51 protein-coding genes and 1 pseudogene (1 of these 52 cut by a window edge) are annotated in these 55321 nt (G+C 68.9%); 28 read left to right on the top strand and 24 right to left on the bottom strand.

All coding sequences use genetic code 11. The features are described from left to right. Nucleotides 1-481, top strand: partial view of a DUF3037 domain-containing protein gene (locus tag DTS01S_RS23100; RefSeq protein ID WP_061289024.1) — the 3' portion only. The gene continues 353 nt to the left of window position 1, outside the view; 481 of the gene's 834 nt are visible here — the last part of the coding sequence; the start codon falls outside the window, past its left edge; it ends in the stop codon at nt 479-481. 33 nt (nt 482-514) lie between these two features. Here the strand turns inward: DTS01S_RS23100 and DTS01S_RS23095 are convergent, their stop codons facing one another. Beyond that, nucleotides 515-1534, bottom strand: a complete 1020-nt coding sequence (locus tag DTS01S_RS23095) for a LacI family DNA-binding transcriptional regulator (protein ID WP_074932028.1) — start codon at nt 1532-1534, stop codon at nt 515-517. 177 nt (nt 1535-1711) lie between these two features. Between DTS01S_RS23095 and DTS01S_RS23090 the strand changes: the two genes are divergently transcribed. Genes DTS01S_RS23090 through DTS01S_RS23065 form a run of 6 tightly spaced genes read left to right on the top strand, consistent with a single transcriptional unit; the run spans nt 1712 to nt 7779 of the window. Beyond that, nucleotides 1712-2701, top strand: a complete 990-nt coding sequence (locus DTS01S_RS23090) for a substrate-binding domain-containing protein (RefSeq protein ID WP_061289020.1) — start codon at nt 1712-1714, stop codon at nt 2699-2701. 13 nt (nt 2702-2714) lie between these two features. Continuing rightward, complete coding sequence (locus tag DTS01S_RS23085; RefSeq protein ID WP_061289018.1) at nt 2715-4214, top strand: sugar ABC transporter ATP-binding protein; 1500 nt, start codon at nt 2715-2717, stop codon at nt 4212-4214. Then, nucleotides 4207-5241 carry an ABC transporter permease gene (locus tag DTS01S_RS23080; protein ID WP_061289017.1) on the top strand — a complete coding sequence of 345 codons (1035 nt, stop codon included), beginning with the start codon at nt 4207-4209 and terminating at the stop codon, nt 5239-5241. Before DTS01S_RS23085 ends, DTS01S_RS23080 begins: the two co-directional genes overlap by 8 nt. Continuing rightward, nucleotides 5238-6275: an ABC transporter permease gene (locus DTS01S_RS23075; protein ID WP_061289016.1), complete on the top strand. Its 1038-nt coding sequence runs from the start codon at nt 5238-5240 to the stop codon at nt 6273-6275. Before DTS01S_RS23080 ends, DTS01S_RS23075 begins: the two co-directional genes overlap by 4 nt. After that, nucleotides 6272-7141, top strand: a complete 870-nt coding sequence (locus DTS01S_RS23070; RefSeq protein WP_061289013.1) for a sugar phosphate isomerase/epimerase family protein — start codon at nt 6272-6274, stop codon at nt 7139-7141. Before DTS01S_RS23075 ends, DTS01S_RS23070 begins: the two co-directional genes overlap by 4 nt. Then, nucleotides 7138-7779: a nucleoside/nucleotide kinase family protein gene (locus DTS01S_RS23065; RefSeq protein WP_061289006.1), complete on the top strand. Its 642-nt coding sequence runs from the start codon at nt 7138-7140 to the stop codon at nt 7777-7779. Before DTS01S_RS23070 ends, DTS01S_RS23065 begins: the two co-directional genes overlap by 4 nt. Nucleotides 7780-7801: 22 nt before the next feature. Here the strand turns inward: DTS01S_RS23065 and DTS01S_RS23060 are convergent, their stop codons facing one another. Next, nucleotides 7802-9403 carry a gamma-glutamyltransferase family protein gene (locus tag DTS01S_RS23060; RefSeq protein ID WP_061289004.1) on the bottom strand — a complete coding sequence of 534 codons (1602 nt, stop codon included), beginning with the start codon at nt 9401-9403 and terminating at the stop codon, nt 7802-7804. Between the two features lie 173 nt (nt 9404-9576). Next, nucleotides 9577-10584: a Bug family tripartite tricarboxylate transporter substrate binding protein gene (locus DTS01S_RS23055; RefSeq protein WP_061289003.1), complete on the bottom strand. Its 1008-nt coding sequence runs from the start codon at nt 10582-10584 to the stop codon at nt 9577-9579. Nucleotides 10585-10737: 153 nt separating this feature from the next. Here DTS01S_RS23055 and DTS01S_RS23050 point away from each other — a divergent pair, with 153 nt between their 5' ends. The 4 genes from DTS01S_RS23050 (at nt 10738) to DTS01S_RS30950 (ending at nt 13433) form a co-directional block, all read left to right on the top strand. Beyond that, nucleotides 10738-11658, top strand: coding sequence for a LysR family transcriptional regulator (locus DTS01S_RS23050; RefSeq protein WP_034366405.1), 921 nt, complete (start codon nt 10738-10740; stop codon nt 11656-11658). Between the two features lie 447 nt (nt 11659-12105). After that, nucleotides 12106-12765: a hypothetical protein gene (locus tag DTS01S_RS23045; RefSeq protein WP_016453992.1), complete on the top strand. Its 660-nt coding sequence runs from the start codon at nt 12106-12108 to the stop codon at nt 12763-12765. Then, a complete protein-coding gene (locus DTS01S_RS23040) occupies nt 12758-13306 on the top strand; it encodes a GTP-binding protein (RefSeq protein ID WP_061289000.1) in 549 nt (182 codons plus the stop codon). The genes DTS01S_RS23045 and DTS01S_RS23040 overlap by 8 nt, the downstream gene beginning before the upstream one ends. After that, a complete protein-coding gene (locus tag DTS01S_RS30950; protein ID WP_017405883.1) occupies nt 13296-13433 on the top strand; it encodes a hypothetical protein in 138 nt (45 codons plus the stop codon). The genes DTS01S_RS23040 and DTS01S_RS30950 overlap by 11 nt, the downstream gene beginning before the upstream one ends. Before the next feature lie 59 nt (nt 13434-13492). Here the strand turns inward: DTS01S_RS30950 and DTS01S_RS23035 are convergent, their stop codons facing one another. After that, nucleotides 13493-14206 (bottom strand): Crp/Fnr family transcriptional regulator, encoded by a 714-nt coding sequence (locus tag DTS01S_RS23035; RefSeq protein WP_016449545.1) that lies wholly within the window; start codon nt 14204-14206, stop codon nt 13493-13495. Nucleotides 14207-14295: 89 nt separating this feature from the next. Between DTS01S_RS23035 and DTS01S_RS23030 the strand changes: the two genes are divergently transcribed. Continuing rightward, nucleotides 14296-16329, top strand: a complete 2034-nt coding sequence (locus tag DTS01S_RS23030) for an alkyl/aryl-sulfatase (RefSeq protein ID WP_061288997.1) — start codon at nt 14296-14298, stop codon at nt 16327-16329. Here DTS01S_RS23030 and DTS01S_RS23025 read toward each other — a convergent pair. Next, nucleotides 16323-17054 (bottom strand): uracil-DNA glycosylase, encoded by a 732-nt coding sequence (locus DTS01S_RS23025; protein ID WP_017405881.1) that lies wholly within the window; start codon nt 17052-17054, stop codon nt 16323-16325. The two genes, DTS01S_RS23030 and DTS01S_RS23025, sit on opposite strands and share 7 nt — an antisense overlap. A 233-nt stretch (nt 17055-17287) precedes the next feature. Between DTS01S_RS23025 and DTS01S_RS23020 the strand changes: the two genes are divergently transcribed. Both DTS01S_RS23020 and DTS01S_RS23015 read left to right on the top strand, forming a co-directional pair. After that, complete coding sequence (locus DTS01S_RS23020) at nt 17288-18616, top strand: type II toxin-antitoxin system HipA family toxin (RefSeq protein WP_026062510.1); 1329 nt, start codon at nt 17288-17290, stop codon at nt 18614-18616. 5 nt (nt 18617-18621) lie between these two features. Next, a complete protein-coding gene (locus tag DTS01S_RS23015) occupies nt 18622-18945 on the top strand; it encodes a helix-turn-helix domain-containing protein (RefSeq protein ID WP_016449541.1) in 324 nt (107 codons plus the stop codon). On the opposite strand, the gene trpC is transcribed toward DTS01S_RS23015, so the two are convergent. The 8 genes from trpC to DTS01S_RS22975 all read right to left on the bottom strand — a co-directional run bounded on the left by trpC (nt 18942) and on the right by DTS01S_RS22975 (nt 28154). Further along, complete coding sequence (gene trpC, locus DTS01S_RS23010; protein WP_061288996.1) at nt 18942-19745, bottom strand: indole-3-glycerol phosphate synthase TrpC; 804 nt, start codon at nt 19743-19745, stop codon at nt 18942-18944. The two genes, DTS01S_RS23015 and trpC, sit on opposite strands and share 4 nt — an antisense overlap. Nucleotides 19746-19795: 50 nt before the next feature. After that, complete coding sequence (trpD, locus tag DTS01S_RS23005) at nt 19796-20830, bottom strand: anthranilate phosphoribosyltransferase (RefSeq protein WP_013804671.1); 1035 nt, start codon at nt 20828-20830, stop codon at nt 19796-19798. Nucleotides 20831-20859: 29 nt separating this feature from the next. Further along, a complete protein-coding gene (locus tag DTS01S_RS23000) occupies nt 20860-21447 on the bottom strand; it encodes an anthranilate synthase component II (RefSeq protein WP_034366390.1) in 588 nt (195 codons plus the stop codon). A 398-nt stretch (nt 21448-21845) separates the two neighbouring features. Then, on the bottom strand, nt 21846-22469 hold the full coding sequence (locus DTS01S_RS22995; RefSeq protein WP_061288993.1) for a hypothetical protein: 624 nt from the start codon (nt 22467-22469) through the stop codon (nt 21846-21848). A gap of 28 nt (nt 22470-22497) precedes the next feature. Next, nucleotides 22498-24108, bottom strand: a complete 1611-nt coding sequence (locus DTS01S_RS22990; protein ID WP_061288990.1) for a vWA domain-containing protein — start codon at nt 24106-24108, stop codon at nt 22498-22500. Between the two features lie 2 nt (nt 24109-24110). Continuing rightward, nucleotides 24111-25355 (bottom strand): toxic anion resistance protein, encoded by a 1245-nt coding sequence (locus DTS01S_RS22985; RefSeq protein ID WP_061288988.1) that lies wholly within the window; start codon nt 25353-25355, stop codon nt 24111-24113. A gap of 22 nt (nt 25356-25377) precedes the next feature. Then, nucleotides 25378-26490 carry a hypothetical protein gene (locus DTS01S_RS22980; RefSeq protein ID WP_061288985.1) on the bottom strand — a complete coding sequence of 371 codons (1113 nt, stop codon included), beginning with the start codon at nt 26488-26490 and terminating at the stop codon, nt 25378-25380. Nucleotides 26491-26657: 167 nt separating this feature from the next. Beyond that, nucleotides 26658-28154 carry a hypothetical protein gene (locus tag DTS01S_RS22975; protein WP_061288982.1) on the bottom strand — a complete coding sequence of 499 codons (1497 nt, stop codon included), beginning with the start codon at nt 28152-28154 and terminating at the stop codon, nt 26658-26660. Nucleotides 28155-28533: 379 nt separating this feature from the next. On the opposite strand from DTS01S_RS22975, the gene DTS01S_RS31310 reads away from it, so the two are divergent. From DTS01S_RS31310 to DTS01S_RS22930, 10 genes are all read left to right on the top strand, one after another. Beyond that, complete coding sequence (locus DTS01S_RS31310) at nt 28534-28656, top strand: hypothetical protein (protein WP_255247329.1); 123 nt, start codon at nt 28534-28536, stop codon at nt 28654-28656. Nucleotides 28657-28714: 58 nt separating this feature from the next. After that, nucleotides 28715-29482: an enoyl-ACP reductase FabI gene (fabI, locus tag DTS01S_RS22970; RefSeq protein ID WP_016449534.1), complete on the top strand. Its 768-nt coding sequence runs from the start codon at nt 28715-28717 to the stop codon at nt 29480-29482. Nucleotides 29483-29515: 33 nt separating this feature from the next. Beyond that, nucleotides 29516-30991, top strand: a complete 1476-nt coding sequence (locus DTS01S_RS22965) for an efflux transporter outer membrane subunit (protein ID WP_017405873.1) — start codon at nt 29516-29518, stop codon at nt 30989-30991. 17 nt (nt 30992-31008) lie between these two features. Continuing rightward, nucleotides 31009-32100, top strand: coding sequence for an HlyD family secretion protein (locus tag DTS01S_RS22960; protein ID WP_012202692.1), 1092 nt, complete (start codon nt 31009-31011; stop codon nt 32098-32100). Continuing rightward, nucleotides 32097-34853 carry a ribosome-associated ATPase/putative transporter RbbA gene (rbbA, locus tag DTS01S_RS22955; RefSeq protein WP_061288980.1) on the top strand — a complete coding sequence of 919 codons (2757 nt, stop codon included), beginning with the start codon at nt 32097-32099 and terminating at the stop codon, nt 34851-34853. The genes DTS01S_RS22960 and rbbA overlap by 4 nt, the downstream gene beginning before the upstream one ends. 1 nt (nt 34854) lies before the next feature. Beyond that, nucleotides 34855-35985 (top strand): ABC transporter permease, encoded by a 1131-nt coding sequence (locus tag DTS01S_RS22950; protein ID WP_017405871.1) that lies wholly within the window; start codon nt 34855-34857, stop codon nt 35983-35985. Nucleotides 35986-36038: 53 nt separating this feature from the next. Next, on the top strand, nt 36039-36572 hold the full coding sequence (locus tag DTS01S_RS22945) for a hypothetical protein (protein ID WP_017405870.1): 534 nt from the start codon (nt 36039-36041) through the stop codon (nt 36570-36572). A gap of 116 nt (nt 36573-36688) precedes the next feature. Beyond that, nucleotides 36689-38998, top strand: a complete 2310-nt coding sequence (locus tag DTS01S_RS22940) for a DUF3141 domain-containing protein (protein ID WP_047472286.1) — start codon at nt 36689-36691, stop codon at nt 38996-38998. Beyond that, complete coding sequence (locus tag DTS01S_RS22935; protein WP_061288977.1) at nt 38995-40473, top strand: bifunctional enoyl-CoA hydratase/phosphate acetyltransferase; 1479 nt, start codon at nt 38995-38997, stop codon at nt 40471-40473. The genes DTS01S_RS22940 and DTS01S_RS22935 overlap by 4 nt, the downstream gene beginning before the upstream one ends. Beyond that, nucleotides 40470-41717 (top strand): acetate/propionate family kinase, encoded by a 1248-nt coding sequence (locus DTS01S_RS22930; RefSeq protein ID WP_017405867.1) that lies wholly within the window; start codon nt 40470-40472, stop codon nt 41715-41717. Before DTS01S_RS22935 ends, DTS01S_RS22930 begins: the two co-directional genes overlap by 4 nt. Before the next feature lie 13 nt (nt 41718-41730). On the opposite strand, the gene DTS01S_RS22925 is transcribed toward DTS01S_RS22930, so the two are convergent. Together DTS01S_RS22925 and trpE are read right to left on the bottom strand one after the other, a co-directional pair. Further along, on the bottom strand, nt 41731-42081 hold the full coding sequence (locus DTS01S_RS22925; protein WP_016449526.1) for a chorismate mutase: 351 nt from the start codon (nt 42079-42081) through the stop codon (nt 41731-41733). Beyond that, the gene (gene trpE / locus DTS01S_RS22920) at nt 42078-43577 is read right to left on the bottom strand and encodes an anthranilate synthase component I (protein WP_016449525.1); all 1500 of its coding nucleotides are present in this window, start codon (nt 43575-43577) and stop codon (nt 42078-42080) included. The genes DTS01S_RS22925 and trpE overlap by 4 nt, the downstream gene beginning before the upstream one ends. A gap of 357 nt (nt 43578-43934) precedes the next feature. On the opposite strand from trpE, the gene DTS01S_RS22915 reads away from it, so the two are divergent. From DTS01S_RS22915 to DTS01S_RS22905, 3 genes are read left to right on the top strand one after another with little or no spacing between them, the layout of a single operon-like run. After that, nucleotides 43935-44330 (top strand): hypothetical protein, encoded by a 396-nt coding sequence (locus DTS01S_RS22915; protein WP_013804688.1) that lies wholly within the window; start codon nt 43935-43937, stop codon nt 44328-44330. Then, complete coding sequence (locus DTS01S_RS22910) at nt 44327-44776, top strand: hypothetical protein (protein WP_016449524.1); 450 nt, start codon at nt 44327-44329, stop codon at nt 44774-44776. Before DTS01S_RS22915 ends, DTS01S_RS22910 begins: the two co-directional genes overlap by 4 nt. After that, the gene (locus DTS01S_RS22905) at nt 44776-45756 is read left to right on the top strand and encodes a CBASS cGAMP-activated phospholipase (protein ID WP_061288974.1); all 981 of its coding nucleotides are present in this window, start codon (nt 44776-44778) and stop codon (nt 45754-45756) included. The genes DTS01S_RS22910 and DTS01S_RS22905 overlap by 1 nt, the downstream gene beginning before the upstream one ends. Before the next feature lie 48 nt (nt 45757-45804). Here DTS01S_RS22905 and DTS01S_RS22900 read toward each other — a convergent pair whose 3' ends face one another. Next, the gene (locus DTS01S_RS22900) at nt 45805-46119 is read right to left on the bottom strand and encodes a hypothetical protein (protein ID WP_061288971.1); all 315 of its coding nucleotides are present in this window, start codon (nt 46117-46119) and stop codon (nt 45805-45807) included. A 981-nt stretch (nt 46120-47100) separates the two neighbouring features. Between DTS01S_RS22900 and DTS01S_RS22895 the strand changes: the two genes are divergently transcribed. Further along, entirely contained in the window at nt 47101-47697 is a 597-nt protein-coding gene (locus DTS01S_RS22895; protein ID WP_026062996.1) for a chalcone isomerase family protein, read from the top strand. On the opposite strand, the gene DTS01S_RS22890 is transcribed toward DTS01S_RS22895, so the two are convergent. From DTS01S_RS22890 to DTS01S_RS22860, 8 genes and pseudogenes are all read right to left on the bottom strand, one after another. After that, nucleotides 47672-49087: a sensor histidine kinase gene (locus DTS01S_RS22890; RefSeq protein WP_016450792.1), complete on the bottom strand. Its 1416-nt coding sequence runs from the start codon at nt 49085-49087 to the stop codon at nt 47672-47674. The genes DTS01S_RS22895 and DTS01S_RS22890 overlap by 26 nt on opposite strands. Continuing rightward, nucleotides 49056-49742, bottom strand: a complete 687-nt coding sequence (locus DTS01S_RS22885; RefSeq protein ID WP_013804692.1) for a response regulator transcription factor — start codon at nt 49740-49742, stop codon at nt 49056-49058. Before DTS01S_RS22885 ends, DTS01S_RS22890 begins: the two co-directional genes overlap by 32 nt. Next, complete coding sequence (locus DTS01S_RS22880) at nt 49720-50220, bottom strand: hypothetical protein (RefSeq protein WP_016453971.1); 501 nt, start codon at nt 50218-50220, stop codon at nt 49720-49722. Before DTS01S_RS22880 ends, DTS01S_RS22885 begins: the two co-directional genes overlap by 23 nt. Nucleotides 50221-50390: 170 nt before the next feature. After that, the gene (locus tag DTS01S_RS22875) at nt 50391-51131 is read right to left on the bottom strand and encodes a hypothetical protein (RefSeq protein WP_223275310.1); all 741 of its coding nucleotides are present in this window, start codon (nt 51129-51131) and stop codon (nt 50391-50393) included. 196 nt (nt 51132-51327) lie between these two features. Further along, on the bottom strand, nt 51328-52266 hold the full coding sequence (gene speE, locus DTS01S_RS22870; RefSeq protein ID WP_455737550.1) for a polyamine aminopropyltransferase: 939 nt from the start codon (nt 52264-52266) through the stop codon (nt 51328-51330). 6 nt (nt 52267-52272) lie between these two features. Then, nucleotides 52273-52623, bottom strand: a pseudogene (gene speD / locus DTS01S_RS31555) (adenosylmethionine decarboxylase); the annotation flags it as partial. A gap of 147 nt (nt 52624-52770) precedes the next feature. Next, entirely contained in the window at nt 52771-53448 is a 678-nt protein-coding gene (locus tag DTS01S_RS22865; RefSeq protein WP_026062241.1) for a phosphoglycolate phosphatase, read from the bottom strand. Nucleotides 53449-53600: 152 nt separating this feature from the next. Then, nucleotides 53601-55321: methyl-accepting chemotaxis protein (locus DTS01S_RS22860; protein WP_061288965.1), on the bottom strand; the 1721-nt coding region annotated here is incomplete at its 5' end.

Raw genomic sequence — 55321 nt, 5'->3', positions numbered from 1 at the left:
TCCGGCCCGGGAGTTGCGGCAGCAGTTCGACCACTATGTCGACCATGCTTTTGCCACGCCCGAGTACGTGGAACGCACGATGAACGAACGCCTGAGGGCTTTGCTGGGCGGCCTCGAATTGGATGCGCCGTTCAGGCCGGCGCGCATAGGCAACGAGTACGTCAGTGCCCGGTTCGACTTCGTGCAGACGGTGGGCGACAAGCCCCGCAAGATCATCAAGGCCCTGCATCTGGGCCAAAGCGATGCCAACGACATTGCTGCGCATGGCGACGTCTGGACCGGCAAGATCGCGCGACTGATCCGGCAGCGTGAATTGCCCGGAGACATCCTCGTCAATGTGAACCTGCCTCCACAGGACAAGCAGGCTCACAGGGAAGTCAGCCAGGACATCATGCGGGAGCTCGAGCACCACAAGGTGATCGTGGTGGCTGGCGAAGGCCAGTCCGCCATGCAGAGCATCAAGGAATTCGCGCAGCATTAGGCGCAGCCCTGCGGGCACAGCGCCGTCCAGCGGTCAGCCCTCCCCCCACTCCACCAACTGCGGCCGCACCTGCACCACCTGCCCCGCGCGCAGGCCGTCCCCATCGATGGCGCGGAAGGCCTCGGCCATCAGGCCTTCGACGTTCTGGCGCACCATGTGCACCGGAAAGCGCAGGCATTCGGCATAGGGGTCCCAGTCGTAGCTGCCAAAGCTGCATTGCGCCAGTTCCGCATCGGGCAGTCCACGCAGGAAGCGGATGGCGCCTTGCAGCGTGATGCCCGATGAGAACAGCAGGGCGCGCGGCAGGCCGCCCAGGCGCTGGTAGAGCGCGGCCATGGCAAGGCGGGCCGCTTCGGGGTCGTAGCCGCAGCAGACGATGTGCTCGTCCGCCACCGGCGTGTGGGGCGCCAGGGCTTCGCGAAAGCCGGCCAGGCGCTGCTCGGTGGCGTACTCCTTGCGGACGCCGCCCAGAAAGCAGACGGCGTCCTGCGGCGCACCTGCCGGGGGCCTGGAGCGCGCCAGCAGCAGGCGCGTGAGTTCGGCCGCACCCCAGCGGTTGTCGCTGGTGACGGAGGGCGCCTTTTTCCCGGGCAGATCCACGTTGACATGGCGCACGCCGGCCTGGCGGCATTCGGCGCTGATGGCGTCGGGCCGGGTGGCGCCCGTGACGATGAGGTGCTCCACGCGAAAGGCGATCAGCGAGCGCACGGTCTCCACCTCCAGCGCGCCGTCGCGCAGCGTGCTGACCACCAGCGGGCACAGGCCGCGCGCGTGGGCCAGGCGCTCGAAGGCCTGGGACAGCGCGCCGAAGAAGCGGTCCTCATGCGTGGGAATCACCATGCCGATCAGCCCCGAGCGCTGGCGGCGCAGGCCGCTGGCCTGGCGGTTCACGGCAAAGCTGTGTTCCTGGGCGAGCTGCTGCACGCGGCGCGCGGTCTCCTCGCTGATGCGCCGCGACTGCCAGCTGCCGTTGAGGATGGCGCTGACCGTCGAGGCCGAGGTGCCGGCCAGTTCGGCCAGGTCGTAGATGGTGGAGGTTCGGGGGCGGTTCACGGTGCTCTGCAGGGGTTGGGACGGGAGCGCTCGGCGGCCATCGTAGCCGCTGCGGCAGCGATTCGGGCGGGCCGGAGCCGGCACGCAGCAGCGGCCCGGGAAATCCCGCATCGGCAATGGAAGTCCATCTGTCTATAGTTTGCACAATCGATTGTGCAAAACAGAGGGAGGAGCGCCATGTTCCATGGATTCAGCCGGTTCTCGAGGGCACTGTTGGCCTGCACCCTGGCGGTGCTGGCAGGCGCGGCCGGTGCCGAGGATGTGTCGGTGGTGGCCAAGGTCGGGGGCATTCCGTGGTTCAACGCCATGGAGACCGGCATCCGCAAGGCAGGCCGCGAGCTGGGCATCTCCAGCGGCATGGTCGGCCCCACCGAGGCCGATGCGGCCCAGCAGGTGCGCGCGGTCGAGGACCTGATCGCGCGCCGCAGCAAGGTCATCGCCGTGGTGCCCAATGACGCCAGGGCGCTGGAGCCCGTGTTCCGGCGTGCGCGCAGCGCGGGCATCAAGGTGCTCACGCACGAGTCGCCCGAGCAGAAGGGCGCCGACTGGAACATCGAGCTGAGCAGCGTCGCGGGCTTTGGCGAGCGCCACATGGACAGCCTGGGCAAGGCCATGGGTGGCGAAGGCAAGTACGTGGTCTTCGTGGGCTCGCTGACCGTGCCGCTGCACAACGCCTGGGCCGATGCGGCCATCGCCCACCAGAAAAAACAGTGGCCGAAGATGCAGCTGGTGTCCGAGCGCTTCGGCGTGGCCGAGAGCCTGGACGACTCCTATCGCAGCGCCCAGGACCTGATGCGCGCCCATCCCGACCTCAAGGGCTTCCTGGCCTTCGGCAGCCAGGGCCCCATTGGCGCGGGCCGCGCGGTGGCCGATGCGCGCAAAGCCGAGCGCATTGCCGTGGTGGGCTCGTTCTCGCCGGGCCAGGGCGCCAAGCTGGTGCGCGACGGCGTGATCCGCGAGGGCTTCATCTGGAACCCCGCGCTGGCCGGCGAGGTGATCGTGCATGTGGGCAAGATGCTGATCGACGGCCGCGAGCCCACGGACGGCATGGAGATACCGGGCCTGGGCAAGGTCCAGGTGGACCGCGAGCGCCGCAACATCCAGGGCCAGAGGCTGGAGCCGATCAACCGGCAGACCATAGACCGGCTGGTCGGCCTGGGCCTGTGAGCCGCGCGCTGCCATGGATGCCACCACAACGGCACTGGTCCGCATGCAGGCGGTCACCGTGCGCTTTGGCGACGCCACCGCGCTGCATGCGCTGGACTGGGACGTGATGCCCGGCGAGGTGCACTGCCTGATGGGCAGCAACGGCAGCGGCAAGAGCACGGCGATCAAGGTGCTCAGCGGCGTTCACGCGCCGCAGCCGGGCGCGCGCATCGACATCGGCGGACAGACCGTGCAGCGGCTGGACCCGGCGCTGGCCAAGTCTCTGGGCATCCAGGTGATCTACCAGGACCTGTCGCTGTTTCCCAACCTGAGCGTGGCCGAGAACATCGCCTTCGACCAGGCCATGGGCCGCTGGTGGGCGCCCGTGCGCCGCAGGCGCCAGCGCGAGGCGGCCCAGGCCGTGATGCGGCGCCTGGGCATTGCGCTGCCGCTGGATGCGCGGGTGGGCGACCTGCCCATTGCGGGCCGCCAGCTTGTGGCCATCTGCCGGGGCATGGCGGCCCGGGCCAGGCTGCTGTTCATGGATGAGCCCACGGCCTCGCTCACGCGCGCCGAGGTCGATGCGCTGCTGGCCGTGGTGCGCCGGCTCCAGGCCGATGGCGTGGCCATCGTCTTCGTGAGCCACAAGCTGGATGAGGTGATGGAGATCGCCGACCGCGTCACCGTGCTGCGCGACGGGCGCAAGCTGGGCACCTGGCCCGCCGCGCAACTGTCGGGCAGGCAACTGGCCACGCTGATGACCGGGCAGGAAGTGGATGAGCGACTGCATGCGCGCGACATGTCCGCCGCGCCCGCGCTGCTGGAAGTGCGCGGCCTGGGCCGCGACGGCGACTACGAGGACGTGAGCTTCGACGTGCGCGAGGGCGAGATCCTGGGCCTGACCGGGCTGCTGGGCGCGGGCCGCACCGAGCTGGCCCTGGGCCTGTTCGGCATGCGCCGGCCCGACCGCGGCAGCATCCGCCTGGGCGGCCGCACGCTGGCGCTGCGCAGCAACCGCGATGCCATGGCGGCGGGCATTGCCTATGTGCCGGAGGACCGCCAGTCCCTCGGCCTGAACCTGCGCCAGTCCGTGCAGGACAACCTGGTGCTGGCCATGCTGCCGCGCCTGTCCGGCCCGCTGGGCTGGCTGCCCGCCAGCCGCCGCGCCGCCACTGCAGCCCAGTGGCGCGACCGCCTGCACATGCGCCTGCCCGCGCTGGACGCGCCCGTGCACCAGCTGTCCGGCGGCAATGCCCAGCGCGTGGTGCTGGCGCGCTGGCTGGCGACCGCGCCACGCCTGTTGATCCTCGACTCGCCCACCGTGGGCGTGGACATCGGCAACCGCCAGGGCATCTTCGAGATCGTGCACGGTCTCGCCGCACAGGGCATGGCGGTGATCGTCATCTCGGACGAGGTGGCCGAGGTCCATGCCCACTGCGACCGCGTGCTGCACATGCGCGGCGGGCGCATGGCCGGCGAGTTCGTGCCGGGGGTGCATTCCGAAAGCCAGATCGAGGAGGCCGTCCATGCCTGAACACGCACACGCGCTGCTGCACCACCCCGTGGCCCGGCTCGGCCTGGCCATTGCCGCCATGGCCCTGCTGTTCGGCGCCCTGGCGCCGGGCTTCTGGACGCTGGGCAACTGGATGGACGTGGCCGAGGGCGCATCGGTCACCGCCATCATGGCCGTGGGCCTGCTGGTGGTGCTGGTCGCGGGCGGCATCGACATCTCGTTTGCCGCCACGGCCACGGTGGCGCAGTACCTTGCGGCCCTCGCGGCCACACGCCTGGGCTGGGCACCGGCGGCCAGCATCGCGCTGGGCCTGGCCACGGGACTGGCGCTGGGCGCATTCAACGCCCTGCTCATCCACCGCCTGCGCGCCACCTCCATCATCATCACCATCTCCACGCTGAACCTGTACTTCGCGCTGCTGATGCATGGCACGGGCGGCCGGTCCATCTACGATCTGCCGTCGTGGTGGAGCGATTCCGTGGTGCTGGCCCGCTTCGCAAGCGCCGACGGCGCAGACCCCGTGCGCCTGACCCTGCCCATCGTCGTGGCCGGCGCAGCCGCCGTGCTGACCGCGCTGCTGCTGGGCCGCAGCGCGCTGGGGCGGCGCCTGTACGCCTTCGGCGGCAACCCCGAGGCCGCCCACCGCATGGGCATCGGGCTGGGCGCCATCCAGGGCGTGGCCTATGGCTGGCTCGGCATGATGGCGGCCACCGCAGGCCTGGTGCAGGCGCACCGCGTGGCCGAGTCGGTGCCCAACGCCCTGGTCGGCACGGAGCTGTTCGTGCTCGCGGCCGCCGTGCTGGGCGGCGCCAGCCTGTTCGGCGGCACGGGCAGCGTGGGCGGCGTGCTGATGGGCGTGCTGCTGCTGGCCGTGCTGCGCAACGGGCTGAACCTGATGGGCGTGTCGCCGTATTTCTTCCAGGTGCTGCTGGGCGCCGTGGTGCTGGCCTGCGCGGCCGCAACGGGACTGCGGCGCACGCAGCGACGCAACCAGCAGCGCAGCGCTGACGCCACTCCTGCAGCGCCCTTGGCGGGGGCCGCGCCATGAACCGCAGCACTGGCGCGCCGCTGGGCCTGATCGCGCTGCTGGCACTGCTGTGCGCCGTGTTCACGCTGCTGCTGCCCGGCAGCTTCGCCACCCTGGGCACGCTGCAATCGGTGCTGCTGCAGATCCCCGAGCTGGGCCTGCTGGCACTGGCGCAGATGCTGCCGCTGGTCAGTGGCGGCATCAACCTGGCCGTGGTCGCCAGCGCCAACATGGCGGGCCTGGCCATGGCCTGGGTGCTGGTGGGAGGCCTGTCGGCGCTGGGCCTGGACCTGTCGGGCCATGAGGGCCTGCTCATCGCCGCAGCACTGACCGTGGGCGCCCTCGCCAGCCTGCTGGTGGGGCTGGCCAGCGGCTGGCTGGTGGCGCGCGTCAACGCCCATCCCATCCTCGTCACGCTGGGCACCATGTCGCTGATCAACGGCCTGTGCGTCTGGCTCACGCGCGGCAAGCCCATTGCAGGCTTTCCCGAGGCCTTCCAGGCCCTGGGCTCCGCCCAGTGGCTGGGCCTGCCGCTGCCGTTCTGGATCTTCGCGGCCGTGTGCCTGCTGGTGGGCCTGTACCTGGGCAGCACACGCCACGGGCTGGCCATCCGCATGGTCGGCTCCAATGCCGAGGCCACGCGCCATGCGGGCATCGACACGCGCCGCGTGCTGATCGGCGTCTACACCCTGTCCACGCTGCTGTGCTGGATCGCGGCCGTGCTGATGATGGCGCGCTTCAACTCGGCCAGTGCGGGCTACGCCCAGTCCTACCTGCTGGTCACGGTGCTTGCGGCCATCCTGGGCGGCACCGATCCCATGGGCGGCTTTGGCCGGGTGTCGGGGCTGTTCGTCGCGCTGCTCATCCTGCAGGTGCTGTCCAGCGGTGTGAACCTGCTGGGCGCCAATGCCCAGCTCACGCAGGCCCTGTGGGGCGCCACCATGATCGCCGCCGTGGCCGCGCGCCACCTGCTGGCGCGCTGGCGGGGCCGTGCCCGGGTACCCGCCGAACCCTCCCCTTCACGCTCTCGCAGCGTCCAACCGGAGCCCCTATGAACCCCCTCGGCATCCACGCCCTTGTCTGGGCCGGCGACCTGTCGCCGGCCTCCACCCGCCATGTGATCGAGCAGACGCGCCAGGCCGGTTACGACTTGGTCGAGCTGTCCCTGCACGGCCCCCGGCTCATGGACCTGGCGCTCACGCGTGATCTGCTGCAGGAGCATGGCCTGGGCGTGGGCTGCTCGCGGGGCCTGACCTTCGAGGCCGATGTCTCCAGCGAAGACCCCGCCGTGGTCGCGCGCGGCCTGGCGCTGCTGCAAGAAGGCGTGGACATCACGGCGCGCCTGGGCGGACGCTATTTCGGCGGCATCCTCTACGGCGCCATGGCGAAATACGGCCATCCCTGCACGCCACGGGGCCGGCGCAACGCGATCGAGGCCGTGCGGCGCATTGCCGACTTCGCGGGCGAGCGCGGCGTCACGCTGGGCCTGGAGGTGGTCAACCGCTACGAAAGCAATCTGCTGAACACGGCCACGCAGGCGCTGGAGTTCATCGACGAAGTCGGCCAGCCCCATGTCTGCGTGCACCTGGACACCTACCACATGAACATCGAGGAAGCCGACCTCGCCGCGCCCGTGCTGGCCTGCGGACAGCGGCTGGGCTATGTGCACATCGGCGAGAACCACCGCGGCTACCTGGGCGCGGGCCACATCGACTTCGCGCAGTTCTTCGGCGCACTCGCGCAGATCGGCTACCAGGGCACCGTCACCTTCGAGAGCTTCTCGTCGGCCATCGTCAACGAGCAGCTGTCGAACGCGCTGGCCATCTGGCGCCCCATGTGGGAAGACGGCATGGACCTGGCCCTGCACGCACGCGGCTTCATGGCCGACGGGCTGGCCAGCGCGCAGCAGGCACGCGCATGACGGCCATCCTGCCGCCCGAGGCCCTGGCGCGTGCGTTTGCGCTGGCACGCTCCGGCCCCCGCCGCCTGCTGGGCCTGGCGGGCCCGCCCGGCGCAGGCAAGAGCACGGTCTGCGCCGCCCTGCTGCAGGCGCTGGGCCCGCTGGCGGCGGCCGTGCCCATGGACGGCTTCCACCTGGCGCAGTCCGCGCTGCAGCGCCTGGGCCGCGCGCAGCGCAAGGGCGCACCCGACACCTTCGACTCGGCCGGCTACGTGGCCCTGCTGCGCCGCCTGCACACGCCCGTGGCCGGTGAAACGGTCTACGCCCCCGAATTCCGGCGCGCCATCGAGGAGCCCATTGCAGGCGCCATCGCCATCGCGCCCGGCGTGCCCCTGGTCATCACCGAAGGCAACTACCTGCTGATGGAGGAACAGGATGCGCCAGGCACACACTGGCATGCCGTGCGCGCGCTGCTGGACGAGGTCTGGTACGTGGACATGGACGACCGCCTTCGCATCGAACGCCTGACCCGCCGCCACGAACTGCACGGCCGCAGCCCCCAGGCCGCACTCGACTGGGTGGCACAGGTGGACGAGCCCAATGCGCGCCGCATTGCGGCAACGCGGGGGCGAGCGGATTGGGTGTTGCGCTGGGGGTGAGGCTGCAGAACACAGCCCCCGCTCAGAACGCCACCACGCCCCCGTCCTTGCGCGGGTCCGATCCGCCGATGTAGTGGTCGCCGTCGCGCAGCACCAGCTGCGCGCCGCCGAAGGCGAAGACGCCATGGCCTTCCTCCACCGTGACCTCATGGCCGCGTGCGCGCAGGGCGGCGACGACCTCGGCGTCGAAGGCGGGTTCCACGGCCACGCCCTTGCCGCCCGTCACGCGCCAGCGCGGTGCGTCGGCGGCGGCCTGGGGGTTCTGGCCGTAGCGCAGCACACGCAGGGCCATCTGCAGGTGGCCCTGGCTCTGCATGGGGCCGCCCATGACGCCGAAGGCCATCTGGGGCGTGCCGTCGGCGTTCATCGCAAAGGCCGGGATGATGGTGTGCGAGGGGCGCTTGCGCGGCGCGACCTCGTTGGCATGGCCGGCTTGCGTGGTGAAGCCGTGGCCGCGGTTTTGCAGGCTGATGCCGGTGCCCGGCACGACCACGCCCGAGCCGAAGCCCATGTAGTTGGACTGGATGAACGAGACCATCATGCCGCTGGCATCGGCCGCCGCCAGGTAGACCGTGCCGCCGGGGCGAGGGGCGCCGTAGGTGGGCGCGCTGGCGCGCTCGCGGTCAATGAGCGCCGCGCGTTCGCGCAGGTAGCCGGCGTCCAGCAGATGGGCGGATTCGACGCGCATGTGGTCGCCGTCGGCGTTGTATTCGTGCAGGTCGGCCAGGGCCAGCTTCATGGCCTCGACCTGCAGGTGCACGGACTCCACGCCGTCCAGCGGCTCGGCGCCCACGCCCAGCGCGTCCAGCATGCCCAGCGCCATCAGCGCGGCAATGCCCTGGCCGTTGGGCGGGATCTCGTGGATCACCGAATCGCCAAAGGTCTGCGACACCGTGCCGACCCAGTCGGCCTGGTGGGCGGCCAGGTCGGCCTCGGTCATGGCGCCGCCGCAGGCCTTGGCGTGCTCGGCCATCGAGCGCGCCAGTGCGCCGCGGTAGAAGGACTCGCCCTTGGTGGCGGCGATCTCCTCCAGCGTGCGCGCATGGGCTTCGCTGCGGAACACCTCGCCCGCCTTGGGGGCCTTGCCATCGGGCAGGAAGCACTCGGCAAAACCGGGCTGGTCGCCGAGCTTGGCTCCGCCCAGCGCCCACAGCGTGGCGATGGTGGGCGAGACCGCAAAGCCGTCGCGCGCATAGCGGATGGCGGGCTGGGCCAGTTGCTCGAACGGCAGCTTGCCGAAGCGGCGCGACAGCTCCACCCAGGCCGAGACGGCACCGGGCACGGTGACGGCGTTCCACCCCTTCTCGGGAATGCCGCCCAGCGCGGCGAAGTACTCGGGCGTCCAGGCTTCGGGCGAGCGGCCCGAGGCATTGAGGCCGTGCAGCTCCTTGCCATCCCACAGGATGCAGAAGGCATCGCTGCCCAGGCCGCAGCCCGTGGGCTCGACCACGGTCAGCGCCATGGCCGTGGCAATGGCCGCATCCACCGCATTGCCGCCGGCCAGCAGCATGGACAGGCCGGCCTGCGCGGCCAGCGGCTGCGAGGTGGAGACCATGTTGCGGCCCAGCACCGAAGAGCGGTGCGAGGCGTAGGGAAGTGTCCAGTCCGTAACAGTGCTTGTCATATCAATTTCCATAGCGCCAACGCGCCACCGATAGCTTGAGGAACCGCAGGCACGGCCCAGCTCAGGGACGCCAAGCAAGGGCCTACGCCGGCCGCGCCACCCCGCAGCAAGGGCGTCGTCCCCCTCCCGCAGGAGAGGGGGAAGCGGCAAAGCCGCTCAGGGGGGTGCTTCACTCAATCCAATGTGATTTTGTTGTCTTTGATGACCTGCGCCCAGCGCGCGCTGTCGGCCTGCACCATGGCGGCGAACTGCTCGGGCGTGCGCGGCGATGCGGCTTCCACGCCCTGCCTGGCCAGGCTGGCCACCACCTCGGGATTCTGGATGGCCTTGTTGAAGGCCTGATTGATCCGCGCCACCAGCTCGGGCTTCATGCCGGCCGGGCCATAGACGCCGAACCAGGTGACCGAAGAATAGCCAGGCAGGCCGGACTCGGCCACCGTGGGCAGGTCGGGCGCCAGCGCGCTGCGCTTGTCGCCGGTCACGGCCAGGGCACGCAGGCGGCCGCTGGCCACATGGGGCATGCCGGTGGGAATGGAGTCGAACAGCAGGTGCACCTGGCCTGCGGACAGGTCGGTGATGGACTGCGCCGTGCCCTTGTAGGGCACATGGGTCAGCTGCAGGCCCGCGCGCGCCGCGAAGGCCGCCGCGTTCAGGTGGACGATGGTCCCGTTGCCGCTGCTGGCGTAGTTGAGGGCGCCCGGATGGGCCTTGGCGTAGGCGACCAGTTCCTTGACGCTGCGCGCGGGCAGAGAAGGCGTGACCAGCAGGATGCTGGCCGCCCCGCCGATCTCGGCAATCGGCGTGAAGTCCTTGTCGGCCTTGTAGGCCAGACGGGTCATCAGGTGCGGCGAGATGGCATGCGTGCTGCTGGTGGTGAACAGCAGCGTGTAGCCGTCCGGCGAGGCCTTGGCCGCCTCGCCCGTGCCGATGGTGCCGCCCGCGCCGGGGCGGTTGTCGATGACCAGCTGCTGGCCCAGGTCCTGCGACATGCGCTGCGCCACCACGCGCGCCACGAGGTCGGTGGCGCCGCTGGCCGGAAAGGGCACGACCAGGCGCACCGGGTGCGAGGGCCAGGACGCCTGGCCCTGTGCCACGGCGGGCAGGGCCATGGCGCCAGCCAGGGCACAGGCTGCAGCCACGATGGCGCGGCGTGGAAGTAAAACTCTGGGCAATGCCTTCATGGGCACACTCCTGGTCAGAGGGTTGGACAGCTGCAGCCGCTGCTCCCTGCAACGCCGCAACAGGCCATCGTAGAACCCTCGCCCCTTTGCCGCCATCAGCAAATTTGCAAACCTGCGTTGCCTCTGCGGCAAATTGATGACAATCGGGGCGACATGCCCGACGCCCGCCACCTTCTTTTGCAGGACACCGCGCTGCGCTACTTCCACGAAGTGGCGCAATGCGGATCGCTGACCGAGGCATCGGCGCGGCTGCATGTGGCGGCCTCGGCCATCAGCCGCCAGATCGCCGCACTGGAGGGGCTGCTGGGCACGCCGCTGTTCGAACGCCACCCGCGCGGCATGGTGCTCAATGCGGCCGGGGAGATCCTGGCCGACCATGTGCGCCGCGCCGGCCTGGATGCCGAGCGCGCGCTGGGCGAGATCGAGGCCCTGCAGGGGCTGCGCAGCGGCCGCGTGCGCATCGCAAGCTCCGACGCCTTTGCCAACGAGTTCCTGCCGCGCCTGTGCGCAGCCTTCCAGCGCGCGCATGCCGGCATCGTCTTCGAGGTGATGGTGCTGCCCACGCCCGCCGTGCCAGAGGCCGTGCGCAGCGGCACGGCCGACATCGGCCTGTGCTTCAGCCGCGCGCCTGAAAAAGGCATTGCCGTGGCCTGCCGCGTGGCGGCGCCGCTGGTTGCCCTGGTCGCACCCGGCCATGCCTTGGCCCAGGCCCGCCGCCTGTCGCTGGCCCAATTGGTACGCCACCCCCTGGCACTCACACCGGCCGATACTGCCGTGCGCCAGTTGCTGGACGCGGCCTGCAGCCGCCAGGGCCTGATGCTGATGCCGGTGATGGAGAGCAACCACGGCAAGACCCTGCTGAACTTTGCAGCCCAGGGCGCCGCCGTGGCCGTGGCCAGCGAGATCGCCGCGCGCCACATGGTGGCCACAGGCGCACTGGTGGCCGTGGCGCTCAGCGACCGGGGCATGGACCTGCGCGACATCGAGGTGCAGACCCTGGCCGGCCGCACGCTGCCGCATGCGGCGCAGTCTTTCCTGGAAATGCTGCAGCTCAGGCTGCCCACCTCCTGGTAATCCACCTGGCGCCCTGGCATGGAACGCCCAGACACAAAACACGGCAAGCCTGCTGAATTGGCAATGCATTCCAAGGTCTTGGTTACAACAACCAGATAACTCCTGTTTTTCAGCGCCGCCATGCCTCCGAAAATCCGGAAGCGACAAAAAAACCGCTCAAAGCGTCTGAAGTCTCGCTGCAGGAACGCAATGCGCTAGGACTGATCCGGATACATATCGGACGATTCCGAATCACGCTGGCGAACTGCCCGCTCCCGCTCCAAGCGCTTCCTATGATGCGCCCGCATCTCCTTTGAAATCATTGGCATGCGCGGCTTGCTTTGCCGTGCGGCGCATTCAGGACAGGAAACGGCAACGTGATGGGCACAAGGAAACAGGCAGGCCGGAGCCTGCGGGCAAGGCAACTGCAATTGCGGTTGCGGCTGCAATTGCTGAAGGCAATGCGGCATGGATGAGCGTGCCACTCTCACCTTCACGCTGCGCGGCCTCGATGACCGCGACGCCAGGCTGTTCCGCTCCTTCGTGCGGCTGGTGGACCACCGCACGCAGCACCGCTGGGAATGGACGGAATCCTCGGCCGACCTGGTGGTACTGCATGACGGCGTGCACGAGCCGCCGTCCAGCCGGGTGACGCTGCGCGTGGGCCGCCAGCCCCAGAGCACCCGCCCCACGGGTGACTACCTGAGCCTGCCCCTGCGCGCCGACGCGGTGGAGGACTGCCTCAATGCCATGGGCCTGCGCGCCCTGGCCGTGCGCCAAACGGCATCCGGGCAACGCATGGTGGTGGCACCCCACCCGGCAGCGGCGACCGACATGCTGGTGCAGCTGCTGCGCTGGCCCCCCCAGCGGCTGCTGACAAGCGCGCACCACATGCGCCTGGCCACGTTGATGACGGGCCGGCCGACCACCTTGCAGGCGCTGTGCCGGCGCTCGGGCCTTGCGCCGGAGATCTGCGCGGCCTTCCTGAACCGCCTCGATGCCATCGGCCTGCTGCGCTGGACAGCCGCGGCACCCCGCAGCAGCGCTGCCCCGGGTCCTGCCCAGGGCATTCTCGACCGCATCCGCCAGCGGCTGGCCCAATTGACGAGAGCCTCCGTGCATGAGTGAGCTGAAGATCCTGATTTGCGGAACCGCGGGCGCGGGCAAGACCACCGCCATACGCGCCATCAGCGAGATCGCTCCGGTAAGCACCGACGTGCGCAACACCGATGCGGCAGTGGACAAGGCCCTGACCACCGCCGGCATGGACTACGGAGAACTCACCCTGGACAACGGCGAAAAACTGCACCTGTACGGCACGCCGGGCCAGGAGCGCTTCGACTTCATGTGGAACATCCTCTCGCACGGCGCGCTGGGGGTGATCCTGCTGATCGACAACAGTCGGCCCGACCCACTGGGCGACCTGGATACCTACATCAATGCCCTGTCCGCCACGCTGCGCACCACGGCCTGCGTGGTGGCCGTGTGCCGCATGGACCGGCATGGCCGGCCCGACCTCGAAGGATTTGCCCTGCACCTGCAGTCGCGTGGCCTGCTATGCCCGGTGGTGCCGGCCGATGTGCGCGAGCGCGCGCAGGTGGTGGCACTGATCGAGTTGCTGCTGCTGCAGATCGAAGCCCTGTCGCAGGACAGCCCCCATGCAGAATGACCCCGCCCTGAAGGCGCGCGCCCACCGCGAGGGACTGTTCCTCTACCTGGTGCTCGACAGGGCCAAGGCCCATCTCGCACTGGCGCGGTGCAAGGTGCAGGACGTGGAAGGCGTGCTGGTGGTCTGAAACGGCGGCCAGTCAGCACGTAGCGCCGCCTTGATGGACCCTCACACAACCGGGCCTTCTCAGAACCGCTCGGCGCACAGCGCCTGCCACTGCAGGATCTCGATCTCGCCGCGCTGCACCCGGATGAGGCCCCGCGCCTGCAGGCCCTGCAGCAGCACGTTGGTGGTCTGGCGCGAGATCGACAGCATGCGCGCCAGCTGCTCCTGCGTGATATCCAGGCGCGGCCGGGCCGGCACGTCGTCCAGCCGCTCGCCGTAGCCACGCGCCATGGCCACCAGGCGGCGCGCCAGCCGCTGGGGTGCGGGCATCAGGGCCAGGTCCTCCAGCGCCGCAAAGGCCGCCCGCATGCGCCCCGACATCAGCACGCCCAGGTCATGCCAGTGCGCGGGGTGCTGCTGCAGCCAGTCCAGCAGCGGCTGGCGTGGCACCTGCAGCACCACGCTGGGCTCCATGGCGTGGGCATCGTGGGTGCGCGGCGAACCGTCGAACAGCGCGATCTCGCCAAACCAGGTGGCTGGTCCCATGCGCGTGAGCAGCGCCTCGCGCGCCTGCTCGCTCTGGCCGCCCACACCGGAGAAACCGACGCTGCCGCGGACCACGGCGAACAAACCGCCCTCCAGCGCATCGCCGCGCAGGAACAGGGCTTCGCCCGCCTCCAGGCGGCGCGGCTGTGCCAGCGCCAGCAGCAAATCGGCAAACTGCGGCGCCAATGCGCTGAACCAGCGGCCGGCGCGCAGCGTGGGCAGGTAGGAAGAGGCGAGGGAAGCTTGCATGGAAAGGGATGTCGGGTGGCTGACAGACACAGCCGGCGGGCCTGCGTATTTTCGCCGCTGACATCGAACACATGCCAGGAGACCTTCCCATGCAAGCCTCACACCCCCTGCCCCGCGCGCTGGCGCGCCCTTGCCGCCTGCTGGCCTGCCTGGCCGCCGCCGCCCTGCTGAGCGCCTGCGCAGGCAGCAGCCTGCCGGTCTCCGACATGGCCCGGCCACAGGCAGCCAGCGCGGCCACGCGCGCGGCCCAGCAGGCTGCGCTGGCGCAGCAGCCTCAGGACGACGCCCAGGCCATGGAGGACGCGCAACGCGGCCTGATCGCCTCGGCGGATGCGCTGGTGGTGCGCAATGCCCAGGGCCGGCCCATCTGGGGCATGCAGGCCTATGCATTCCTGCAGCAGGACCAGGCGCCCGACACCGTGCACCCCGCGCTGTGGCGCCAGGCACAGCGCAACCGCGTCAGCGGCCTGTTCCAGGTGACCGACAGGCTCTACCAGGTGCGCGGCCTGGACCTGTCGAACATGAGCATCATCGAGGGCGAGACCGGCCTGATCGTGGTCGATCCGCTGATGTACACCGAGACCGCCCAGGCCGCCATGGACCTGTACTACCAGCACCGACCGCGCAAGCCCGTGGTGGCCGTCATCTACTCGCACAGCCATGTGGACCATTTCGGCGGCGTGCGCGGCGTGGTGCGCCAGGAAGAGGTGGATGCGGGCCGCGTGCAGGTCATCGCCCCGGCGGGCTTCATGGCCGAGGCCGTGGGCGAGAACGTGATCGCCGGCCACGCCATGGGCCGGCGCGCGCTCTACCAGTTCGGCATGCTGCTGCCGCGCGATGCCAGGGGACAGGTGGACGCAGGGCTGGGCAAGGCGGGTGCGCCCGGCACCATGGGACTGATCGCGCCCACGCGCGTGATCGACGAGCCGCGCGAGACCCTGCGCATCGACGGCGTGGACATCGAGTTCGCGCTCACGCCCGGGGCCGAGGCGCCGGCCGAGATGATCATGTACTACCCCCAGCTCAAGGTGCTGAACATGGCCGAGATCGCCGTGCACACCCAGCACAACCTGCTGCCGCTGCGCGGCGCCCAGGTGCGCGATGCGCTGGGCTGGTCGCGCCACCTGAACGACGCCCTGCACGCCTATGGTGGCAAGGCCGAGATCATGATTGCCCAGCACCACTGGCCGGTCTGGGGCCAGCCCCGGCTGCAGCGCATGCTGGCCGGCCAGCGCGACACCTACAAATACCTGCACGACCAGACCGTGCGCCTCATGAACCACGGCTACGTGGGCTCGGAGATCGCCGAGATGCTGAAGATGCCCGAATCCCTGGCCCGCGACGGCGCCACACATGCCTTCTACGGCCACCTGCGCCACAACATCCGCGCCATCTACCAGCACTACCTGGGCTACTACGAAGGCAACCCGGCCCAGCTGGAGGCGCTGCCGCCCGTGCCCGCCGCACGCAAGACCGTGGAATACATGGGTGGCGCCGACGCCGTGCTGCGCCGTGCGCAGGCCGACTACGAGCGCGGCGAATACCGCTGGGTTGCGCAGATCGCCTCGCAACTGGTCTTCGCCGACCCGGCCAACCAGGCAGCACGCCGCCTGGCGGCCAATGCCTATGAACAGCTGGGCTACCAGATGGAATCGGCCACGGCCCGCAACGCCTTCCTGCAGGGCGCGGCGGAACTGCGCCAGGGCGTGCCCCAGCTGCCCAGGCCCGGCAGCACCGCGCGCGACCTGGTGCGCAGCCTGCCGCTGGAGATGTTCTTCGACTACCTGGGCGTGCGGCTGGACGCGGGCAAGGCCGCAGGCCAGCGCATCGTGCTCAACTGGACCTTCACCGACACCGGCGAGCAGCGCAGCCTGAACCTGGAGAACAGCGCACTCACCCAGAGCCCGGGCCTTGCGCCCGCCGCCCATGCCAGCCTGCGCCTGACGCGCGCCACGCTGGACGCCATTGCAGGCCAGGAGACCACGATGGCCGAGGCCATCAAGAGCGGCCAGCTGCGCATCGAGGGCGACGCCTCCAAGGTAGCGGCGCTCATGTCCATGCTGGACCGCTTCGACAGCGTGTTCCCCATCGTGGAGCCACGCCCCGAGCGGGCCGCTCAGTAACCGTGCTGGGCGCGGAAGTCGCGCGCCTTGCCGAAGTGCCCGTTGCCGATGAAGGGCACGGGCGGGCGCAGCGCCGACAGCGGCGAGGGATGGTTGCTGGTCAGCACCAGATGGCCCCGGTCGGCCGGAATGAAGGCGCGCTTGGACTGCGCATGGCTGCCCCAGAGCATGAAGACCACGGGGCGCGTGCCCTGGGCGATGTGCCGGATCACCGCATCGGTCAGCAGCTCCCATCCCTTGCCCGAGTGACTGGCCGCCTGGCCTTCCTCCACCGTGAGACAGGTGTTGAGCAGCAGCACGCCGTTCCTGGCCCACTTGACCAGGCTGCCGCCCGGGTTGGGGAACGGCGGGAAGGGCACGCCCAGGTCACGCTGCATCTCCTTGAAGATGTTCTGCAGCGAGGGCGGCATGCGCACGCCCGGCGCCACCGAGAACGACAGGCCTTCGGCCTGCCCCCGGCCGTGGTAGGGGTCCTGCCCCAGGATGACCACGCGCACCTCATCGGGCGGTGTCAGCTCCAGCGCGCGCAGCGGCTGGGGCGGAAAGATCACGGCGCCGGCTTCCAGGCGCTGGTGCAGAAAGGTCAGCAGCTGCTGGCCCGTGGCACCCGCGAAGAAGTCCTCGACCAGGGGCTGCCAGTCGGGCGCAACGGGCCAGTCGGCGGGATCGGCGGATTGGAGTTGGTCGGCTTGCGCCGGGGCGATTGCGTCGTCTTGAAGGGCCATGGCGGATGGGGGCACCGCCGCCACATGCCGAGGCAGCAGCCTCCCTCAAAAAAGTACAGCTGAAATGCATGGGCGCAAGCGCCATGCCTGTTGGATCACGGCAAGCATACCTTTCCCTGCGGCGGGGAGGTACGTCCGCCTCCAATGGCGTCCTAAAGACAGACAATGGTTACACGGAAAAACATACGAAAAACCTTGAGTCAGCCCAATGCTTTACCTAGAATTTCGTGTAAATGACCGCAAACTGCACTCTACAACTGCACCACTGCAGCGCCTGGCACGACGTCGCGAGCGTGGACCTGCGCGGGCAGCAAGGAGAAGGCTGGAAGGCCAGCACCTACTCGGGCTATACCGTGGACTGGGCGGTCCAGCATGCGGGCGCCACCGATGCCCGCGCCCTTTGTGCCCGTTGGCCTGTGGGGCTGGAGCCCCTGCAGCAGGTGCATTGGCCAGTCTTTCTGATCGACATGCTGCCTCAAGGCTTTGGTCGGCGCGAGCTGCTGCAACGCCTGGGCCAATCTCCCCTGGCAGGTGCGGTTGCCGACTGGCAGTTGCTGCTGGCCGGGGCAGGTAACCCCATAGGAAACCTGCGCGTCAAGGAAGCGGCGCAATGGCTGGGCAACCATGGGGGAGGCATGCGCGGGTTCACCGACGAGGAGGTTGCGCAACGCGGCGACGAGTTCTCCGAGTACCTTGCCTCGCATGGCCTGTTTGTTGCCGGGTCCTCCGGAATACAAGGCGAGTGGCCCAAGGTGCTGCTGACACGCGCCCAGGATGGTCTGCTGTACCTGGACCACACCCTTGCGGACGAGCAGGCGGTGCAGCACTACATCGTCAAGTTCGGACGCGGCACCGACCCGCAGCTGGCCTGCATCCTCAGGCATGAGGCCACCTATATGCGTCTGGCCGCCGATCTGGGACTGCGGGTGCATGCACCGCTGGAGTTGCACCAGCGTGCGCTGTTCATACGACGGTTTGACCGGCAGGTGCACCGGGGCGCGGTCACGCGACTGGCGCAGGAAAGCATTGCCACGCTGACCGGCATGCCAGGCTTCGAAGCCGTGCCCGACCATGACACGGTCTGCCTGGAGCTGATGCGGCACTGCAGCCACCCGCAGCAGGAAGTGCTCGAATACATCAAACGCGACATTGCCAACCTGGCCCTGGGCAACAAGGACAACCACGCGCGCAACACCGCCGTGCAGCGCGGTTTCGATGGCCGCATCGCGCTCACGCCCCTGTACGACTTTGCGCCCATGTATCTCCACCCGGACGGCATTGCCCGACGCATCCGCTGGCGGGATGAACAGGGCGGCCGGCCCGATTGGGGCCGTGTGCTGGATAGCGTCTGTGCGCTGGCCGCGCAGCTCCCTCGAAAACGCCGGGGCACGCAGTCGGATCCGTTGCAGCGCGATCCACTGGTGAAAGGCCTCAAGGCCATGATTCCCGCGCTGGAGCGCATCGCCGCAGACGGTCTGGCGCTAGGGCTGGAGCCCGAGGTTCTCGGCCACCTGCGTCCCGCCCTCCTGGCACGTGCGCAGGAGCTCGCTGCGCTGCGCTGAAGACCATGGACAAGCGTTTCACCCCCATTCCCATTGCCCAGCAGCTGGAGCTGCGCAGGCAGGCTATTGACGATGTGCTGGCCCACCCCGAATGGTCTTTGCCGCAGGCCGTGCGGCATCTGAAGAAGACCATGCGGCTGACCACGGCCGAGATGGCCAAGCTTTGCGGCGTTTCCTATAGAACGCTGCAGGACATCGAGCAGGAGCGCAGCGAAGGCAGCGTGCAGACCATGAACCGCATCTTGGCCATGCTGGGGCTCAAGCTCGGGGTGGTGCGCATCGTGCGGACCCCGGATTCACCGGCCGGCCCGCACAACGACGCGTCTTAGGCAAACAGCTTGGCCAGCGCCTCTCCCGGCTCCTTGGCGCGCATGAAGGCCTCGCCCACCAGGAAGCCGTGGATACCGGCATCGCGCATGGCCTTGACGTCCTCGCGGCTGCCGATGCCCGACTCGGTGACCAGCAGGCGGTCTGCCGGCACGTTCTTTTGCAGGTCCAGCGTGGTCTGTATGCTGACCTCGAAGCTGCGCAGGTTGCGGTTGTTGATGCCCACCAGCGGGGTCTTGAGGCGCAGGGCGCGGTCCAGCTCGGCGCCGTCGTGCACCTCGACCAGCACGGCCATGTCCAGGCTGTGGGCGATCTGTTCCATCTCGGCCATCTGCGCGTCGTCCAGGCAGGCGGCGATCAGCAGCACGCAGTCGGCGCCCATGGCCCGCGATTCGTAGATCTGGTAGGGATCGACCATGAAGTCCTTGCGCAGCACGGGCAGGTGGCAGCTGGCGCGCGCCTGCTTGAGATAGTCCACGCTGCCCTGGAAGAACTGCTTGTCGGTCAGCACCGAGAGGCAGGCGGCGCTGACGCCCTTGCCGTCGCCATCGGCATAGCTTTGCGCGATGTCGGCGGGGATGAAGTCCTCGCGGATCACGCCCTTGCTGGGGCTGGCCTTCTTGATCTCGGCGATCACGCCGGCATGGCCGGCGGCGATCTTGGCGCGCAGCGCGCCCACGAAGTCGCGCGTGAGCACGCGGCTTTCGGCGTCGCGGCGCATGTCCGCGAAGGGCATGCGCTTCTGGGCGGCCGCCACTTCCTGCACTTTCACGTCGCAGATTTGCTTGAGGATGTCGGACACGTTGCTTTCCTTGGTTTCTTGTATTCGGTGGTCGATGGGGGCTGCGCGGCTCAGGCCGTCAGCCGGGCCGTGTAGGCCACGAGTTCGTTGAGCTTGGCCAGGGCAGCGCCGCTGTCCAGCGCCGCCTGGGCGCGGGCCATGCCGTCCTCGATGCTGGAGGCCACGTTGGCCGCATACAGGGCGGCACCCGCGTTCAGGCAGACGATGTCGCGCGCGGCACTCTTTTCGCCATGGAGCACGCCCAGCAGCATGGCCTTGGATTCCTCGGGATTGTCCACCTTGAAGGCGCGCGTGCCCACCATGCGCAGGCCGAAGTCCTCGGGATGGATCTCGTACTCGCGCACCACGCCGTCCTTGAGCTCGCCCACCAGGGTGCCCGCGCCCAGGCTGATCTCGTCCAGGCCGTCGCGGCCATAGACCACGATGGCGTGCTCGGCGCCCAGGCGCTGCAGCGCGCGCACCTGGATGCCGACCAGGTCCTCGTGGAACACGCCCATGAGGATGTTGGGCGCGCTGGCCGGATTGGTCAGCGGGCCCAGGATGTTGAAGATGGTGCGTACGCCCAGCTCCTTGCGCACGGGCGCCACGTTCTTCATGGCCGGGTGGTGGTTGGGCGCGAACATGAAGCCGATGCCCACGTCGGCGATGCTGCGCGCGATCTGCTCGGGGCTGAGCTGGATGTTGACGCCCAGCGCCTCCATGGCGTCGGCGCTGCCGCTCTTGCTGCTGACGCTGCGCCCGCCGTGCTTGCTGACCTTGCCGCCCGCCGCCGCGATCACGAAGATGGAGCAGGTGGAGATGTTGAAGGTGTTGGCGCCATCGCCGCCCGTGCCCACGATGTCCACCAGGTGGCGCTTGTCCTCCACATGGACCTTGTTGGAGAACTCGCGCATGACCTCGGCCGCGGCCGTGATCTCGCCGATGGTCTCCTTCTTCACGCGCAGGCCGGTGACGATGGCCGCCGTCATCACGGGCGACAGCTCGCCGCGCATGATCAGGCGCATCAGGTGCAGCATCTCGTCGTGGAAGATTTCGCGGTGCTCGATGGTGCGCTGCAGCGCTTCCTGGGGGGTGATCTGGGTCATTGCGGTGTCTCGGTTGGGTGCCGGCCTGCTCAGGCCTTCTGTTCCAGGAAATTCTTGAGCATGGCATGGCCATGCTCGGTGAGGATGCTCTCGGGGTGGAATTGCACGCCCTCGATGGCCAGGCTGGTGTGGCGCACGCCCTGGATCTCGCCGTCCTCGCTGGTGGCCGTGATCTCCAGGCATGCGGGCAGGCTGGAGCGCGCGATGGCCAGCGAGTGGTAGCGGTTGACCGTGAACTGCTCGGGCAGGTCGGCGAACACGCCCTTGCGGTCGGTGGTGATGACGCTGGTCTTGCCATGCATCTGCTGGCCCGCGCGCACGATGTCGCCGCCGAAGGCCGCGCCAATGCTCTGATGGCCCAGGCACACGCCCAGGATGGGCAGGCGGCCCGCGAAGTGCTGGATGGCCGCCACGGAAATACCGGCTTCGGCCGGCGAGCAGGGGCCGGGCGAGATCACCAGGCGGTCGATCTTCTCGCGCTCGACCAGGGCGATCACCTCGTCCAGCGTGGCCTCGTCATTGCGCACCACGGCGACATCGGCACCCAGCTCGCCGAAGTACTGGACGATGTTGTAGGTGAAGCTGTCGTAGTTGTCGATCATCAGCAGTCTGGTCATACCGGCTCCTGGGTCTCAAAGGGAAAAACGGGTGGCGCGGGCATGCCGCAGCGAAGGCTGGCGCGGGAATGCGCGCAATGCTGCCTGGGTCTGGAAGGGGGAATTTGAGGGCATCTGGGCAATCTCCTGGGTTCTGGGAGCCGCCGTGCCGGGGAGCCATCTGCTGAGTGAGCCTTGCTGCCGTCACGGCGGCAAGGTGCGGTACGCAACCGCGACGACGTGCCGCTTCCTTATTGGAAGCGCCACCACTGTGCAACGATGATCGAAACGGGCGTACCGTTCATGGCTGTCTTGGATCGAGAGTTCAGGTGTCTGGAAGACGGGAATGCAGCAGGCTGCATGGCGGAGCATGCTAACACAGGGTCCGCGCAGCGTGGCGGGACGACCCTGCAGGCGCCTCACTTCAGGAAATCCGGCTGGTCGAACTTCTGCTTCAAGAAGCGGCCATTGGCCAGCAGCGCCTGCGCGTCGCTGGCCGCCACATGGGCCACCACCTGCTGCATCTGCCCGGCCAGCAGCGCCAGCTGCTCGGTCAACAGCTGCCTGGGCGTCTTGCCGTCCTGCACGGGCTGGGTGACACGGAACAGCGGCGGCAGCGCCGCATAGTGCGACAGCGTGGCGGGCAGGTACTGCAGCACCGTCTCGCGCACGGTGAACAGGCCGTCGTTGAAGACCGGGCCGGCGTCGGCCAGCGAGGGCAGCACCTCGTGCACCGAGCCGCGCACGCTGTCCAGGTGCTTTTGCATCTCGGGCGTGAGCATCGGGCGGGCCTTTTGCACCAGCTCGTCGATGCGTTCGCGGATGTCCTCGGCGCTCCAGTGCTGCTGCAGCGCCCGCTCGAAGCTGGCGCCCGCGGGCTGCAGGGCCCAGCCCAGCAGCAGGCCCGCGACGTACAGCCCCAGCGTGATCCAGCCCCAGCCGCCGCCGATCACGCCGGCAAACAGCAGCACCGGCCCCAGCAGGGCCAGCGCCAGGCCGGCGAGGTTGCCGTTGCCGTAGAAGAAAAGCTGCAGGCGGCGCATCAGGCGGGTCCGATCGCTGGCGGCGCTGTCACTGGTAGCCCCGGATTTCCTTGAACACCAGCGGCAGTCCGCTCTTGCCGGTGTTGCGCGCATCGAAGGCGCGCCCGCCCGTCAGCGCGGCCAGGGCCTGCATTTCGCCGGACTGCGCCTCGCCAAAGATGATGGGAAAGACCCGCACCAGCGGCGCGCCGCCGTCGCGCGCCATGCGCTGCTCGCGCTCGAACGCGGCCCAGTCGCGGCCGGCCGTGTTGGCGCCATCGGTCAGCAGCACGATGCTGACGAAGCGCTCGGGATCGGCCCGCAGTTCCTGGCGGGCCTGCTGCTGGGCCAGCGTGAGCGCGTCGTAGATGGCCGTGCCGCCGTCAGCCACCAGGCTGTCGGCATAGGCCAGCACCTGGGCGCTTGCGGCCTGCAGGTCGCCCGCCGCGAACTGCACGCGCGCGGGCTGGCCGACCAGGCCCGAGAACGGAATCAGCAGCACGCGCTCGCGCGCCTGGAAGGCGGCATAGCGCTGGCTGGCGGCCGAGGCCTCGGCGCCGGACAGCAGCTTGAGCGCCTCCTTCATCTGCGCCAGCCGCGCACCCTTCATGGAGCCGCTCACGTCCAGCACGAAGATGCTGGTGGCCGGACGGCGCAGATCGCTCTGGTAGGCCGAGAGCACGGCATCGATCACCTCCAGCCGGTTCGGAAAGCTCAGCTCCACCACGGGCGCCGTGGGCAGGGCCGGGCTGGCCTGCGCCTCGGGGCTGGCGGGGCGCAGCTGGGCCTGGCGCAGCGGCTGGCCCTGGAAGGCGGGGGCCTTGAACTGGGCGACCAGCTTGTCATAGTCGGCGCGGCGACCGGCGTTGAGCAGCATCAGCGGATAGTCGGCCGAGATCACGCCGTCGCGCGGGTAGACCAGGGTCAGGCGGTCGGCGGCGGGCAGCTTCTCGTTCAGGCGCAGGATCACGGCCTCGTAGTTGACCAGCGCATCGACGGCGCCAGGCTCGCGCTCGAAGGCCTCGGCCAGCCAGCCGGAGCTGCCTGCCGTGAGCTTCTGGCCCGACAGAAAATCCTTGAGCACCTTGGCGTTGACCTCCCTGGCGTCCAGGTCCTCGGTCTTGCCGGCCACGGCCGAGGCCACGGCGAACAGCGCGCTCATGCCGGTGTTGGAGCTGGCCGGATTGGTCATGCCGTAGCGCAGCCGGCCCTGGGCGGCAGCGCGTGCGATGTCGGCCCAGGTGGGCGGTGCCTTGTCCCAGCCCAGCTTTTGCAGCACGGGGGCCTTCACGCCCAGGGCCACGCGCGAGTAGAAAAGCTTTTCGCGCGCCAGCGGCTTGTTCGCCAGCGCCAGCGCGGGATAGGCGCCATTGGGCGGCAGGATGGCGTCGTACTGCTCGCCCGCATTGATGCGCTCGACCATCTCCAGCGTGCCTGCATAGCTGAGCTTGAGCGGTACGCCCGCCGCCGTGGCGGCCTGCTCCAGCGCGGGCGCCACGTCCTTGAGTTCGGAGCCGGCCAGCGCGGTGAACGCACCCTGGGGACCGGCGGGCGCATCGGCCTTTGCGGCGGCCTGCGGCGCGGGTTCGGGCGACTTGCCGCAGCCGGCCAGGACCAGCGCAAGGCCCAGCAGCCACCAGGCCGCCAGGCGCCGGAACATGCTCACAGCACCACCTCGCCGGCGGGCGCCTGCAGCGCCTCGCGCACGTCCTCGCGGCGGCTCTTTTCCAGATAGGCGCGGGACTTGTCCACCTCCTGCGACAGCGTGTCCACCGTGGTCTGCATGGAGGCCAGGGCCTTGACCTTGAAGTCGGCCATGGCGTCCATGGTCTGGTAGATGTTGCCGAAGGCCTGCTGCAGCCTGGCGATGTCGATGGTGCTGCCGGCCGCCTGCTCGTGGATCTTCCCGCTTTGCTCGCGCAGCAGCTCGCTGGTGCCGGCGATCAGGTTGCCCGTGGTGGTGTTCAGCGCCGTGATCTGGTCCAGCACCAGCTTCTGGTTGGCCAGCGCCTGCGCCACGATGACGGCCGTGCGCAGGGCAGAGACCGTGGTGGTGGTCGCGCGGTCCACGCCCTTGGCCAGTTCGAGGTTGTTCTTGCGCACCAGGTCCAGCGCCAGGTAGCCCTGCACGTTCACCGCCATCTGGGTGAGCAGGTCGGTGACCTTCTGGCGTGCGTAGAACAGCATGTCCTCGCGCACCACGCGCGCCTTTTCCGGGTCGCTGGCGTCCAGCTGCGCCGCCTTGGCCTCCAGCGCCGCGTCCAGCTTCTTGCCGATGTGGATGTATTTCTCCAGCCGCTCCATCAGGCCCCACAGGTTGGCCTTTTCCTGCTCGATGGCGGCGTTGTCGCGCAGCAGCTCGTCCTTGCCGCGCTTGAGGCTGTCGATGATGGCGTTCAGGTGGCTCTGGCTGGACTGGAACTTGTCGAAGTAGTCCACCAGCCTGTTGCCCATGGGGATCAGGCCCAGCAGCTTGCGCGGCTTGAACAGGTCGTCCTGGCGCGAGGGGTCCAGCGCCTCCACCTGGCGGCGCAGGTCGATCAGGCCCTGGCCGATCTGGCTGCCCTGGTCGAACAGGCCGTTGTTCAGCGTCTTGACGGGGCGCTCTAGCATGCGGTTGGAGACGGCGGCAGCGGCCTGCACCTCCTTGTTGCCCATGCCGTGGATGCGCTCGACCGCGCCCTTGAAGGCGGGCGACTGGCTGTCGTTGGCGGTGATGTCGTCGATGAACTGCGCCACGTGCGCGTCCAGCTGCTGCACTTCCTCGGCCTTGAGGCGGACCTTGCCGCTGGCCGACTCGATGGGCACGGGCAGGGCGGGCGCGGGCGGCTCCAGCACGAAATCCTGCTCCTGCGCAGGCACGGCCACGGCGGCGCTGGCAGCGGTGGTCTGGGGGGTGTTGCTCATCGGTTGCTCCTGGAACGTTCGGTCATTTGAAGCGCTGCTCCATGTCCACGATCATTCGCTCCAGCCACTCCTGGCTGGGCGGTTCGATCACATCCACCAGCTGCGCGGGCGCCTGCACGCCCTGCCCGGCCCAGCGCTCGGGCCCGTGCGTGTCGCCGCCGGTGCGAAAGCCGTATTCCTGCGCCAATGCGCGCAGCTGCGGATCGGATTCGAGCAGCTGGCCCACGCGATCGCCCGCAGGCGTGTAGGGCACGAGCACATGCTTGGAATACAGCGTGGGCTGCGGGTAGAGCATCACCATCTCGCCGCTCCTGCGCTGCGGGTGGCGCAGCAGGAACTCCACCAGCTGCGATTCATAGGCCACCAGCAGCGGCGCCTTGCCCATGCCCAGGGCCAGGTAGTCCTCGAAGGGGCCGGCCGACGAGCTTTCCTGGAAACCCTGGCGCAAAAACAGCGGCGCCACCTGCGGCATCACGCGCTCCAGGTCGGCCGGGCTTTGCACCACCTGCTGGCCGTTGAGCACATAGCTGGCCAGCGCCAGGTACATGGCCGCGCTGTTGGAGCTGCGCACATCGGTGCTGGCGGGCAGCACGGCCTTGCCGGTGGCAAAGGCGCCGGAGGCCTTCAGGTCACGCCAGCGCGTGCCCTTGCCGGCCATGGCCAGCAGGGCCGGCAGATCGGTCACGTAAAAGAAGTCGCCCTGCTTTTGCGCAACGCCGTTGGCGATCAGGATCTCGGCAATGGGCCGCCAGCTGGCGAACACGATGGGCGTGTAGAACGGCGTGTAGACCGTGCCGGCCCTGGCCGCCGCCTTGAGCTGGGCCGCAGCCGGCGCCCCCGAGGGAAAGCCGAAGTCGTACTGCTTGGGGTCGTAGCTGTTGGCAATGCTGCGCGAGCCGGCCTTTTGCACCGTCACCGTCACGCCGTGGCGCGCCAGCACGTCGCGCACGCGCTCGTCCTGGAAGAAGGCTTCCTTCTCGGAGCCGATCAGGCCGCGTGCCGTCACGGACTGCTGCTGCGTCAGCTGCGCCTGGCGGTCCTGCACCAGGGCCGTGCGCGAGTACCAGACGCCGCCGCCCACGGCCGCCAGCAGCAGCGCCGCCAGCCCCGCCGCCAAAGCACGGCGCGCGTTCATTGAGTGGCTCCGCCCTGGATGACGGCAAGATGAAATTCGGTCATGAACGCGCGGGCCGTTGTCATGTCTTGTTCAAAAAAACTTCTTATACGGAAGTTTTGTGACACAACGACGACACACGGCCCGGCCCGCGCCGCGACTACCTCAACGCGACTATCTCAGCGCGACTACCTCAACGCGAGTTGCTCAGTGAAGCTGCGCCCACCGGGCGTTTCGCGGTGCTGCTGGGTGCGGTGCTCCACCAGCTGGTCCCACGTCTGCATCTGGCGCTCCTGCGTCTTGCGCAGCGCGCCGGTGACCTGCTTGCCGGCTGTCTCGATCAGCGTGGTGATGGTGCGGCTGTCCTGCACCTTGGTCAGGTCATAGTTGCCCGACTGCAAATCCAGCATGCTGCGGTTGCGCGCCTTTTTGGACTCGGCGTTCAGGGACTCGGTCACCACCTGGGCGATCGACTCGCCCTCCCTGCCGCGGGACTGCCGGGTGGTCTTCTGGCCCACCTGGTACTCGGCGCGGCCGATTTCGGTCACGGCGCCGAATTCGTTGGTGTTCTCGAAGTCACCGCTGAAGCTGGCCTGGAAATCGGCCAGGCCGCTTTGCAGGGACTGCACGGAACGCTCCAGCCCGGAGAGCGCGACGATGGCGCCCGGCGCGGCCGGCGCCTGCGCGTTGTGCAGCTGACTGAAGGCACTCTTGAACATGTCCACCAGCGCCGCATCCGCACGGCCGCGCTGCGCGGCGGCATCAAAGCGCTTCAGATGCTGGTCCAGCGCGGACTGGCGCTGCGACGCGCTGGCGCCTGCGGGCGCGTCGGACTCCAGGTTGACGGCCAGCTCGCCCGCCGCGCCCTTCATCGCCACCGATCGGCCATCGGCGCCCACATGCAGGCTGAACGAGGACAGGGGCTGCGAAGGCTTGGGGTTCTTGATGTCCAGGTCCAGGCCGGACAGCACGCTGCGATCGAAGTCCATCAGCTTGCCCAGTTCCAGCTGGGGCTTGCCCGGCTTTCCCAGGCCTTCCAGCGCTTCGTCCAGCCCGTCGGCCAGCTGGGCGATGGCCGCGCTCTCGGCCTGGCTCAAGGTGCCGGAACTCTTGACCTCGACCCGCAGCCCGCTGCTGCTGCCCGCTTCGCTGCCGTCGTTCGTGGCAATCCGCAGCTCCACGGTCTGGCCCGATTGCGTGCGGATCTTCAGGCTCACGGTGGCAGCGCCCACGGACACATCGCTCAGTGCGGACTTGTCCAGGGCCTGCGCATCCGCGCTGCCTGCGACGGAGTCGGCCGCCGTGGGCGCCTGGTACTCCGCAACCGTCTGCTGGTAGTCCGACGGCGCGGCCGCAAAGCGCGACAGCAGGGCGCCGCCCAGGCCGCGCCAGCGGTCGGCCAGGCTGGCCGACGGGCCCAGGCCCAGGTTGCGCGCCATCAGGGTGCTGATGTCGTCCCTGTCTTGCGAGGCCCAGGCCCGGGTCAGCCTGAACTGGCCCAGTTCCACGGGCTGCGGTTTGGCATAGATGACGCTGGACCCTGCGGACTGGCCCAGCGTGACCTGCGTGCCCGGGTCGGCGGGTGCAGCAGCTGCCGTGGTCGCTGACGACCTCACGGACACCGTGGGCCGCATGCCCGCTGCGCTGGCGGCAAAGCTGGCGCCGGTGGATGAAATGCTGGTCATGGATTGAACATCTTCCTTCGGTCTTGTCCCGACTGAATGGCGGCCCAGGCCTTTGCAGGCCGGGGATTTTCTCTGTCCACGGACCATCGGCAGATTTCCGGTTTTCTTTACCTCCCATGCACCAATATGGTGTGAATACCTTGTATTCATTGAAATCCGGCCAATACAGAGAATGCTCGGCTGTTGGCGCAAAAAGACACCATTGCTCTACTGGGCACAGCAACCGGCGGCAAGCGGCATTCTCCCCGTGAGGCAGCCCTCTTTGACCTGAGTCAAGACTATGGAGTGAACTGCATCGATATAACGAAACGGCATCGCCAAAATCGGTCGCTGCAGTGCAACATAGATAGAATGAAAAAGACCAGGAGACGATATTGGCATGCAAACCTTTGATTTGCATGCATCAAAACAAGCTATCAAAAGCTTCGTAGTCACAGGAAATACAAACATTCGCCGTGGCGCATATGTCGGCAATGCCGCGCCATGGCCCCGTGATTCCTGACGAAGCCGCCCCAAGGCGGCCTGTTTCCCGGCAGACCTTCTGATCTGGAGCATTCGAGATGACGCTATTGGCTGGCAAAAAGGGCCTGATCGTCGGCATCGCCAACCGCGACAGCATTGCCTGGGCCTGTGCCCGGGCCATGCATGCGGCGGGCGCCGAGATCGGCGCGACCTGGCAGAACGACAAGGCCCGGGCGCATGTGGAGCCCCTGCTCGACGAGATCGGTGCCGAGCTGCGCATGCCGCTGGACGTGGGCGACGACGAGCAGATGCGCGCGCTGTTCGATGCCGCCGCCGTGCGCTGGGGCCGGCTGGACTTCGTGCTGCACGCCGTGGCCTACGCCCCGCGCAAGGACCTGCAGGGCCGCGTGGTAGACAGCTCCCGCGAGGGCTTTGCGCTGGCCATGGACATCTCCTGCCACTCCTTCATCCGCATGGCGCACCTGGCCGAGCCGCTGATGGCCGCCAGCGGCGGCAGCCTCATGACGCTGAGCTACCTGGGCGCCAGCGAGGTCATGCCGCACTACGGAATCATGGGCCCGGTCAAGGCCGCGCTGGAGTCCACCACGCGCTACCTGGCGGCCGAGCTCGGCCCCTCGCGCATCCGCGTCAATGCCGTCTCGCCCGGGCCCATCGCCACGCGCGCGGCCTCGGGCATTGCCGCGTTCGATGAACTCGTGGCCGACAGCGTGCGCCGCTCGCCCATTGCCGGCGAATTGCAGCCCGACGACGTGGGGCCGCTGTGCGCCTTCCTGGCCTCGGACGGGGCGCGCGCCATCACGGGCTGCACGCTGTATGTCGATGGCGGCCACCACATCCTCAACTAGCGGCTGCCGCACCGGCGCCCCGCAGCACTGCAGATGACCCTCCCATTCCCCCGAACCGCCGCCGCCGCGCTGGCAGCCGCACTGGCCGCCGCCCTGGCGGGATGTGCCTCCCTGGCGCCGCCGCACGAGCCGCCGCCCCTGCCCACGCCCGAGGCCTGGCCTGCCCATTTGCAGGCGGGCGCCCAGGGTGTCGCCGCCGCCGGCCTGCCCTGGCGCGAGTACTTCACCGACCCCGTGCTGCGCCAGCTGATCGCCACCGCGCTGGAGCACAACCGCGACCTGCGCGTGGCCGCGCTGCGCGCCGAAGAGGCGCGCGCGGCCTTCCAGATCCAGCGCTCCGAGCTGTTCCCGGCCATTGGCGTGGGCGGCCAGGCTGCACGGGCGCGCGTGCCTGGCGATCTCAACCTCTCGGGCCGCTCCGTGGTCAGCGGCGAGTACCGCGCCGAGGTCGGCTTCAGCAGCTGGGAGCTGGACCTGTGGGGCCGCGTGCGCAGCCTCAAGGACGCGGCCCTGCAGACCTGGCTGGCCAGCGATGCGGGCCGCCACGCCGTGCAGACCGCGCTGATCGCCCAGGTGGCCGACGGCTACCTGGGCCTGCGCGAGCTGGACGAGCGCGTGGCCATTGCGCGCGAGACGCTGGCCACGCGCCAGGAATCCTTTCGCATCTTCACGCGCCGCGAGGCCGTGGGCGCCAGCTCGCGCCTGCAGCTGACCCAGGTCCAGACCCTGCTGACCCAGGCGCAGGCCCTGCTGGCCCAGCTGGAGCTGGCACGCGCGCAGCAGCTGCACGCACTGGCCCAGCTGGTCGGCGCCCACCCGGGCCCGCTGCCCGCCGCCGCACCCTTTGACGACGCCCTGGTGCTGGCCGAGCTGCGGCCGGGCCTGCCCTCGGAACTGCTCACGGCGCGGCCCGACATTGCCGCGGCCGAGCACCAGTTGCGCGCGGCCCGGGCCCAGATCGGCGCGGCGCGCGCCGCCTTCTTCCCGCGCATTGCGCTCACCGCCCGCTGGGGCACGGCCAGCGCCGAACTCGACGGCCTGTTCGACGGCGGCAGCCGCGCCTGGGCCTTCGTGCCCACGGTGTCCCTGCCCATCTTCGACGGCGGCCGGCGCCGCGCCAACCTGGAGCTGGGCGAGATCCGCAGCGACATGGCCGTGGCCCAGTACGAGAAAGCCATACAGACCGCCTTCCGCGAGGTGGCCGATGGCCTGGCCGCGCGCCGCTGGCTGTCCGAACAGATCACCGTGCAGCGCACCGCCGTGCAGGCCCAGGCCGAGCGCGCGCGGCTGGCGCAGCTGCGCTACGACAACGGCTCGGCCGCCTACCTGGAGGTGCTGGACGCCCAGCGCGACCTGCTGGCCGCACGCCAGCAACTGGTGCAGGCGCGGCGCGCCCTGCTGTCCAGCCAGGTGGGCCTGTATGCCGCCCTGGGCGGCGGCAGCGGCGCGGAACCTGCCGCGCTGCCCGCCACCGTGCCGGCCACGCCTGCCGATCCCCCGAATTCCTGAAGCATCCGGACCCGCCCATGGACAAGAACACCTCTCTGAAGAACAAGATCGTGCCGATCGCCGCCGTGGCGGTCCTGGCCCTCGTGGCCTGGTGGGCCTGGAAGACCTTCACGCCCAAGGGCCCGGGCGAGGGCTTCGTCGGCAGCAACGGCCGGGTCGAGGCCACCGAGATCGACATCTCTACCAAGCTGCCCGGCCGCGTGGAGGAAATCCTGGTGCGCGAGGGCGACTTCGTGCAGGCCGGCCAGCCCGTGGCGCGCATGCAGATCGACACCCTGCGCGCCCAGCGCCAGGAAGCCGACGCCATGCGCCAGCAGGCCGAGCACAGCGTGGCCGCGGCCGAGGCCCAGGTCACCCTGCGCCGCAGCGACCTGGCCGCCGCCCAGGCCCTGATCGTGCAGCGCGAGACCGAGGTGGACGCCGCGCAGCGCCGCTTCAAGCGCTCGGAAACGCTGGCGCGCGAGGGTGCCTCCTCGGTGCAGGAGCTCGATGACGACCGCGCCCGCGTGCGCGGCAGCGAGGCGGCGCTGGCCGCCACGCGTGCCCAGGCCGCCGCTGCCCAGGCCGCCGTGAAGGCGGCCGAGGCCCAGGTGGTCGGCGTGCGCTCCCAGGTGCAGGCGGCCACGGCCACGGTGGCGCGCGTGCAGGCCGACATCGACGACGGCGTGCTCAAGGCCCCGCGCGATGGCCGCGTGCAGCTGCGCGTGGCCCAGCCCGGCGAGGTGCTGGGCGCAGGCGGGCGCGTGCTCAACCTGCTGGACCTGTCCGATGTCTACATGACCTTTTTCGTGCCCGAGACCGCCGCCGGGCGCATCGCCCTGGGCAGCGAGGTGCGCCTGGTGCTGGACGCCGCGCCCGAGTACGTGATCCCGGCCCGCGTCTCCTTCGTCGCCAGCCAGGCCCAGTTCACGCCCAAGACCGTGGAGACCGCCAGCGAGCGCCAGAAGCTGATGTTCCGCGTGCGCGCCCAGATCCCGCCGGAGCTGCTGCGCCGCCATCTGGAACAGGTCAAGACCGGCGTGCCCGGCATGGCCTGGCTGCGCACCGATGCCAGCCATGAGTGGCCCGCCAACCTGGCCATCAAGCTGCCAGCCCAGCCCGCGCAATGAGCCAGAGCACGACGCCCCACGCCAGCGGCTGGGTCGTGCGCCTGAAGGGCGTGCACCAGCGCTATGGCCAGGTCGAGGCGCTGGCGGGCATCGACCTGGACATTCCCGAAGGCCGCATGGTCGGCCTGATCGGGCCGGACGGCGTGGGCAAGTCCAGCCTCATGGCGCTGATCTCCGGGGCGCGCCAGATCCAGGAAGGCAGCGTCGAGGTGCTGGGCGGCGACATGGCCCAGCGCCGGCACCGCGAGGCCGTCTGCCCGCGCGTGGCCTACATGCCGCAGGGCCTGGGGCGCAACCTCTATCCCACGCTGTCGGTGGAGGAGAACCTGCAGTTCTTCGCGCGCCTGTTCGGCCATGACGCGGCCGAGCGGCGGCGCCGCATCGACGACCTCACCCAGGCCACGGGCCTGCGCAAATTCCTGGAGCGGCCAGCCGGCAAGCTGTCGGGCGGCATGAAGCAGAAGCTGGGCCTGTGCTGCGCGCTGATCCACGACCCCGACCTGCTCATTCTTGACGAGCCCACCACGGGCGTGGACCCGCTGGCGCGCGCCCAGTTCTGGGACCTGATCGCGCGCATCCGCCGCCAGCGCCCCGGCATGAGCGTGCTGGTGGCCACGGCCTACATGGACGAGGCCCAGCGCTTCGACTGGCTGGTGGCCATGGACGAGGGCCGCGTGCTGGCCACGGGCACGCCGGCCGAGCTGCTGCAGCGCACGGGCAGCCGCTCGCTGGAAGAGGCCTTCATCGCCCTGCTGCCCGAAGAGAAAAAGCGCGGCCATGCGTCCGTGACCATCGCCCCCCTGCCCGAGGGCGGCGAGGACGACATCGCCATCGAGGCCAGGGACCTGACCATGCGATTTGGCGACTTCGTCGCCGTGGACCATGTGTCCTTCCGCATCCGCCGCGGCGAGATCTTCGGCTTCCTGGGCTCCAACGGCTGCGGCAAGAGCACCACCATGAAGATGCTGACCGGCCTGCTGCCGGCCAGCGAGGGCCAGGCCTGGCTGTTCGGCCAGCCCGTGGACCCGCGCGACATCGACACGCGCCGCCGCGTGGGCTACATGACCCAGGCGTTCTCGCTGTACGGCGAGCTGACCGTGCACCAGAACCTGGTGCTGCATGCGCGCCTGTTCGGCGTGCCCGAGGCGGACATTCCCGCGCGCGTGTCCGAGATGCTGCAGCGCTTCGACCTGCAGGCCGCGCAGCACAGCCTGCCGGCCGCCCTGCCGCTGGGCATGCGCCAGCGCCTGTCGCTGGCCGTGGCCATGGTGCACAAGCCCGAGCTGCTCATCCTGGACGAGCCCACCTCGGGCGTGGACCCCGTGGCGCGCGACGGCTTCTGGCGCCTGCTGGTGGAGCTGTCGCGGCGCGACCGCGTGACCATCTTCATCTCCACCCACTTCATGAACGAGGCCGAGCGCTGCGACCGCATGTCCATGATGCATGCGGGCAAGGTGCTGGACAGCGACACGCCCGCGCGCCTGGTAGCCAAGCGCGGCGCGGCCACGCTGGAGGAAGCCTTCATCGGCTACCTGGTCGAGGCCGGTGGCGGCGAGGCCCCGGCCGCCGAGGAACCGGCCGCGCCTGCCGCCCCCGCTGCCGTGGAAACGCACACTGCGCGCCGCCGCCATTTCAGCGCCCAGCGCATGCTCAGCTATGTCTGGCGCGAAGCGCTGGAGCTGCAGCGCGACCCGGTGCGCGCCACGCTGGCCCTGGTGGGCTCGCTGATCCTGATGTTCGTGATGGGCTACGGCATCAGCCTGGACGTGGAGGACCTGCGCTTTGCCGTGCTGGACCGCGACCAGACCACCATCAGCCGCAGCTATGCGATGAGCCTGTCGGGCTCGCGCTACTTCATCGAGCAGCCGCCGCTGACCGACTACGACGCACTGGACCGCCGCATGCGCAGCGGCGAGCTGACCCTGGCCATCGAGATCCCCCCGGGCTTTGCGCGCGATGTGCTGCGCGGCGGCTCCGTGCAGGTGGGCGCCTGGTTCGACGGCGCCATGCCCACGCGCGCCGAGACCGTGCGCGGCTACCTGCAGGGCATCCACCAGCACTGGCTGACCGAGCAGGCGCGCGAGCGCCTGGGCGTGGCGCCGGCCGGCCTCATCGACATCCAGACGCGCTTTCGCTACAACCCCGACGTGCGCAGCCTGCCGGCCATGGTGCCGGCCGTCATGCCCCTGCTGCTGCTGCTTTTGCCGGCCATGCTGACGGCGCTGGCCGTGGTGCGCGAGAAGGAAAGCGGCTCCATCACCAACCTCTACGTCACGCCGGTCACGCGCACCGAATTCCTGCTGGGCAAGCAACTGCCCTATGTGGTGCTGGCCATGCTGAACTTCCTGCTGATGTGCCTGATGGCCGTCACCCTGTTCGGCGTGCCCGTGACGGGCAGCTTTGCCACGCTGGCCCTGGCGGCGCTGATCTTCAGCGGCGCCTCCACGGGCTTCGGCCTGCTGGCCTCCACGCTGACGCGCAGCCAGATCGCCTCGATGTTCCTGGTGCTGATCGGCACGCTGATCCCCACCACGCAGTTCGCAGGCCTGGTCGACCCCGTGTCCTCGCTGGAGGGCGTGGGCCGCGCCATCGGCGAGGTCTATCCGGCCAGCCACATGATCGCCATCAGCCGCGGCGTGTTCAGCAAGGCGCTGGGCTTTCGGGAGCTGGCCGGCTCGTTCGGGCCGCTGCTGCTGTCCGTGCCGGCGATCCTGGGCCTGGCCATTGCGCTGACCAGAAAGCAGGAGAGCTGACATGCGCACCCGCCTTTTCTCCAACATCTACCGGCTGGGCGTCAAGGAGCTGTGGAGCCTGTGGCGCGACCCCGTGCTGCTGGTGCTCATCGCCTATGTGTTCACGGTCTCCATCTACACGGCGGCCACGGCCATGCCCGAGAGCCTGCACAACGCGCCCATCGCCATCGTGGACGAGGACGGCTCGCCGCTGTCGCAGCGCATCGCGGGCGCCTTCTATCCGCCGCAGTTCGCGCCGCCGGCCATGATCGACCGCACGCAGATGGACCCGGGCATGGACTCGGGCACCTACACCTTCGTGCTCAACATCCCGCCCAACTTCCAGCGCGACGTGCTGGCGGGCCGCGCGCCCGAGCTGCAGCTGAACGTGGACGCCACGCGCATGAGCCAGGCCTTCACGGGCAACAGCTATGTGCAGCAGATCGTCTCGGCCGAGGTCAGCGAGTTCGTGCGGCGCTTTCGGGGCGCCACCGCCCTGCCCGTGGACCTGGTGGTGCGCGCGCGCTTCAATCCCGCGCTGGACAAGGTCTGGTTCGGCGGGCTGATGCAGATCATCAACAACGTGACCATGCTGTCCATCATCCTCACGGGCGCGGCGCTGATCCGCGAGCGCGAGCACGGCACGGTGGAGCACCTGCTGGTCATGCCGGTGACACCGACCGAGATCATGCTGGCCAAGATATGGTCCATGGGACTGGTCGTGCTGGTCACCGCCTTTGCCTCGCTCAACCTCGTGGTGCGCGGCGCCCTGGGCGTTCCCATCGAAGGCTCTCAGCCGCTGTTCCTGGCAGGGGCCGCGCTGTGCCTGTTCGCCACAACGTCGCTGGGGATCTTCCTTGCCACGCTGGCGCGCAACATGCCACAGTTCGGCATGCTGCTGGTGCTCGTGCTGCTGCCGCTGCAGCTGCTGTCGGGCGCCATGACGCCGCGCGAAAGCATGCCGCAGCTGGTGCAGACCATCATGCTGGCCGCGCCGACCACCCACTTTGTCGAGCTGTCGCAGGCCATCCTCTACCGCGGAGCGGGGCTGGACGTGGTCTGGAAGCCCTTTCTCGCACTGGCCGCCATCGGCTCCGTGCTGTTCGCCCTCACGCTCGCCCGCTTTCGCAAGACCATCGGCCAGATGGCCTGAGTTTCGTTCCGCCGCCAAGGCATCTTTCCACGTCAACCAGCAAGGAGTTCCATATGAGCGCACAGACCATTCCCCTCCATCTGCTCAAGGCCCAGCTCGAACTGCAGCTGCACCTGAGCCGGCTGCTGCAGGAAAGTGGCCAACAGTGGCTGGAGCATGCCGCACGCAACGGCCCCGAGCGCATCGCCGAGACCGGCAGCGAGATCGAGGGCGTGCAGCAGACCAGCAGCTGGCAGGAGCTGGCCACCCTGCCCGCCCAGGCCTTCTGGCGCCACGCCCACCTGCGCATGGGCCATGCCCAGGCCCTGGCCCAGACGGCCATGGCCAGCCAGATGACCCTGGCCCAGGGCGTGCAGCAGGCCGTGCACGACTGGCAGCAGCAGGTGGCAGCCACGCTGAGCGGCGGCGCCCAGGGCGCGGCCGACACTGCCGTGCCCTGGAGCGACCTGCTGGCGCGCTGGACCTCGGCCGTGCAGTCCATGGCCCAGTCCGTGACCCCATCCGTCACCCCGCCCGACCATGCGGCGCAGCAGCCCATTGCAGCGGCTGCCGCCGAAACGGCCCGGGACGCTGCCGCCCACGGCTGAAGAGCCCAGGGACTGACACAAGCCGCACGGTCCCGCAGGCGCGGGGCCGTTTGGCGGCCATTCACACGCAATCTGCAAGCAGGGGGCAGGACATGCCCGTTAAAGGAGTGGGCCAGATGAACGAGCACCTCGATAGCCACGGCACCGTGGACGTGGGGGCACTGTGGGGCGATCCGCTGAAGCTGCCCCAGGCAGCTGCACAGTACGCCACCGATGCCTGGCAGCGCACGCTGCTGTATGCCGACATCCGGCGCCAGCGCGGCAACCAGTACCGCGCCCACCTGGCCGAGGAAGTGCCCAATGTGCTGAGCTTCCAGGCCGAGATCGTGATGTCCGGCCTGGAGCTGCCGCGTCCCGTCAACTACGGGCTGGCACGCATCGCGCCCATGGAGGGCACGGTCATCGACCCGGCCAAGCGCCCCTTCATCGTCGTCGATCCGCGCGCGGGCCACGGCCCTGGCATCGGCGGCTTCAAGCCCGACAGCGAGATCGGCGCCGCCCTCAAGGCCGGCCATCCCTGCTACTTCGTGGGCTTCCTGCCCGACCCCGTGCCCGGCCAGACCGTCGAGGACGTGATGCGCGCCGAGGCCGAATTCGTGCGCAAGGTCGCCGAGCTTCACCCCGAGAGCCGGGGCAAGCCCGCCGTCATCGGCAACTGCCAGGCCGGCTGGCAGATCCTCATGACGGCCGCCGTCTGGCCCGAGCTGTTCGGGCCCATCATCGTGGCCGGCGCGCCGCTGTCGTACTGGGCCGGAGACAACCCCATGCGCTACGGCGGCGGCCTCATGGGCGGCAGCTGGGTGACGGCACTGACCAGTGACCTGGGCGCGGGCCGCTTCGACGGCGCCTGGCTGGTGCAGAACTTCGAGAACCTCAACCCCGCCAACACGCTGTGGGAAAAGCAGTACCAGGTCTATGCCGACGTGGACACCGAGGGGCCGCGCTACCTGGGCTTCGAGAAGTACTGGGGCGGCCATGTCTTCCTCGAAGGCCGCGAGATGCAGTACATCGTGGACAACCTGTTCATCGGCAACCGGCTGGCCACGGCCGAGCTGACGACCTCGGACGGCGTGCGCATCGACCTGCGCAACATCCGCTCGCCCATCGTGGTGTTCTGCTCGCATGGCGACAACATCACGCCGCCGGGCCAGGCCCTGGGCTGGATCACCGACCTGTACCGCGACGACGAGGACATTGCCGCCCACGACCAGACCATCGTCTTCGCCACGCACGACAGCATCGGCCACCTGGGCATCTTTGTCTCGGGCGCCGTGGGCCGCAAGGAGCACCGCGAGTTCGCGGCGCACATCGACATCATCGACCTGCTGCCCGCCGGCATCTACCGCGCCGAGATCGCCGACCGCCCGGCCGGCGTGCCGCCGCAGGAGCTGACCGACGCGGCCTACCTGATGAAGATCCGCCGCAGCGACCTGGCCGAGGTGCGCGACATCGTCCGGCCCGACCCCGAAAGCGAGCGCCACTTTGCCGCCGCCGCCCGCGTCTCCGAAATCAACCTCGCCCTGTACCGCAACACCGTGCAGCCCTGGGTGCAGGCCCTGTCCACGCCGTTGTCGGCGCGCTGGCTGCAGGCCATGCATCCGCTGCGCGTGGGCTATGAATACTGGTCGGACTCCCACCCGCTGGCCCCTGCCGTGGCCCAGGCCGCCGAGCAGGCGCGCGAGGACCGCCACCCCGTCGAGCCCGACAACCCCTTCCTGAAGGCGCAGCAGGCCATGTCGCAGGCCGTGGTGCATATGCTGGACACCTACCGCGACCAGCGCGACGCCATGCAGGCGCGGCTGTTCCACGCCATCTATGGCTCGCCTCTGGTGCAGGCCCTGGCCGGCCAAAGCCGCCAGGACGACGGCCCGCCGCGCCCGCACCCGGGCGAATCGCCCGAGCACTGCCAGTACATGTGCCAGGAACTGGCGCGGCTGCACGAAAGCGTGGCCCAGGGCGGGCTGTACGAGGCCGTCATCCGCGCCCTGTTCCATGTGCTGCGCGCACGCGGCGAGGCCGATGAGCGCCACTTCCGCCACGCCTGGCGGCTGCTGCAGGATCACCTGGGCGGCGTGCCGCCCGACATGGCGCAGTTCCGCCGCATCGTGCGCCGCCAGGCCCTGCTGATGCAGCGCGAGCCCGACGCCGCCATGGCCGCCATCACCCAGTTGCTGGCCGCCTCGCCGGCGGCCGACATCCGCTGGGGCATGACCACGGTGGACGAACTGGCCAACCAGGGCGGCAACCTCAGCGATGCCGAGCACCAGCGCCTGCTGCAGGCCATGGCGCATTTCGTGCAGGCGCTGGAGGTGGCGCAGGCCAGGGAGGCCCCCCAGGAAGCGGCCCCACCCGAAGCCCCGGCCGCCAGGCCCACCCCGCGCGCACCGGCCAGCCGCGCGCACACAGGTACCCGAAAGAAGCGATGAACCTCTCCCCTGCCTCCCATGCGGCCCTGCCGCCCGAAGACCTGGCACTGCTGCGCAACCACAGCTTCGACGAGCTGGACGTGGGCGACAGCGCCAGCCTGGAACGCACGCTGAGCACCCAGGACCTGCGCCTGTTCGCCGCCCTGTCGGGCGCGGCCGTGGCCGACGGCGCTGGTGCCGGTGCCGGTGCCGGTGCCGGTGCCGGTGCTGGCACGGTTGCCGGCGCCGACGATGACGACACGGCCCTGATCGCCCATGGCATGTGGGGCGGCATGCTGCTGGCCTCGGTGCTGGGCACGCGCCTGCCCGGCCCCGGCACCACCCTGGTCGGCCAGACGCTGCGCTTTCTGGCGCCGCTGGCCGCAGGCGACCGGTTGACCGTGCGCGTGGAGGTGCTGGCCAAGCAGGCCGAGCAGCGCCAGGTCACGCTGGCCGTGGCCTGCACCAACCAGCATGGCGCCGCCGTGATCGAGGGCCAGGCCACCGTGCATGCGCCGGCCCGCCACATCGAGCGCCAGCGCACCAGCCTGCCCGAGATCCGGCTGGAGGCCGGTGGACGCGACGGCCTGCAGCGCCTGCTGGCCCATGTGGCCGGCCTGCCGCCCATCCGCGTGGCCGTGGTCCATCCCTGCGACGAGACCAGCCTCTCGGCCGCGCTGGACGCGCGCCGCGAAGGCCTGATCGACCCCGTGCTGGTGGCCCCGCGCGCACGGCTGGAGGCCGTGGCGGCCGAGCACGGGCTGGACCTGGGCGGCCTGCGCATCGAGGACGTGCCGCACAGCCACGCCGCCGCCACGCGCGGCGCCGAGCTGGCCGCCTGCGGCGAGGTCGAGGCCATCATGAAAGGCAGCCTGCACACGGACGAGCTCATGGCCGAGGTGGTGGCCGCCGCCGCCGGCCTGCGCACCAAGCGCCGCGTCAGCCACTGCTTCGTGCTGCAGACGCCGCACTACCCGCGCCCCTTCATCGTGACCGATGCGGCCATCAACCTCGCGCCCGACCTGCAGCAAAAGGCCGACATCGTGCGCAATGCCATCGCCCTGGCCCATGCCATCGGCGTGCCCGAGCCCAAGGTCGCCATCCTGGCCGCCGTGGAGACCGTGAGCCCGCACATGCCGGCCACGCTGGACGCCGCCGCGCTGTGCAAGATGGCCGACCGGGGCCAGATCGCGGGCGGCGTGCTCGACGGGCCGCTGGCCTTCGACAACGCCGTGTCCATGGCCGCCGCGCGCACCAAGGGCATCGATTCGCCCGTGGCGGGCCAGGCCGACATCCTGGTCGTGCCCGACCTGGAAAGCGGCAACATGCTGGCCAAGCAGCTCATGTACATGGGCGAGGCGGCCAGCGCCGGCATCGTCATGGGCGCCAAGGTGCCCGTGATCCTGACCAGCCGCGCCGACAGCCGCGCCTCGCGCATCGCCTCCTGCGCCATCGCCCTGCTGCTGGCCCACCGCTACCGGAACTCGCCGCCATGATCCCTGCCCACACCGCATCCTCCCCCGCCCGCGAACTGGTCGTGGTGCTCAACTGCGGCTCGTCCAGCATCAAGTTCGCCGTCTTCGACGGTGCCCAGCGCCCGCTGCCGCGCAAGCCGCTGTGGAACGGCAAGGTCCAGGGCATAGGCGGGCCCGCGCCCGACTTCGGCGAGAGCGGCGTGCCGCCCTTTGCCATCACCCTGGACACAGCCCACCCCTACCGCGCCGCGCTGCAGCTGATCCGCGAGCGCATCACCGCGCGCCTGGCGCGGCTGGACGGCGCCCGCGTGGCCGCCATCGCCCACCGCGTGGTGCACGGCGGCAGCCGCTACTTCGAGCCCGTGCGCGTCGATGCCGGCGTGCTGGCCGACCTCAAGGCCTTCATCCCGCTGGCGCCACTGCACCAGCCCTTTGCGCTGGAGGCCATGGACATCCTGCTGCGCGAGCGGCCCGAACTGGTGCAGGTGGCCTGCTTCGACACCGCCTTCCACCACACGCTGCCCAAGGTCGAGCAACTGCTGCCCCTGCCGCACGCGGCCTGGGAGCGCGGGCTGCGCCGCTACGGCTTCCACGGCCTGTCCTACGAATACATGGCCACCGCCCTGCCCGAGCGCCATGGCGACCTGGCGCGCGGGCGCACCCTGGTGGCCCACCTGGGCAGCGGCGCCAGCCTGTGCGCCATGCAGGGCCTGCAAAGCGTGGCGACGACCATGGGGTTCTCGGCGCTGGATGGCCTGATGATGGGCACACGCACCGGCGCGCTGGACCCCGGCGCCGTGATCTACCTGATGGAAATCGAAAAGCTCAGCCTGCAGGAAGTGGGCCGCATCCTGTACCACGAGTCCGGCCTGCTGGGCGTCTCGGGCACCTCGTCCGAGCCGCGCGTGCTGCTGCCGCTGGAATCAGGCGCCGATGCCCAGGCCGAGCGCGCCCGCGACGCGCTGGCGCTTTACGTGCGGCGCATCGTGCGCGAGATCGGCGCCCTGGTCGCCGTGCTGGGCGGCCTGGACCTGCTGGTGTTCACCGCAGGCGTGGGCGAGCACAGCGCCGAGATACGGCGGCGCGTGTGCGAGGGCCTGGGTTTTCTGGGCCTGCGGCTGGACGCCGAGGCCAATGCGCGCGATGCGGCCGTGATCTCGGCCACCGGCAGCGCCGTCACCGTGGGCGTGGAGCCCACCAACGAGGAATGGGTGGCAGCGCGCCATGCGCTGCGCTGGCTGCCGGGCAACGCGATCCCCGCATGAGTGTGAACAGGCCCTAGGAACGATCGTCCTGCGCACCGCCTTCGCGCAGCCGCGCGAACTCGCGGTGCTCGTAGGCAATGCATTCCTCCATGAGGTGGCGGTACACCGCCTCCATCATGTCGGGCTGGCCGCCCTCGGCGGCCGTGCGCTCGCGCACGCGGCGCACGATGGCCTCGATGCGGCCCTCGTCGCGCACCTGGGCCGCATCGGCCTTGATGCGCGCGGCCTGCTGCATGTAGCCCATGCGCGTGACCAGCAGCGGCACCAGCACATCGTCCAGCGCATCCACATTGCGGCGCACATCCAGCATGTCGGTGCAGTGCTGCACCAGGTCGATGGCCTGCTTGGCGCGGTCCGTGCTCATTCCAGTCCTTCCTCCACCAGCTCGGCCGCGCGCATCAGTGCGCGCGCCTTGTGCTCGGTCTCTTTCCATTCCATCTCGGGCACGGAATCGGCCACCACGCCGGCGGCGGCCTGCACGTAGAGCGTGCCGTCCTTGATCACGCCCGTGCGGATGGCAATGGCCAGGTCCATGTCGCCCGCAAAGCTCAGGTAGCCGCAGGCGCCGCCGTAGATGCCGCGCTTGGTCGGCTCCAGCTGATCGATGATCTCCATGGCATGCACCTTGGGCGCGCCCGTCAGCGTGCCGGCCGGGAAGGTGGCCTTGAACACATCCATGTTGTCCATGCCGTCGCGCAGAATGCCCTCCACGTTGCTGACGATGTGCATCACGTGGCTGTAGCGCTCCACGGCAAAGGCCTCGGTCACCTTCACGCTGCCCGTCTTGGCGATGCGGCCGATGTCGTTGCGCGCCAGGTCGATCAGCATCACGTGCTCGGCGCGTTCCTTGGGGTCGGCCACCAGCTCCTTTTCGGTGGCCTTGTCGGCCTCGGGCGTGGCGCCGCGCGGGCGCGTGCCGGCCAGCGGGCGGATGGTGACCTTCTGGCCCTCGTCCGTGTTCTCCTGGCGCACCAGGATCTCGGGGCTGGCGCCCACCACATGGAAATCGCCCAGGTGGTAGTAGTACATGTAGGGGCTGGGATTGAGCGAACGCAGCGCGCGGTACAGGCTCAAGGGGCTGGCCGTGAAGCGCTTGTGGATGCGCTGGCCCACCTGCACCTGCATGAAGTCGCCCGCGGCGATCAGCTCCTTGGCCTTCTCCACGGCCGCCAGGTAGTCTTCCTTGGCAAAGCTGCGCTGGGCCGGGTGGCTCTCGCCGGCCTTGATCTGCGGCGCGCTGACCGAGTAGCGCAGCAGATCCTTCAGCTGCCGCAGCCGCTTCTTGGCGCGCGTATAGGCCTCGCTCTCGCCGGGGTTGGCATAGACGATCAGGTACAGCTTGCCCGACAGGTTGTCGATCACCGCCACTTCCTCGCACTGCAGCAGCAGGATGTCGGGGCAGTTGAGCGTATCGGGCGGGCAGGAATCTTCCAGCTTCTTCTCGATATAGCGCACGGCGTCGTAGCCGAAGTAGCCGGCCAGCCCGCCGCAAAAACGCGGCAGCCCCGGGCGCAGCGCCACCTTGAAGCGCTTTTGGTAGGCAGCGATGAAATCCAGCGGATTGCCCTTGGCCGTCTCCACCACCTGGCCATCGGTCACCACCTCGGTGCATGCCGCATCGCCGAAGCCGCTGGCGCGCAGCAGCGTGCGTGCAGGCAGGCCGATGAAGCTGTAGCGCCCGAAGCGCTCGCCGCCCACTACGGACTCCAGCAAAAAGCTGTGCTTGCCGTCACCGCCCGCATGGGCCAGCTTGAGGTAGAGGGACAGGGGGGTTTCGAGATCCGCAAACGCCTCGACCATCAGAGGGATGCGGTTGTAGCCCTGCGCAGCAAGGCTCTTGAATTCGAGTTCGGTGATCACGGGGAAAGACTCCGGATTGCGTGGCGCTGGCAGACCTGATGTGGGTGCGGGCTGCGCATGGATTGCGCCGATTCATTCGATTGGCCCGTAGGGCCTCGGGTGCACGCCGGGTCGCGCCCCGGGTGCTTCAGCTGTTCAGTTGGACAGGCTTGCGCCAGGGCCAGGCTCCCCGGTCTCCACAACCTGCAATGAACATGCGATGAATGAACATAGCGGGCAAGTGTAGCGCAGACGCGGCGGGGTACAAGTGCGGGCCGGCGCCTTGCGCGGGCGCCGCAGGGGCCTGTCATGGCCACAATTGACACCCTGGTCAGCCTGACCAACAATGGCAGCACAACCTGACCAGAAAGGTCGATCATGCCGTCCCATTTCTCCGCCCGCACCGACGCTGCCTTGCCCGAGGGCGAACGCGACCCGCTGAACCGCGCCCTGCGGGACCTGAGCCATCAGGTCGGATCGGCCATGCCGCGCAACACCACGCCCATGCCGATCTCGGTCTTCAAGGCGCAGTACGGCGCGGTGCTCAAACAGGCCGATCACGACGGGGTGGCCCTCATCTCCCAGGGCCGCAAGCGCTACGTGATCGTCAGCGAGGAGCACATGGTGGCCCTGTCCGCCAACGAACGCGCCCCCCGCACGGTGGCCGACATCTGCCGGTCCCTGCCGCTGCCGCGCCAGGCCGTGGATCTGTCCGCTGCGCAGATGTCCGGGGCGCGCGGCGATATCGACGTACCCGCCCGGCGCGCGCCATGAGCCGCTACCTGCTGGGTCCCCGCTGCCTGCTGTGGATGGCGAACCAGGAGCCCGCGACCCTGCAGTGGTTCTCCACCATCCGGCCGCTGGACTGCATCGTCAGCGACCTGTCCATGGCCATCGCCAAGGCGGCCGTGGCCGAGGCATTCCACGACCTGCGTGACCGCAACGAGTGGTTCTCCCTGCTCGATGCGCTGTACGCCAATCTGCGCGCCGAAGGCGCTTCCATGCTGACCAGCGTGGACAACAAGGTGCTGGAGCGCTTCATCGAATGGCGCAACTTCGCGCCGCTGGACAGCCAGGGCCCGCAGGGCACGGCGCCGCTGGCGCAGGACCTGCGGCTGCTCATCGCCACGGCCGACCTGCTCAAGGTCTGCTACACCGAGCCCGCCAACCTCTACCTGACGCAGGCCGCCGCCCGTGGCGTTGCCGTGCACGCGCTGTGATGGACTTCGACGTACCGCCCCTGTCCAGCGCGGTGCGCCAGGGCCTGCGCCGGCGCCGGGTCGTCCTGAGCCTGTCGGGCGGCGGCTATCGCGGCCTGTTCAGCGCCCATGTGCTGGAGCGCATCCACCGCGAATTCGGCAACGGCGACCTGCTGGAGAAAGTGGACCTGTTCGCCGGCACCTCCATCGGCGCCATCATCGCCACCGCCCTGGCCAGCGGCTGCCAGCCCGCGCGCATCAAGCAACTGCTGCTGGACCACGGCCCCTCCATCTTTCCCTCCAAATGGCTGCCCGGCCTGCGCCAGGCCATGGGCAAGGCGCTCTATGACAGCGCCCCGCTGCGCGCAGCGATCAAGGAGGCCATGCCGCAAGCGGAGCAGTCCGCCCTGGGGCAACTGCAGGTGCCGCTGCTGCTGCCCGCCGTGAACTGGAATTCATCGCAGCTGCACCTGTTGGCCAGCGGCGCCCTGCCCGACAGGGACCGGCTGGGCCTGACGCTGATGGACGCCATGCTGGCCTCATCGGCCGCCCCCACCTACTTTCCTGCGCACGCCGCAGCAGGCCATGTCTTCGTGGACGGCGGACTCGCCGCCAACGCGCCCGACCTGCTGGCCCTGCAGGCCGCCCGCCAACTCTGGGGGCCAGCGGCCGACATCGTGATGATCAGCGTAGGCACCGCCAACCCCCAGCAGGGCCAGGACCCCGTGGCCATGCCCCGGCGCGGGCTGACCCTGGTCAAGCCCCTGCTGGACCTGGTCATGGCCGCCCAGGAGGTCCAGGCCGTCAAGGCGGCCCGCCAGGAACTGGGCACCAGCAGCTACCTGCGCCTGAACTTCACGCAGCCCCCAGCCCAGCAAAAACGCCTGGGCCTGGACATCGCCAATGCCGACAGCACCCGGCTGCTGCAGGCCCTGGGCGACGAATGCATCGCCGCCCTCACGGAGCAGGAAAAGACGCTGCTGAAGAACGTCCTGGGCTGAAACGCCGGGCCAAGCGAAGCGAAGGCCCGACAGGGCTTGCAAAGAGAATCAGCGCTCAAACGCCGCCGAAGCCGCAGCCATCCGCCGCAGATACGCCGGATCCTCCTGCAGGCAATGCACGTAGCTCACCTCGTCCTCCACCAGCTCCTCCATCCGCTGCGCAGCCCCGCAAATGGCCTGCAGCGCATTGGCCACCACCTCCAGATTGCGATGGCCCTCGGGCCGCTCCAGCCAGGCCAGCGCCAGCTGGCCCAGGGAATACACCTCGCTGCTGCCCTGCAGCGTCAGCCGGCCGATCTCGGTCACGGCATGGCTCAACTGCTGCTGCGTGGGCTGGGTCAGGGTTGTGGAAGAGGTACTCATGGCGCAACCCCTCCCACGGCAGACGCGCCAGAGTGAGGCGCTTGATGGGAGGAGGGGAAGGCAGAAATGGAAATGCCGTACATGATTTCGTACTCCTTTGCGAGAGAACAAAACCACCGGCCCGTGTTCTTACGCACAGACAGGTGGACGGGATGTTAAGAACACGTGCAAAGCCGTGCGGACGCCCTTGCGGGTAGCCCCATCCCGCCCGTAACCGCAGGGACGTGGGCATGCACCCACGATCCGACATTCAGACGTGACAAGGCCTCGCTCACGGGGAGGCCGCACCGCTTTACACGCAGGTGTTCTTACGCACCAGCCCCTGAACAGGGGGCCGCCGCAATGATAGAGGCTTTCAAGACGGCAAACGCCCCAGCGCTCCAGGCCGAGCGAAGCGAAGGCCCGAACCCACTCCCCGTATGGCCGCGCCTGCGCCGGGCTGCCTGCGGGGTTGCAGTCCTGCCGAAGGACAGGACTGCTTCGTCATCTGACTCGCTGCGGTTGTCTGAGCGAAGTTCACGCAGTGAACGCAGCGAGTTCCGCAGCGAACCCCGCAGGCAGCCCGGCGCAGGTTGCCCCGCAGCGCAGCGAAGGGGTCGCGGACATTCGGGCGCTTTTCTTTGCTCACTTTCTTGTAGCGAGACAAGAAAGTGAGTCGGCCGCCGGGCCGAAACCCGGCCTCGAAAAGAAACGCCCCGACAGGGGCTTGCAAACAGAATCAGCGGTGCAACGCACAGACAGGTGGACGGGATGTTAAGAACACGCATTGCGACGTGCGGACGCCCTTGCGGGTAGCCCCATCCCGTCCATAACCGCAGGAACGTGGGCATACACCCACGACAAGAAAGCGGACCGAGCAGGATGATAGCCACCCTCCATCGGCCCGCGAAAACCCTGTTGCCACCCCCACCCGATCCCCACAACATGTCGCCCGGACGTAACAAACCGCAACCGGGCCACAGCCCCCGCGCAGGAGACACCATGACCGCCTTGCCCCGCTGGATGAAGACAGCCGCCCTGGCCATGGCGCTGGCCATACCGCTGGCCGCCACTGCCCAGGAGCCGCCGCGCACCGTCGCGGGCGTGGCCTATCCAGCCCAGGCGGGGGTGGGCGGCCAGACGCTGCAGCTCAATGGCGCGGGCATTCGCTACAAGGCCATCTTCAAGGTCTACACGGCGGGCCTGTACCTGGAAAAGCCGGCCGCCAGCCTGCAGGAGATCGCGGCCCTGCCCGGCCCCAAGCGCGTGAGCGTGACCATGCTGCGCGAGATCGATTCGGCTGAGCTAGGCAAGCTGTTCGCGCGCGGCATCGAGGACAACATGGAGCGCGCGCGCTTCTCGCGCCTGGTGCCCGGCGTGCTGCGCATGAGCGACATCTTCACGCAGCACAAGAAGCTGCTGCCGGGCGAGAACTTCTCGGTGGACTGGGTGCCGGGCCAGGGCGCCCAGGTCTTCGTCAAGGGCCAGGCCCAGGGCGCGCCCTTCCAGGAGCCCGAGTTCTTCCAGGCGCTGCTGGGCATCTGGCTGGGCCCGCACCCGGCCGACGAGCAGCTCAAGAAGGCATTGCTGGGCGGTTGAACGGCTGCGCGGGCTCCTGCACCGGCCCGGCAAAGCGCGCCTGGATCTCCAGCCCCGTGGCACCGGGCAGGGCCGTGAGCGTCCAGCCATGGGCGCGCGCAATCTCCAGGCAGATGGGCAGCCCCAGGCCTGCGCCCAGGTCGCGCCGCTCGCTGCTGCGCCAAAAGCGCTCGAAGATGCGCGGCAGGTCCTCGGGCGGCACGCCACGGCCCTGGTCCAGCACCGAAAAGCCCAGGCCGCAGGCCTTCACGGTGACGGTGGCGCCCTGCGGGCTGTGCTGCACGGCGTTCTCGATCAGGTTCTTGAGCAGCACGAACAGCGCGCCCCGGTCGGCACGCCAGGCAGGCGAGCCGTCCTTGACCTCGCAGTGGATGTGCACGCCGCATTTTTCGGAGGCGCGGGCCATGAAGTCGCAGACCTCGCCAATGATGTCGGCCGGCGCAATGTCTTCCATGCGGTAGCGCTGGTGTTCGCAAACCTCGGCCAGGTGCAGCAGCTGCTGGACCTGGCGCGCCATGTGGTCCACGTCCTTGAGCAGCTCGGGGCTGCGCCGGTCCTCGGGCTCCAGCTCGATCTGCACGCGCATCAGGGCCAGCGGCGTCTTGAGCTCATGCGCGGCCATGGACAGGAATTCCTGCTGGTTCCTGAAGCCGGCCTGCAGCCGGTCCAGCACGTGGTTGAAGGCCTCGACCAGGGGCGCGAACTCGCGCGGCAGGTCCTTGGGCTGCAGGCGCGTGCCCAGCGTCTGCGGGGTGATGCGCTGGGCATCCTGCGCGGCCACGCCCAGCGGCCTGAGCATGCGCTGCAGCGTGCGGTGCGTGGAGAACAGGAACACGACCAGGAAAACCACGCCGATGGCCACCATGCCGCGCCACAGCGCGGGCAGGCCCACCGATTCGCGCAGCCAGTCCACCATGCGGTCGCTGACGGCTATCTGCACGTGCCACGTCGTGCCGTCGTGGACCAGCGTGGCCGTGCCCGCGCGCATGACCACGCCGCCGCGCTCGTAGGCAAAGGCCTTGAGCTCGGGGTCGAAGCCCCGGCCGGTCTGCGTCAGCGGCTGCATTTCGCCGTTGGGGGCGAAGACCACACGGCCGCGGGCGTCGGTGATGCGCAGCTGCATTTCCTCGCCCAGGCTGGTCAGCATCCAGGCCTTGAGTTCACGCTCGCTGAACCCCTGGGGCACGCCCTTGGCATCGAAGCTCACCCACTCGGCCAGCTTCTCGGCCGCATGCCCCATGCCGCGCTGCAGCGCATAGCTGTCGAAGGGCTTGGCGACGAGGATCACCAGCGCGCCCACCAGCAGCGCGCTGAACACCATGCTCAACCCATAGACGGCCAGCAGCCGCGAGCGCAGGCTACCGGGCCAGCAAAGGTTCGCGAAGCGCATAGCCCTGACCCCGGATGTTGACGATTTCCATGCACGAGCCGGCCGCGGCCAGCTTGCGGCGCAGCCGGTGCAGGGCCACATCGAGGGCGTTGGGCGTGACCACGCTGCTCATGCCCCAGGCCGCCGCCTCCAGCGTGGAGCGGCGCACCGTGGCGCCGGCCTTGCGCACCAGGCTGAGCATGATCTGCAGCTCCGCCGGCGGCAGCGCGATGGCAGAGCCCGCGCAGTGCATGCAGGCCTGCTGCGGGCTGATGCTGATGTCGCCCAGTTGCGGCGCCAGCTCCTGCACCAGGGCCGGGCGGCGCAGCAGGGCGCGCACGCGGGCAATCAGCTCTTCCATGGGAAAGGGCTTGGTCAGGTAGTCGTCGGCACCGGCTTCCAGGCCGCCCACGCGATCGCTGAGCGCGTCACGGGCCGTGAGCATCAGGCAGGGCGTGGAGCGGCCTGCGGCGCGCAGGCGCTGCACCAGTTGCAGGCCGTCGCCATCGGGCAGGCCGCGGTCGATGACGATGACGCCGTAGTCGATGTCCTGCAGGGCCAGCCAGGCCGTGGAGATCTGGTGGAAGACATCGGTCTCTATGCCGGAGTTGGCCAGCGAGCGGCTGACCAGCGTGGCCAGCCTGGCATGGTCCTCAATTAATGCGATGCGATTCATGGTTTCCGTCGTTGCCGCACAGGGACAGCAAATGCTCCCTGATCCCGGTGATGCGCTGGGGCGCCATGGGCTCGACCAGCACATGGATGACCCACAGGTCCTCGACCATGGCGCGGCATTGCAGGGCAATGTCCTCGGGCACCAGATCGTCGGCGCAGGCCGCGTCCACGAAATCAAACCATATGTTCTGGAATCTTGCGCGGGTCAGCAACTGTGCGGCCGTCTTCTGGCCGCGCTGGCGGGACAGGGCATGGTCGCAGACGCAGCGGATATAGGCGCGCAGGTGGCGTGCGGGGCCTGGCGGCTCCTCGGCCAGCGCCTGCAGCAGGTCCTCGCGGAACTTGAGGATAAGCAACTCGAAGATCGTCTCCAGCCGCACGGCACGATGCTGGCTGCATTCTTGGAAGCGCGAACCCAGGGAATACGCCTGGCCCGCCGCCTGGATACCTATCACGTCCTGGTAGATGGAGGCTTGCATTGCGATGGCACGTTCTGTCGTTTCAGGCTCCGTCGGTCCGCCGCGAGAGCGGCAAACCTGCGGGGAAAACGGCCATGCTCCCCGATTGCGTCTTACTGGCGACTTACCGGCCCCTGAATCTGCCCCATTACACCGGGAATATGCAGGCGGCCGGCTTGATCAATATTGGCTCAAATATCTTCCTGCCAGCCAGCAACATACCTGACCAGCGCCCACTGTGCCAGCCACAGTGCCATATATCCAAATGTCTCCACCAGCTCCTCCAGCACGATCACCTGATAATCAAACCATTGCTGCAGGACAATGAAGCCATGACCTTCCGCATTGGTGGATATCACCATGGCCGCGACAAATGTCGCCAGGCTGAATATCGGCAGCGCCTTCTCGCGCACCAGGCGCTTGATGACCTTGTTCCAGACACCGTGGCGCACAAACCAATAGCAGCACAGCAGCAGCATGGCGCCCACCACCCATTTGACGGCGGGCCGGTACCACAGCACCTGGGAGCTGATCACCGGCCCCCACTTGCCAGCCTCCAGGCTGGGCAGGAAAGCTGCGCCCCAGGCCAGTTCACGCCCCAGAAAGGCCAGCCAGAACAGGGAGGCGATCCACCACAGTGGCGCTGCAAAGGAGCCTTTTTGCCGCCGCGCCGCAACCAGGGCCGCCACCATGCCCAGCAGCAGGGTCACGGCCTGGATATTCTCCAGGAATCCATTTTCCCAACTCAGGCTTTGCGGCAATACAAAGCTCAGGGGAAAGCTCAATACCAGCCCTGCCAACAAAGCCCAATTCCAAAGCCGCAGCAAGGAATCATCATGGTATTTGGACGCGGATATTCTTGTTTTTGAAAGGGAAGCAGTCATTTTGATACAGGGCGTCTGGCGCTTTATCTGTTGATATGGTTTTTGCAAGCACGCAATATCCCGGAAATACTTACCAGGAAGCCGGAAAAATGGCGGGCGCACGGGCCTTCCCGCCGTTTTTCATTACAGCAGACTTGCCACCAGATTGCAGCACTGTGTCAAATTTGCCCTGCCGGGCGCGCAGTTGCCACCGCAGCCCGGCCAGGGCGGGCCGGGCTCGGCCCGTTGCCAGAACGGGCCGGGCTCAGGCGACGCGGACCGCGCGCGGGGGCAGCGCCGCCAGGGGCGCGGGCTGCACCAGGTCGCGGTAATAGTTGGGCAGCGCGAACAGTGCGGGGTGCACTTCGGCGTTGTAGTAGCGCAGGTCGGGCAGGCGGCGCTCGGCCAGGCGCTGGCGCAGCTGGGCGGGGGGCAGCGCCGCCGCGTCCAGCGTGTCGGAGGCCACAGCCAGGCCCCAGTAGGCGCCGTACAGGGGGATGTACAGGCCGTAGCAGCGCACGATGGCAAAGCGCTCGCGCAGGCTGGCCACCAGCCGCGCCACCTGCCCGCCATGGAAGACGGGGCTGCCCAGGTGCAGCACCAGGGCGCCGCCCGGCGCCAGCACGCGCTTCATGCGCGCCAGGGCCTGGTCGGAGTACAGCGCGCTGGCAGGCGTGTCGGGGTCGGTGAGGTCCATGAGGGCGAGGTCGAAGCGTTCTTCGGTGTGCTCCACCATGGCCATGCCGTCGCCTATGCGCAGCTGCAGGCGCGGGTCATCGAACACGCCGCGGTGCACCTGCTGCAGGTGCGTGCGCGCGGCCTGGACCACAGCCTCGTCCAGCTCGGCCACCACCACCTGCTCCATGGACGGGTGCTTGAGCAGTTCCTCGGCTGCGCCGCCATCGCCGCCGCCCAGGATCAGCGCCTTGCGCGGCGCCGGGTGGGCCAGGGCAGCGGGGTGGACCAGGGCCTCGTGGTAGAAGAATTCCTCGCCTTCGGAGGTCATGAAGCGGCCATCCAGTCGCAGCACCTTGCCGAACTGCGGCGTGTGCAGCAGCTCCAGTTCCTGATGGGGCGTCTGCACGGTTTCGCGCCGCGTGGCGCGCCAGCCAAAGCGCGCATGGGGCGTGAGCGCCTCCAGCGCCCAATCGCCCTCATCGGCCGCCGCCGTGGCCTGGGCGCCGGGACCGATGTCGCCGCGCATCAGATGCTGGCGCACCACGCGGCCCGGCGCGTAGGCGGCGATCACGCCCTCCATCAGCGCGCGGGCCTTGCCCGAGTTGTCGGCGGAGAAATTGCAGACGTAGACATCGACGGTGACGCAGCCGGTCTCGGGCCAGGTGTGTATGGCCAGGTGCGATTCGGCCAGCAGCACGGTGCCGGTGACGCCGCCGGGCTGCCCCTGGTAGTCAGGGAACTTGACCCAGCGGTCCTCCACCAGGGTCAGGCCGGCCTGCGCGGTCTGTGCGCGGCACAGGGCGGCGATGGCATCGGCGTCGAGCATATGGCGCTCGTCGCCCTGGCATTGGTAGAGATCGGCGGTCAGGTGCAGTCCGTGCATGTCGCGTGCTTCCTCCTTGTCTGTGGCCGGATCGCGGCCAGGATGGCAAAGCAGACGACTCTAGCAAAAACATAAATCGCACCGTCAAAGTGCGTTAACCATCGCCAAATCCCATTCTTTTTCCAACAATTTTGGAGGCTGCGCGGCTCAGGCCAGTTCGGTCAGCGCATCGACGAAGCCATCGGCATCGACCTGGCGCACGGGCTGGCCGTGGTTGTAGCCGTAGCTGACCAGCACCACGGGGCAGCCCGCGGCGCGCGCGGCCTGGGCGTCGTTGCTGGAGTCGCCCAGCATCAGTGTGCGTGCCGGGGAGGTGCCCAGGGCCTCGCAGGTCTTGAGCAGGGGCAGGGGGTCGGGCTTCTTGCGCTCGAAGGAATCGCCGCCGAAGACCTGTTCGAACAGCGGTGCCAGGCCTTTTTGCTCCAGCAGCGGCCGGGCGAAGGACAGCGGCTTGTTGGTCAGGCAGGCCAGCCGCAGGCCGCGTGCGCGCAATGCCTGCAGGCCTTCGAGCACGCCCGGGTAGACATCGGCGAACTGGCCGTTGAGCTGCAGGTAGTGGTGCTCGTAGCGCTGCCAGGCCTGGCCGTAGATGGCATCCACATCGGCCGCGCCCACATGGGCCAGCACCGAGCGGATCAGGTGCTCCGAGCCCTTGCCCACCATGTTCTCTATGGCCTGCGGGGCGATGGCCGGCAGTTGCAGGTCCGCCAGCATGCGGTTGAGGGCTTCGGCGAAGTCGCCCAGGGTGTTGACCATGGTGCCGTCGAGATCGACGATGGCGGCATCCAGGTGCGTGGGGTTCAACGGAATAAGGTTTGCAATCATGGCCATGGAGTATCGATAACCGGGGGCTGCCTGCGCAGGAACAGCGCTGAAAATATCAGAACTTGCACGGGCCCTGGACTTGGGCCCTGCGGCTCCTGGCAGACCCGGCATGGCGGCGGCCGCGCACCCCGGCGCACGCAAGGGGCCGTTGATCAGAACGACACCCAGTCGTCCTGCTCCTGCGCTTGCGCCTGCTTGTGCGCAGGGCTCACCGGGCTCACGGGGCGCAGCACGGGCCGGGCAGCCTGGCGGGCGGGGAGCGCCGCTTTCGCGGGTGCCGGATTGCGCGCCTGCACCGTCGGCTGCGACAGCGGCGGTGTCGAGGCAGGCTGTGCCGCCTGGCCGCCCAGCTGGAAGATCGACACGGCCTGAACCAGCTGCTGTGCCTGCGTTCTGAGGCTGGCCGCCGCTGCCGCGCTTTCCTCCACCAGCGCCGCATTCTGCTGCGTGACCTGGTCCATCTGGCTGACGGCCTTGCCGACCTGCGCCACCCCCGCGCTTTGCTCATCGCTGGCACTGCTGATCTCCCCCATGAGGTCGGTCACGCGCTGGATGGACTGCAGCACCTGCGCCATGGTGGCGCCAGCCTGGTCGGCCAGCTCGGTGCCCTGCTTGACCCGTGTGGTGCTGGTGGCGATGAGCTGCTTGATTTCCCGGGCGGCCTGCGCGCTGCGCTGCGCCAGGTTGCGCACCTCACCGGCCACCACGGCAAAGCCTTTGCCCTGCTCGCCTGCGCGCGCAGCCTCGACTGCGGCATTGAGCGCCAGGATGTTGGTCTGGAACGCGATGCCGTCGATCACGCCCACGATTTCGCCGATCTGGCGCGAACTTTCGCTGATGTCCTGCATCGCATTGACGACCTCCTGCACGGAGCCGCCGCCCTTGGTGGCCACCTGGCTTGCGCCCAGGGCGAGTTGATTGACCTGCCTGGCGTTGTCCGCGTTCTGCCTGACGGTGGTCGACAGCTGCTCCATCGACGCTGCAGTTTCCTGCAAGGCACTGGCCTGCTGTTCCGTGCGCTGGCTCAAGTCGGCATTGCCGTTGGCGATCTCCGTGCTGCCGCCAGCGATCCCATCGGCATTTTTGCGAACCTCATGAACGACCGAGGCCAGGCTCTGGAGCATGGCATTGAGCGATGCCTGGACGCTGCCTTCGGGGGCCTGGTGGCGCAGCAGTTCAGGGCTGAGATTGCCTTGGGCGATCTGTTGGGCGACATTGCCCAGTTGCGCAGGCTCTGCGCCCAGGGAGCGCGTCAGGCCTCGTGCTATCCGCCAGCCCATCAGGACAGCCAGGAAAATGGCGACCATGCTTGCGGCGATCAGCATGTTCCTGCGGTAAACGTAGGCCTGCGCTGCCTGTTCAATCATCTGTCGCGACCGTGCGCGGGTCAGTTCACTGTACTGGCGAGTGGTCTCGGTCAACTCCGCTAACAAGGGCCGACACTCGTCGTTCATCTTGCGGACCGCTACATCCTTTTTATTTTGCAGAGCCAGGGCCACGATGTCGGTGGCTACCGGTCCGTAGCGCCGCTCCACATCAGCAATGCTGGTCACCAGATTGCGCGCATCGGCAGCGGCTTCCGTTGACTCCGCTGCGGCCTGGAGCTCGGTCAGCCAGGCCTTGACGTCGGCGTGTGCTGAGGTGAGAGCGCCTTTCTCCTTCTCCAGGTCTGCGGGCGATGTGACCAGCACCAAGTTACGCACCGCGATAGCTCGTCGATCCACGGCTGTGCGAACCTTCTCGGCCAAGGTTGCTCGGGCGTTGATACCGTCGACAAAGTGGACAAGATTTTGATTTGCCTCGCTCAGCGCCTGCAGGGCGAGAAGTGCCACAACCATGGTGAGAAGCGCGAGGGATGGGCTGCTGCCGGTTT

Origin of the sequence: Delftia tsuruhatensis NBRC 16741 (assembly GCF_001571325.1) — a bacterium.
GTDB classification, from domain to species: domain Bacteria; phylum Pseudomonadota; class Gammaproteobacteria; order Burkholderiales; family Burkholderiaceae_C; genus Comamonas; species Comamonas tsuruhatensis.
The sequence above is the reverse complement of the archived record's forward strand: the minus strand, read 5'-3'. Positions and strand labels throughout refer to the sequence as shown.

Bases quoted from the DNA above. Each gene is read 5' to 3' on its own strand.
- DTS01S_RS23090 (WP_061289020.1), top strand. From the start codon at position 1,712: ATGTTCCATGGATTCAGCCGGTTCTCGAGGGCACTGTTGGCCTGCACC.
- DTS01S_RS23085 (WP_061289018.1), top strand. From the start codon at position 2,715: ATGGATGCCACCACAACGGCACTGGTCCGCATGCAGGCGGTCACCGTG.
- DTS01S_RS23080 (WP_061289017.1), top strand. From the start codon at position 4,207: ATGCCTGAACACGCACACGCGCTGCTGCACCACCCCGTGGCCCGGCTC.
- DTS01S_RS23075 (WP_061289016.1), top strand. From the start codon at position 5,238: ATGAACCGCAGCACTGGCGCGCCGCTGGGCCTGATCGCGCTGCTGGCA.
- DTS01S_RS23070 (WP_061289013.1), top strand. From the start codon at position 6,272: ATGAACCCCCTCGGCATCCACGCCCTTGTCTGGGCCGGCGACCTGTCG.
- DTS01S_RS23065 (WP_061289006.1), top strand. From the start codon at position 7,138: ATGACGGCCATCCTGCCGCCCGAGGCCCTGGCGCGTGCGTTTGCGCTG.
- DTS01S_RS23060 (WP_061289004.1), bottom strand. From the start codon at position 9,403: ATGACAAGCACTGTTACGGACTGGACACTTCCCTACGCCTCGCACCGC.
- DTS01S_RS23055 (WP_061289003.1), bottom strand. From the start codon at position 10,584: ATGAAGGCATTGCCCAGAGTTTTACTTCCACGCCGCGCCATCGTGGCT.
- DTS01S_RS23050 (WP_034366405.1), top strand. From the start codon at position 10,738: ATGCCCGACGCCCGCCACCTTCTTTTGCAGGACACCGCGCTGCGCTAC.
- DTS01S_RS23045 (WP_016453992.1), top strand. From the start codon at position 12,106: ATGGATGAGCGTGCCACTCTCACCTTCACGCTGCGCGGCCTCGATGAC.
- DTS01S_RS23040 (WP_061289000.1), top strand. From the start codon at position 12,758: ATGAGTGAGCTGAAGATCCTGATTTGCGGAACCGCGGGCGCGGGCAAG.
- DTS01S_RS30950 (WP_017405883.1), top strand. From the start codon at position 13,296: ATGCAGAATGACCCCGCCCTGAAGGCGCGCGCCCACCGCGAGGGACTG.
- DTS01S_RS23035 (WP_016449545.1), bottom strand. From the start codon at position 14,206: ATGCAAGCTTCCCTCGCCTCTTCCTACCTGCCCACGCTGCGCGCCGGC.
- DTS01S_RS23030 (WP_061288997.1), top strand. From the start codon at position 14,296: ATGCAAGCCTCACACCCCCTGCCCCGCGCGCTGGCGCGCCCTTGCCGC.
- DTS01S_RS23025 (WP_017405881.1), bottom strand. From the start codon at position 17,054: ATGGCCCTTCAAGACGACGCAATCGCCCCGGCGCAAGCCGACCAACTC.
- DTS01S_RS23020 (WP_026062510.1), top strand. From the start codon at position 17,288: ATGACCGCAAACTGCACTCTACAACTGCACCACTGCAGCGCCTGGCAC.
- DTS01S_RS23015 (WP_016449541.1), top strand. From the start codon at position 18,622: ATGGACAAGCGTTTCACCCCCATTCCCATTGCCCAGCAGCTGGAGCTG.
- trpD (WP_013804671.1), bottom strand. From the start codon at position 20,830: ATGACCCAGATCACCCCCCAGGAAGCGCTGCAGCGCACCATCGAGCAC.
- DTS01S_RS23000 (WP_034366390.1), bottom strand. From the start codon at position 21,447: ATGACCAGACTGCTGATGATCGACAACTACGACAGCTTCACCTACAAC.
- DTS01S_RS22995 (WP_061288993.1), bottom strand. From the start codon at position 22,469: ATGCGCCGCCTGCAGCTTTTCTTCTACGGCAACGGCAACCTCGCCGGC.
- DTS01S_RS22990 (WP_061288990.1), bottom strand. From the start codon at position 24,108: ATGTTCCGGCGCCTGGCGGCCTGGTGGCTGCTGGGCCTTGCGCTGGTC.
- DTS01S_RS22985 (WP_061288988.1), bottom strand. From the start codon at position 25,355: ATGAGCAACACCCCCCAGACCACCGCTGCCAGCGCCGCCGTGGCCGTG.
- DTS01S_RS22980 (WP_061288985.1), bottom strand. From the start codon at position 26,490: ATGAACGCGCGCCGTGCTTTGGCGGCGGGGCTGGCGGCGCTGCTGCTG.
- DTS01S_RS22975 (WP_061288982.1), bottom strand. From the start codon at position 28,154: ATGACCAGCATTTCATCCACCGGCGCCAGCTTTGCCGCCAGCGCAGCG.
- DTS01S_RS31310 (WP_255247329.1), top strand. From the start codon at position 28,534: ATGCAAACCTTTGATTTGCATGCATCAAAACAAGCTATCAAAAGCTTC.
- fabI (WP_016449534.1), top strand. From the start codon at position 28,715: ATGACGCTATTGGCTGGCAAAAAGGGCCTGATCGTCGGCATCGCCAAC.
- DTS01S_RS22965 (WP_017405873.1), top strand. From the start codon at position 29,516: ATGACCCTCCCATTCCCCCGAACCGCCGCCGCCGCGCTGGCAGCCGCA.
- DTS01S_RS22960 (WP_012202692.1), top strand. From the start codon at position 31,009: ATGGACAAGAACACCTCTCTGAAGAACAAGATCGTGCCGATCGCCGCC.
- rbbA (WP_061288980.1), top strand. From the start codon at position 32,097: ATGAGCCAGAGCACGACGCCCCACGCCAGCGGCTGGGTCGTGCGCCTG.
- DTS01S_RS22950 (WP_017405871.1), top strand. From the start codon at position 34,855: ATGCGCACCCGCCTTTTCTCCAACATCTACCGGCTGGGCGTCAAGGAG.
- DTS01S_RS22945 (WP_017405870.1), top strand. From the start codon at position 36,039: ATGAGCGCACAGACCATTCCCCTCCATCTGCTCAAGGCCCAGCTCGAA.
- DTS01S_RS22940 (WP_047472286.1), top strand. From the start codon at position 36,689: ATGAACGAGCACCTCGATAGCCACGGCACCGTGGACGTGGGGGCACTG.
- DTS01S_RS22935 (WP_061288977.1), top strand. From the start codon at position 38,995: ATGAACCTCTCCCCTGCCTCCCATGCGGCCCTGCCGCCCGAAGACCTG.
- DTS01S_RS22930 (WP_017405867.1), top strand. From the start codon at position 40,470: ATGATCCCTGCCCACACCGCATCCTCCCCCGCCCGCGAACTGGTCGTG.
- DTS01S_RS22925 (WP_016449526.1), bottom strand. From the start codon at position 42,081: ATGAGCACGGACCGCGCCAAGCAGGCCATCGACCTGGTGCAGCACTGC.
- DTS01S_RS22915 (WP_013804688.1), top strand. From the start codon at position 43,935: ATGCCGTCCCATTTCTCCGCCCGCACCGACGCTGCCTTGCCCGAGGGC.
- DTS01S_RS22910 (WP_016449524.1), top strand. From the start codon at position 44,327: ATGAGCCGCTACCTGCTGGGTCCCCGCTGCCTGCTGTGGATGGCGAAC.
- DTS01S_RS22905 (WP_061288974.1), top strand. From the start codon at position 44,776: ATGGACTTCGACGTACCGCCCCTGTCCAGCGCGGTGCGCCAGGGCCTG.
- DTS01S_RS22900 (WP_061288971.1), bottom strand. From the start codon at position 46,119: ATGAGTACCTCTTCCACAACCCTGACCCAGCCCACGCAGCAGCAGTTG.
- DTS01S_RS22895 (WP_026062996.1), top strand. From the start codon at position 47,101: ATGACCGCCTTGCCCCGCTGGATGAAGACAGCCGCCCTGGCCATGGCG.
- DTS01S_RS22890 (WP_016450792.1), bottom strand. From the start codon at position 49,087: ATGCGCTTCGCGAACCTTTGCTGGCCCGGTAGCCTGCGCTCGCGGCTG.
- DTS01S_RS22885 (WP_013804692.1), bottom strand. From the start codon at position 49,742: ATGAATCGCATCGCATTAATTGAGGACCATGCCAGGCTGGCCACGCTG.
- DTS01S_RS22880 (WP_016453971.1), bottom strand. From the start codon at position 50,220: ATGCAAGCCTCCATCTACCAGGACGTGATAGGTATCCAGGCGGCGGGC.
- speE (WP_455737550.1), bottom strand. From the start codon at position 52,266: ATGCGCGGCGACATCGGTCCCGGCGCCCAGGCCACGGCGGCGGCCGAT.
- DTS01S_RS22865 (WP_026062241.1), bottom strand. From the start codon at position 53,448: ATGATTGCAAACCTTATTCCGTTGAACCCCACGCACCTGGATGCCGCC.